The 55,436-nt window shown below is 43.9% G+C and carries 49 protein-coding genes, 9 tRNA genes and 1 other RNA gene; 16 read left to right on the top strand and 43 right to left on the bottom strand.

Translation table 11 applies throughout. The features are described 5' to 3' along the window. Nucleotides 1-170 precede the first annotated feature (170 nt). Nucleotides 171-374, top strand: a complete 204-nt coding sequence (locus tag WC773_02260) for a hypothetical protein (GenBank protein MFA6082217.1) — start codon at nucleotides 171-173, stop codon at nucleotides 372-374. Between the two features lie 46 nt (nucleotides 375-420). Here WC773_02260 and WC773_02265 read toward each other — a convergent pair. From WC773_02265 to WC773_02280, 4 genes are all read right to left on the bottom strand, one after another. Next, nucleotides 421-494, bottom strand: a tRNA-His gene (locus WC773_02265). Between the two features lie 121 nt (nucleotides 495-615). After that, nucleotides 616-691 (bottom strand) — tRNA-Arg (locus WC773_02270). Nucleotides 692-865: 174 nt separating this feature from the next. Continuing rightward, nucleotides 866-939 (bottom strand) — tRNA-Gly (locus tag WC773_02275). Between the two features lie 126 nt (nucleotides 940-1,065). Then, the gene (locus WC773_02280) at nucleotides 1,066-1,236 is read right to left on the bottom strand and encodes a hypothetical protein (GenBank protein MFA6082218.1); all 171 of its coding nucleotides are present in this window, start codon (nucleotides 1,234-1,236) and stop codon (nucleotides 1,066-1,068) included. A 492-nt stretch (nucleotides 1,237-1,728) separates the two neighbouring features. Here WC773_02280 and WC773_02285 point away from each other — a divergent pair, with 492 nt between their 5' ends. Both WC773_02285 and WC773_02290 read left to right on the top strand, forming a co-directional pair. Beyond that, nucleotides 1,729-2,055, top strand: a complete 327-nt coding sequence (locus WC773_02285; GenBank protein ID MFA6082219.1) for a hypothetical protein — start codon at nucleotides 1,729-1,731, stop codon at nucleotides 2,053-2,055. Between the two features lie 102 nt (nucleotides 2,056-2,157). After that, a complete protein-coding gene (locus WC773_02290; GenBank protein MFA6082220.1) occupies nucleotides 2,158-3,702 on the top strand; it encodes a hypothetical protein in 1,545 nt (514 codons plus the stop codon). Nucleotides 3,703-3,867: 165 nt separating this feature from the next. On the opposite strand, the gene WC773_02295 is transcribed toward WC773_02290, so the two are convergent. The 3 genes from WC773_02295 to WC773_02305 form a co-directional block, all read right to left on the bottom strand. After that, a tRNA-Gly gene (locus tag WC773_02295) sits at nucleotides 3,868-3,941 on the bottom strand. 99 nt (nucleotides 3,942-4,040) lie between these two features. After that, nucleotides 4,041-4,117, bottom strand: a tRNA-Pro gene (locus tag WC773_02300). 133 nt (nucleotides 4,118-4,250) lie between these two features. Continuing rightward, the gene (locus WC773_02305; protein MFA6082221.1) at nucleotides 4,251-4,508 is read right to left on the bottom strand and encodes a hypothetical protein; all 258 of its coding nucleotides are present in this window, start codon (nucleotides 4,506-4,508) and stop codon (nucleotides 4,251-4,253) included. Nucleotides 4,509-4,621: 113 nt separating this feature from the next. On the opposite strand from WC773_02305, the gene WC773_02310 reads away from it, so the two are divergent. The 6 genes from WC773_02310 to WC773_02335 all read left to right on the top strand — a co-directional run bounded on the left by WC773_02310 (nucleotide 4,622) and on the right by WC773_02335 (nucleotide 11,198). Continuing rightward, nucleotides 4,622-6,313: a hypothetical protein gene (locus tag WC773_02310; GenBank protein ID MFA6082222.1), complete on the top strand. Its 1,692-nt coding sequence runs from the start codon at nucleotides 4,622-4,624 to the stop codon at nucleotides 6,311-6,313. After that, nucleotides 6,310-7,026 (top strand): dolichyl-phosphate beta-glucosyltransferase, encoded by a 717-nt coding sequence (locus tag WC773_02315; protein MFA6082223.1) that lies wholly within the window; start codon nucleotides 6,310-6,312, stop codon nucleotides 7,024-7,026. Before WC773_02310 ends, WC773_02315 begins: the two co-directional genes overlap by 4 nt. Nucleotides 7,027-7,353: 327 nt before the next feature. Then, complete coding sequence (locus WC773_02320) at nucleotides 7,354-8,091, top strand: GGDEF domain-containing protein (GenBank protein ID MFA6082224.1); 738 nt, start codon at nucleotides 7,354-7,356, stop codon at nucleotides 8,089-8,091. Between the two features lie 328 nt (nucleotides 8,092-8,419). Then, a complete protein-coding gene (rny, locus tag WC773_02325) occupies nucleotides 8,420-9,940 on the top strand; it encodes a ribonuclease Y (GenBank protein MFA6082225.1) in 1,521 nt (506 codons plus the stop codon). Nucleotides 9,941-9,965: 25 nt separating this feature from the next. Continuing rightward, complete coding sequence (locus WC773_02330) at nucleotides 9,966-10,373, top strand: hypothetical protein (GenBank protein ID MFA6082226.1); 408 nt, start codon at nucleotides 9,966-9,968, stop codon at nucleotides 10,371-10,373. Nucleotides 10,374-10,427: 54 nt separating this feature from the next. Next, complete coding sequence (locus WC773_02335; GenBank protein MFA6082227.1) at nucleotides 10,428-11,198, top strand: TIGR00282 family metallophosphoesterase; 771 nt, start codon at nucleotides 10,428-10,430, stop codon at nucleotides 11,196-11,198. 48 nt (nucleotides 11,199-11,246) lie between these two features. Here the strand turns inward: WC773_02335 and WC773_02340 are convergent, their stop codons facing one another. From WC773_02340 to WC773_02360, 5 genes are all read right to left on the bottom strand, one after another. Next, nucleotides 11,247-11,660, bottom strand: coding sequence for a hypothetical protein (locus tag WC773_02340; protein ID MFA6082228.1), 414 nt, complete (start codon nucleotides 11,658-11,660; stop codon nucleotides 11,247-11,249). 17 nt (nucleotides 11,661-11,677) lie between these two features. Then, the gene (locus WC773_02345; protein ID MFA6082229.1) at nucleotides 11,678-12,061 is read right to left on the bottom strand and encodes a hypothetical protein; all 384 of its coding nucleotides are present in this window, start codon (nucleotides 12,059-12,061) and stop codon (nucleotides 11,678-11,680) included. Nucleotides 12,062-12,088: 27 nt separating this feature from the next. Then, nucleotides 12,089-12,164, bottom strand: a tRNA-Arg gene (locus tag WC773_02350). 97 nt (nucleotides 12,165-12,261) lie between these two features. Beyond that, nucleotides 12,262-12,338 (bottom strand) — tRNA-Pro (locus WC773_02355). Between the two features lie 131 nt (nucleotides 12,339-12,469). After that, entirely contained in the window at nucleotides 12,470-13,837 is a 1,368-nt protein-coding gene (locus WC773_02360; protein ID MFA6082230.1) for a hypothetical protein, read from the bottom strand. Nucleotides 13,838-14,115: 278 nt separating this feature from the next. Between WC773_02360 and WC773_02365 the strand changes: the two genes are divergently transcribed. After that, nucleotides 14,116-14,778: a SprT family zinc-dependent metalloprotease gene (locus WC773_02365; protein MFA6082231.1), complete on the top strand. Its 663-nt coding sequence runs from the start codon at nucleotides 14,116-14,118 to the stop codon at nucleotides 14,776-14,778. Between the two features lie 989 nt (nucleotides 14,779-15,767). After that, nucleotides 15,768-16,838 carry an AI-2E family transporter gene (locus WC773_02370; protein MFA6082232.1) on the top strand — a complete coding sequence of 357 codons (1,071 nt, stop codon included), beginning with the start codon at nucleotides 15,768-15,770 and terminating at the stop codon, nucleotides 16,836-16,838. Between the two features lie 112 nt (nucleotides 16,839-16,950). Here WC773_02370 and WC773_02375 read toward each other — a convergent pair whose 3' ends face one another. The 12 genes from WC773_02375 to WC773_02430 form a co-directional block, all read right to left on the bottom strand. After that, the gene (locus WC773_02375; protein MFA6082233.1) at nucleotides 16,951-18,189 is read right to left on the bottom strand and encodes a Glu/Leu/Phe/Val dehydrogenase; all 1,239 of its coding nucleotides are present in this window, start codon (nucleotides 18,187-18,189) and stop codon (nucleotides 16,951-16,953) included. Between the two features lie 37 nt (nucleotides 18,190-18,226). Then, a complete protein-coding gene (locus WC773_02380) occupies nucleotides 18,227-19,180 on the bottom strand; it encodes a peptidylprolyl isomerase (GenBank protein ID MFA6082234.1) in 954 nt (317 codons plus the stop codon). Nucleotides 19,181-19,182: 2 nt separating this feature from the next. Continuing rightward, on the bottom strand, nucleotides 19,183-19,809 hold the full coding sequence (locus tag WC773_02385) for a hypothetical protein (GenBank protein ID MFA6082235.1): 627 nt from the start codon (nucleotides 19,807-19,809) through the stop codon (nucleotides 19,183-19,185). A gap of 156 nt (nucleotides 19,810-19,965) precedes the next feature. Further along, the gene (locus tag WC773_02390; GenBank protein MFA6082236.1) at nucleotides 19,966-21,300 is read right to left on the bottom strand and encodes an LCP family protein; all 1,335 of its coding nucleotides are present in this window, start codon (nucleotides 21,298-21,300) and stop codon (nucleotides 19,966-19,968) included. Between the two features lie 251 nt (nucleotides 21,301-21,551). After that, nucleotides 21,552-21,755 carry a hypothetical protein gene (locus WC773_02395; GenBank protein MFA6082237.1) on the bottom strand — a complete coding sequence of 68 codons (204 nt, stop codon included), beginning with the start codon at nucleotides 21,753-21,755 and terminating at the stop codon, nucleotides 21,552-21,554. A 21-nt stretch (nucleotides 21,756-21,776) separates the two neighbouring features. Continuing rightward, nucleotides 21,777-22,193, bottom strand: coding sequence for a hypothetical protein (locus WC773_02400; protein ID MFA6082238.1), 417 nt, complete (start codon nucleotides 22,191-22,193; stop codon nucleotides 21,777-21,779). Nucleotides 22,194-22,210: 17 nt separating this feature from the next. Then, a complete protein-coding gene (locus tag WC773_02405) occupies nucleotides 22,211-23,983 on the bottom strand; it encodes a carboxypeptidase-like regulatory domain-containing protein (protein ID MFA6082239.1) in 1,773 nt (590 codons plus the stop codon). Nucleotides 23,984-24,042: 59 nt separating this feature from the next. Continuing rightward, a complete protein-coding gene (locus WC773_02410; GenBank protein MFA6082240.1) occupies nucleotides 24,043-25,107 on the bottom strand; it encodes a DNA recombination protein RmuC in 1,065 nt (354 codons plus the stop codon). Nucleotides 25,108-25,123: 16 nt separating this feature from the next. After that, entirely contained in the window at nucleotides 25,124-25,609 is a 486-nt protein-coding gene (locus WC773_02415) for a hypothetical protein (GenBank protein MFA6082241.1), read from the bottom strand. A 364-nt stretch (nucleotides 25,610-25,973) separates the two neighbouring features. Further along, complete coding sequence (locus WC773_02420) at nucleotides 25,974-26,717, bottom strand: prepilin-type N-terminal cleavage/methylation domain-containing protein (protein MFA6082242.1); 744 nt, start codon at nucleotides 26,715-26,717, stop codon at nucleotides 25,974-25,976. 59 nt (nucleotides 26,718-26,776) lie between these two features. Next, nucleotides 26,777-26,980: a DUF378 domain-containing protein gene (locus tag WC773_02425; GenBank protein MFA6082243.1), complete on the bottom strand. Its 204-nt coding sequence runs from the start codon at nucleotides 26,978-26,980 to the stop codon at nucleotides 26,777-26,779. A 131-nt stretch (nucleotides 26,981-27,111) separates the two neighbouring features. After that, nucleotides 27,112-27,186 (bottom strand) — tRNA-Gln (locus WC773_02430). 116 nt (nucleotides 27,187-27,302) lie between these two features. Between WC773_02430 and WC773_02435 the strand changes: the two genes are divergently transcribed. Beyond that, nucleotides 27,303-27,497 carry a hypothetical protein gene (locus WC773_02435; GenBank protein ID MFA6082244.1) on the top strand — a complete coding sequence of 65 codons (195 nt, stop codon included), beginning with the start codon at nucleotides 27,303-27,305 and terminating at the stop codon, nucleotides 27,495-27,497. Between the two features lie 364 nt (nucleotides 27,498-27,861). Here WC773_02435 and tmk read toward each other — a convergent pair whose 3' ends face one another. From tmk to WC773_02455, 4 genes are all read right to left on the bottom strand, one after another. After that, entirely contained in the window at nucleotides 27,862-28,485 is a 624-nt protein-coding gene (gene tmk, locus WC773_02440; protein ID MFA6082245.1) for a dTMP kinase, read from the bottom strand. A gap of 9 nt (nucleotides 28,486-28,494) precedes the next feature. Continuing rightward, nucleotides 28,495-30,003, bottom strand: coding sequence for a thymidylate synthase (locus WC773_02445; GenBank protein MFA6082246.1), 1,509 nt, complete (start codon nucleotides 30,001-30,003; stop codon nucleotides 28,495-28,497). A 26-nt stretch (nucleotides 30,004-30,029) separates the two neighbouring features. Then, nucleotides 30,030-30,596, bottom strand: coding sequence for a ribonuclease HII (locus WC773_02450; protein ID MFA6082247.1), 567 nt, complete (start codon nucleotides 30,594-30,596; stop codon nucleotides 30,030-30,032). Nucleotides 30,597-30,818: 222 nt separating this feature from the next. After that, entirely contained in the window at nucleotides 30,819-31,157 is a 339-nt protein-coding gene (locus tag WC773_02455; protein MFA6082248.1) for a hypothetical protein, read from the bottom strand. Nucleotides 31,158-31,317: 160 nt separating this feature from the next. On the opposite strand from WC773_02455, the gene rnpB reads away from it, so the two are divergent. Next, nucleotides 31,318-31,805: RNase P RNA component class A (rnpB, locus tag WC773_02460), an RNA gene on the top strand. A gap of 22 nt (nucleotides 31,806-31,827) precedes the next feature. Here rnpB and WC773_02465 read toward each other — a convergent pair. Further along, on the bottom strand, nucleotides 31,828-32,145 hold the full coding sequence (locus WC773_02465; protein ID MFA6082249.1) for a hypothetical protein: 318 nt from the start codon (nucleotides 32,143-32,145) through the stop codon (nucleotides 31,828-31,830). Nucleotides 32,146-32,222: 77 nt separating this feature from the next. Beyond that, entirely contained in the window at nucleotides 32,223-35,069 is a 2,847-nt protein-coding gene (gene uvrA, locus WC773_02470; protein ID MFA6082250.1) for an excinuclease ABC subunit UvrA, read from the bottom strand. A 408-nt stretch (nucleotides 35,070-35,477) separates the two neighbouring features. Here uvrA and WC773_02475 point away from each other — a divergent pair, with 408 nt between their 5' ends. After that, nucleotides 35,478-35,969, top strand: coding sequence for a hypothetical protein (locus WC773_02475; protein ID MFA6082251.1), 492 nt, complete (start codon nucleotides 35,478-35,480; stop codon nucleotides 35,967-35,969). A gap of 66 nt (nucleotides 35,970-36,035) precedes the next feature. Here WC773_02475 and WC773_02480 read toward each other — a convergent pair whose 3' ends face one another. Further along, nucleotides 36,036-37,442, bottom strand: coding sequence for a L,D-transpeptidase family protein (locus tag WC773_02480; GenBank protein MFA6082252.1), 1,407 nt, complete (start codon nucleotides 37,440-37,442; stop codon nucleotides 36,036-36,038). A gap of 173 nt (nucleotides 37,443-37,615) precedes the next feature. Here WC773_02480 and WC773_02485 point away from each other — a divergent pair. Beyond that, nucleotides 37,616-37,692 (top strand) — tRNA-Ile (locus WC773_02485). 8 nt (nucleotides 37,693-37,700) lie between these two features. Here the strand turns inward: WC773_02485 and WC773_02490 are convergent. From WC773_02490 to WC773_02500, 3 genes are read right to left on the bottom strand one after another with little or no spacing between them, the layout of a single operon-like run. Then, the gene (locus tag WC773_02490) at nucleotides 37,701-40,340 is read right to left on the bottom strand and encodes a cation-transporting P-type ATPase (GenBank protein MFA6082253.1); all 2,640 of its coding nucleotides are present in this window, start codon (nucleotides 40,338-40,340) and stop codon (nucleotides 37,701-37,703) included. A gap of 24 nt (nucleotides 40,341-40,364) precedes the next feature. Next, nucleotides 40,365-40,619, bottom strand: a complete 255-nt coding sequence (locus tag WC773_02495) for a glutaredoxin domain-containing protein (GenBank protein MFA6082254.1) — start codon at nucleotides 40,617-40,619, stop codon at nucleotides 40,365-40,367. 9 nt (nucleotides 40,620-40,628) lie between these two features. Further along, the gene (locus tag WC773_02500; protein MFA6082255.1) at nucleotides 40,629-41,876 is read right to left on the bottom strand and encodes a hypothetical protein; all 1,248 of its coding nucleotides are present in this window, start codon (nucleotides 41,874-41,876) and stop codon (nucleotides 40,629-40,631) included. Between the two features lie 154 nt (nucleotides 41,877-42,030). On the opposite strand from WC773_02500, the gene WC773_02505 reads away from it, so the two are divergent. Next, nucleotides 42,031-42,432, top strand: coding sequence for a hypothetical protein (locus WC773_02505; GenBank protein MFA6082256.1), 402 nt, complete (start codon nucleotides 42,031-42,033; stop codon nucleotides 42,430-42,432). A 46-nt stretch (nucleotides 42,433-42,478) separates the two neighbouring features. Here the strand turns inward: WC773_02505 and heR are convergent, their stop codons facing one another. The 9 genes from heR to priA all read right to left on the bottom strand — a co-directional run bounded on the left by heR (nucleotide 42,479) and on the right by priA (nucleotide 55,229). Next, the gene (heR, locus tag WC773_02510) at nucleotides 42,479-43,243 is read right to left on the bottom strand and encodes a heliorhodopsin HeR (protein ID MFA6082257.1); all 765 of its coding nucleotides are present in this window, start codon (nucleotides 43,241-43,243) and stop codon (nucleotides 42,479-42,481) included. A gap of 37 nt (nucleotides 43,244-43,280) precedes the next feature. Then, on the bottom strand, nucleotides 43,281-44,495 hold the full coding sequence (locus WC773_02515) for a phospholipid carrier-dependent glycosyltransferase (protein MFA6082258.1): 1,215 nt from the start codon (nucleotides 44,493-44,495) through the stop codon (nucleotides 43,281-43,283). Between the two features lies 1 nt (nucleotide 44,496). Then, nucleotides 44,497-45,459 carry an NAD(P)/FAD-dependent oxidoreductase gene (locus WC773_02520; protein MFA6082259.1) on the bottom strand — a complete coding sequence of 321 codons (963 nt, stop codon included), beginning with the start codon at nucleotides 45,457-45,459 and terminating at the stop codon, nucleotides 44,497-44,499. A gap of 260 nt (nucleotides 45,460-45,719) precedes the next feature. Next, nucleotides 45,720-47,069, bottom strand: a complete 1,350-nt coding sequence (locus WC773_02525) for an MBL fold metallo-hydrolase (GenBank protein ID MFA6082260.1) — start codon at nucleotides 47,067-47,069, stop codon at nucleotides 45,720-45,722. Nucleotides 47,070-47,089: 20 nt separating this feature from the next. After that, nucleotides 47,090-47,698 carry a hypothetical protein gene (locus WC773_02530; GenBank protein ID MFA6082261.1) on the bottom strand — a complete coding sequence of 203 codons (609 nt, stop codon included), beginning with the start codon at nucleotides 47,696-47,698 and terminating at the stop codon, nucleotides 47,090-47,092. Between the two features lie 147 nt (nucleotides 47,699-47,845). Then, a complete protein-coding gene (locus WC773_02535) occupies nucleotides 47,846-48,694 on the bottom strand; it encodes a hypothetical protein (protein ID MFA6082262.1) in 849 nt (282 codons plus the stop codon). Nucleotides 48,695-48,903: 209 nt separating this feature from the next. After that, complete coding sequence (locus WC773_02540; protein MFA6082263.1) at nucleotides 48,904-52,074, bottom strand: DUF6531 domain-containing protein; 3,171 nt, start codon at nucleotides 52,072-52,074, stop codon at nucleotides 48,904-48,906. A 263-nt stretch (nucleotides 52,075-52,337) separates the two neighbouring features. Continuing rightward, on the bottom strand, nucleotides 52,338-52,916 hold the full coding sequence (locus tag WC773_02545) for a ribonuclease H-like domain-containing protein (protein MFA6082264.1): 579 nt from the start codon (nucleotides 52,914-52,916) through the stop codon (nucleotides 52,338-52,340). Nucleotides 52,917-53,267: 351 nt separating this feature from the next. After that, complete coding sequence (gene priA, locus WC773_02550) at nucleotides 53,268-55,229, bottom strand: primosomal protein N' (protein ID MFA6082265.1); 1,962 nt, start codon at nucleotides 55,227-55,229, stop codon at nucleotides 53,268-53,270. Nucleotides 55,230-55,436: the final 207 nt, after the last annotated feature.

Below are 55,436 nucleotides of genomic sequence, written 5' to 3' on the forward strand. Positions count from 1 at the left end.
ACTTTGACGGGAATCTGGCGCCAGCCATCCCGAACATGCTTCGGGGACAGTCTATAACAAACTGTTTCTACTCAAGGGATCGCAAAGGATATATTAAGGGTGGCCAGGGATTGGGCAACATTTTTGCGTAACCAGCGTCAGACATTATTGTACAAACGAAAGGAAAATGTATGGTAATGAAGAAACGGGCGTTTCTGGTAGCAACTGCCACAGCCATCAGCGGAAGTTTCGCGGTGATTAAGACACCGCATGCGCTAGCCGCCACCAAGCAAAATCCGGTCGTTCTAAAGGCTCCGAGGAATAATCAGGTCAAACGAATAACTAACGTTCGAAAATATAAACAAACACTAAAACATACTCACGTTTTCAAATAAGGATTCACAAAAAGACCTAAAAGAATTAGGTCTTTTTGTCTTTTTGTGGGGAGACTAAAGGGAGTCGAACCCTTGATGACAGAGCCACAATCTGTCGTGATACCGCTTCACCATAGTCTCCATAAATTCAGAAGATGGAAGATAGAGGATGGAGGATGGACCGAATATTCTATCTTCTATTTTCCATTTTCTATCCTCCAGATTGGTGGGACGCTAAGCGTCCCGTTTACCACGCTTAGCGTGGTGCGCCTGGAAGGAATCGAACCTTCGACCCACTGCTTAGAAGGCAATTGCTCTATCCACTGAGCTACAGGCGCAAATCGGAAGATAGAGGACGGAAGATCGAGGATAGAAAGATCCACTATCCAATATATATTTTAACATAATTTGACAAAAAATTCCACTCCATCTTCTATTTTCTATCTTCTATAATTGCCACTAGCAATTTCGAAACTATGCGAGCTATGCTTGCTAGTTTCATCCTCCGATTTTGGAGCGAGTGAGGAGAATCGAACTCCCGTTTTATCCTTGGGAAGGACACGTTCTACCATTGAACCACACTCGCAAGTCGGATGACCTAGGACAGAACCATATCAATTTTATCGAATTTTTACCACAAATACCATGACCTAAGATTATAATTATAAGAATGGGTCGCGAGCGTATTGCCCGCAACCCATTTGCGTACCGGTTAGCCGATCTTGACTCGACGCCGCAAGCGATTGACCTGACCATGTGCTGTTCGATGAGCAACAACAGCCGCGATCGACTTGGCCAAGCCCACTTTGAGATCTGCTGTGAAGGCCATCATCGCATCGAGATCCTGTTCCTTGGTTAGGTTATGCCAGTTTCCGTCTGGCATCAGTACCTCGAATCTCAGCGCACGCCCTTGATGTGGCCACTCGCCAGTGATGCTCGAATTGCAGCTAAGTCGGTAGCGGTGGCCAATTCCTTGCCGTGTTATTCGCAGCTCCCACGGCAGCTGTTGGCGACAGGCAGCTAGCGGAACTGCAAGGCTACTTGAGATCTTCGTTGCCTCAAATCGAAGCGCAGCCCGAGCAGACCGTAGAAGAGTCGACTCCACACCTTCTGGGTTGGTTACCAGATTTGCCGCCATCTCAAGCTTACGCGTATCAATGTACATCCAGGCCTCCTTTTGGACATTGGTGATCAATCAAAGCATGTTGCCGGCTTAAATCAGCCCTAAATCAGTAGAGCTAATTACAACCGGCAACGCTGTTAAGATGCAATTACGGCAATATAATAACACTTTTTTACCAAAATTCCTACACTTGAGTGTTTCAGTTCAACCAAATTATTGCCAAAATGCCAAGAATGGGTGTAAGATGCGACTATGTTTGATGAAACAAGGTCTTGGCTTAGCGGTTTGAAGCAAAATATAATCTGGTGGCTGATAGTTTTGGCGTTGGTGATGTTTGGCATCACTTTATTTTTATGGCTAAAATTAATCATCCCCAACGAAAAAGGGCTGTATTCGCCGTTTGAAAATGGTTTGTCACTTATTAAATACGTTGCCCTAATCTGTGGAGTTAATTTGGCAATCACCATTAGCTCACTGAAACGTCAGAAAATTTGGGTGGTCATGCCCATCGCCGCCACATTGTTTATTTTAGGATTGACACTATTTTACTTAATTACGCTTTGGAAATTGAATGTTTAGTAACAAACTCCAATTTATCCAATCGATCCAATTAGACCAATTAGCAACGACAATTCGAACCAACAAAATTACAATTCGATAATTTAATGTTAATATATAACCATGCATAAAAATTTTCCGCCTGCTGCAAAGCGATTTTTTGAAATACTACCCGGAGCCTTAACTTGGTCTGCGCTATTGTTACCAGCATTACTCGCTATTTGGTATCCAATACCAGTGGCTATTTTTGTGATCTGTTTTGATTTGTATTGGTTGTATCGTTCGGTCGAGCTATCTAACAACATCATTAGAGTTTACAACCGAATGCGCTCAGCTGCTAAAACAAACTGGCATCAGAAATTAGCTAGTCTAGGCAATACCATCACCCCGTGCGGATACAAACTTGATGAAGTGTATCAAGCTATCATCATTGTGGCGTACAAAGAACCGGCCGAGTTGCTGGAAGCCTCAATAAATAGCTACGTAAATTCTAATTTCGATGTCAAAAAGCGCACCATTTTAGTCTTAGGCACCGAAGAGCGCGCTGGCGAACATAGTGATCATCTTAACCAATATTTGTCGGAGCGATTTAAAGATAAATTTTTACGATTTGAACACACCATTCACCCTAAAAACATTCCGGGGGAGATTAAATGTAAAAGCGCTAACGCCACGTGGGCTGCCAAGCATCTGTACAAAATTTGTGAAGAAATGCGTATTTCGCCAAAACAGGTTTTGTTACACAATTTCGACGCAGACACCCGAACGCACAAAGAATACTTTGCTTACGTACAGTGGAACTTTATGCACACACCACCAGACCAGCACACCTGCTATCAGCCAATCCACATTTATAACAACAACATCTGGGACACCGGCGCGCCAATGCGCGTTATCGCCATCAGCTCTACCTTCATTTTTATGCACAATACCATGCGCCCAACTCATTTTTACAACTTTTCCAGCCGCAGCGACTGTTTTCAAACAGTGGTGGACATTGGCTACTGGACGGTGAACGCCATCCCCGAAGACTCACGCGAATATTACGACGCCTACTTTCGCTATAACGGCAAATTGACCATCCAACCGCAATACATCCCGCTGTATATGGACGCGGTACTGTCTGAAGGATATTGGGGCAGCTTAATGAATCAGTACCGACAGCTGCGCCGATGGGCGTGGGGTGTAATTGATTTGGCATATTTAGCCGAAAAATCTTGGAAAGACACTAAAATTCCATGGACATCTAAACTGGGACGCATTTTAGAACACACCGAAAGCAACTTTTCCAGATCTACCACCGCGCTGTTTTTGGGATTTTTTGGCTGGATTCCGTTGATTGTAAACAATAGATTTCACGACACAATGATTGGTTATCATATGCTAAGCGTTACCCAAATTATTTTGACCTTGGCGATTGTGGGAACATTAACTTCGTTATACCTGTCGTATTTATTGCTTCCGCCGCGCCCACCACATCACAAACCAATTAAATATATTGGCTTTTTGCTGCAATGGGTGTTGGTACCGTTTGTGTCGATATTCTTAGGCTCATTCTCGGCCATCGATGCCCAAACGCGGTTGATGTTTGGAAAATATCTAGAGTATCAAGTAACCGAAAAAGCGGTGGGGCAATCTACCAAAGCAGAGCTTGGGGCAAAATCTTAATTATTCCTTGTCATTCACGGAAAGACCTAAGAATCTATATAAAAAAAGTAGCCCAGACTTCAGTCTGTTTCTTAAACATACTAAAGTATGATCTACAAGTTTGGAGCGGGTGAAGGGAATCGGACCCTCGTGTCAGAGTTTGCCCGTCCTCCGCAGTAGCAAATTTGGAGCGGGTAACGGGAGTCGAACCCGTATCTTCACCTTGGAAGGGTGTCATAATACCGCTATACTATACCCGCAAAAAACTGCTACGGAGGATGGAGAAAACTCGCGCTCTACCATTGAGCTACACCCGCTTCAGTAGAGATGGCTGTGCCATCCGTAACCTTGGCGAAGGATGGTCGGGGTGGTCGGACTTGAACCGACGGCCTCATCGTCCCAAACGACGCGCGCTAGCCAACTGCGCCACACCCCGAAATATATTCTCCTGTCATTCCCGCGAAGACGGGAATCCAGTCTATGAACAAATTTCCTAACGAATCACTTATAAATCATAGCATAAAAATGGATTTTGGGCAATAAAAAATATTAAATTATAAGCGCCGGGCTTAGTGCCCGACGCTATGATCGTGTCCTACAGCTTCTTGCTGGACTTGCGCGAGTTTACCCTCGAGTTCGCGGATTGGCTCCGCCAGTGCTCCGGCGATAGACTTGCTTACTTCCGCTTCCAGCGCCTCGAGTTCGCGCCCCTCTGCCTCTGTGATGGTTCCGTCCGCCCTCTTGCGGATCAGCTCTAACCGCAGAGGATTCCTCTTCACCCAAGACGGGTGCTTGCGTCTGCCCAACTTGTCTACAAAGTCGTTCATCGCACGCTCCTACACGGCGTAGTGTATACGAAATCTGCCCATACAATATCAATTCGCTAAATAAAAATCAATCCGCCCTTTCAACAGCGAATATTTTTTGCCATAATGGATTAATGATTAAACGACTAAAGAGCCTTAAACCATGGCAAATTGTGCTGCCAATAATTGTTGCACTGCTGGTAGCGCAATTTATTTTGCAAGTTGATTTAGCTAAAAAAGACTCTCAAACTATCGATGAAGCGGTGCACATTGGCGCCGGTTATACCTATTTAACCAAGGGTGATTATCGTTTTAACGCCGAACATCCCCCTTTGGTCAAAGAAATCGCCGCGTTTCCCCTACTATTTCTTAATCTAGACCCAAACCAAGATCCAACCGATTGGAACAACGCCGGCCATTATTATTTGGACCCGTACGGGTATTCGGGTAACTGGGGCCACAATTTGCTCTACTACTCAAACGTGGCCGTAGACACCATTCTTTTTTACGCCCGCATTGGCCCAATGCTGTTGACCACGTTGCTGGGAGCGGTAATTGCGCTGGTAGCTATTTTGGCTTTTGGCTGGTGGGCCGGCTTAATTGCCACTGTGCTTTACGTACTAGACCCGGCGTTTACCGGTCATGGCCATTTAGCCACCACCGATATTGGCGCCACTTTGGGATACATCGCCGGAATTGCCTCACTTTGGTATCTAATCAAAAAACCATCATATAAGTCTGCCGCCATTTTTGGCGTCGCCTTAGGCATTGCCAATTTACTCAAATTTACCATGCTGGCGCTAGGTCCAATATCTATTATGCTGCTTGGCGGGTATATCATCTACAACATTGAGGCAAAAAAAGACAAAGCAAAGCGATGGTGGCTGCTTTTCGTCTCATTTATTGTTGCCACAGTGGTGATATGGGCGGGATATGGTTTTCACCGCACCACGCTACCGATGGACACCGGATACGATGCTTATGGGCAGGTAATAGCCGAACCGTTTAACGGCGCTTTAAGGCAATTATACGATTTTGACAACATCGCCAAATGGGTTCCACTGCCAACCGATTATCTAAAAGGCGCGGCAATGGTGCTTAATCACACCGGCGGCGGACATCCATCATTCTTGTTTGGCGAGTCAAAGGACTCGGGTTGGTGGTACTATTTCCCGGTCATTATTACCATAAAAACCCCAATTATCAGCCTGTTTTTGATGATTTTTAGCCTGGCGGTGGTGATTAAGCAACGCAAAAAAAATCAGTTTGCGGTATTTTTGATCGCATCATCGTTAATTTATCTGACTATCAGCATGCTTTCCCACGCCAATCTGGGTATTCGACACATTTTGCCATTCTACCCTTCTTTGTTTATTGTAGTCGGATATGTTTTTACGTTATTGAGCAAGAAACTTAAGATTGTATTTTCGGTACTACTAGCCGTTTTAGCTATCCAATTTGCGTTGATGTATCCATTTTATCTATCATATTTTAACCAATTCGTGGGTGGATCTTACAACGGCTATAAATATGCCACTGACTCCAATTTAGACTGGGCACAAGATTTGCATCGCATAAAAACATACACCGATACTCACAACTTAGGTGTGCCGTACGTTTTCTACAACTGGGACGGTGACGATGCGATAGATATGTACGGCATCCCGCGCCGACCAAACGCCAATCTTGCCACAGACAGATCCGGCTATATGATAATTGGTGCTTCCACATTACAATCACCGGAAATGCGCTGGTTGTTCAGCTATCAATTAGTTGATAAAATTACCCCCGGAGTTCTAGTATTTAATTTGGACAAATTAAAATGACAGAATCAATATATCTGAGTGTTATCGTTCCGGCCTACAACGAGTCCAAACGCATCGCTAAAACTGTTAAAGAAATTGACGATTATTTAAAATCGCAAAAATACAGCTACGAAATTGTGGTGGTAGATGATGGTAGCAAAGATAATACGTTTGATGTGGTATCTGGGCTCAAACTACCGCACGTTAGACCAATAAAACAGGCTAAAAATACCGGTAAAGGTGGAGCGGTCAAAACCGGCATGCTCAGCGCTGTTGGCGAATATCGACTAATGTGCGATGCCGATAACGCCACACCGATTAGCGAAATAACCAAACTTTTGGCTTTTGCCAATGAATTCCCGGTGGTAATTGGTTCGCGCTATATGAAAGGATCCAACATCCGCATCAAGCAACCGTTAACGCGCATCATTGGATCACGCCTGTTTAACACCTTGGTTCAGCTACTACTTTTACCCGGTTTTCCGGACACTCAATGTGGCTTCAAACTATTTCGCGCCAATGTAGTAGATAAATTATTTGGCAAACTTGAAACCAATCGGTGGGGTTTTGATTTAGAGATTTTGGTTCGAGCGCGAAAAAGCTTCCTTTACATTAAACAAGTGCCAGTCGAATGGTGTGATCAGGAAGGTTCAAGTGTTAATGGGGTTAGCGTATTTATCAGTGCGGTAAAAGAGTTAATTAATATTAAAAAGCAATCAAAAAAGTGGAAGTAGAAAGGAGTTCGGATGTGTGATTCAGATGGTAACTGTGAAATGTGCCGTGGAGCTTGCGCTTGCCCGGGTAAAACTGTCAAGGAAGAGTGCAAGTGCGAAATGGTTTGCAAATGCAATGAGTGCAAAGAAGAGGACAGCCTAGAGGGTCAATCCGAAGAATAAAATCGATATTTACTAAAAACAGAGGGCGGATATGAAATATATTCGGCCTCTGTTTTGTTATTGACAAATATAATTCGGTATGATATAATATAACTATCTACCGTACCTTAACGTAGCTATCAGCTGAGCAGGTAAGCTCAAACCAAAAACTAGGGGGATACTCCCATGCTGTACGTCAGTTTGGCGTTGATAATCGCCGCGCTCGCCAGTTGGATCATTAGGCTGATTTTTGCGAACGCACGCCTACGCCGTAAGTCGGCTTACGACTGGCTAACCGGACTATTGTCTAAGCCAGGTATCATCGAGATTGGACAGAGAATCGTTTCAAGTTCGGTTCGATATTCGGAATCAGACCCGCCGGTAGTTGTAATGTTGGCAGACCTGGATGGGTTCAAACGCCTCAACGACAAGTGCGGTCACCACGCCGGAGACGAAATGCTGCGCAGCGTCGCTGGCAACGTCTTTGGCCACTTGCGTGAGTCCGACGGTGTCGGGCGCGTGGGCGGTGACGAATTCGTGCTTGTTGCTCGGGGCGACGCGCTGAGTTTAGCGCAAAAGATCGAGTCGTCCATGAACGCGATTAACACTTGGGGCGCTGGCCGTGGATTCCCCGAGGTCGGGATGAGCATTGGCATTGCGGTGCTAAACCACGAAAAAGTGGGACTGTTCTGCTTTGCCACCGGCCGCAGCTGGAAAGCGCTGCGCCCACTCGGGGAGATCGGGGTGTACCATTCCAAGCACCGGAAGGTGTTTGGAAAGTTTGTGGCTGGGGCGTCTCGGACTAAGCTGTTGGAGAGCCACCTAAACAAAGTCCGAGAGCTGGCCACACACCCCGTGACTTTTGACGGAATGACTGCGGCGGCGGATGCCGCAATGTACTCCGCTAAGACAGGGGAAAGATGACACACCAGGTCGGTGAGCGCGAAGCGCTTGCCGGCCTTATTTTTTTTACCATAATTCAAATGCGGGTTAGTATATTCTGTCACTCTGGGCAAGACCTAAGAGTCCAGCCGTTCTTTCATATAGATTCCGGATCTGTGTCCGGAATGACAAGAGATAATTCTCGGCTACGCCTCGAACAAGAAAGTCAATCCTCCATCTTCCATTCTCCACCCTCCGAATTGTTTGACAGAATCTGTAAAAAAAAGTATGCTGTAAGCAGGATGGACGAAGTAGTAACTCAAATAAATCCATCCGATTAAAGAAAGTTTTGCAATGAAAGGATGTACTCATGTCAGCTGTTATAATAGCTGCCCTGTCTGGGGTAGCCGGACTTGTGATTGGAATTATCGTTATTCGAACCTTAACTGCACGCCAATTAGAGCAGTATAAAAATAAGGCGCAAAAAACCGCCGATGAACTCGAAAATAAGCACAAGGATATCATCTTTCAAGCTAAAGATGAGGCCTTAAAAATTAAAGATGATGCCAAAAAAGAAGAAGAGCATCGCTTAAAAGAAGTTAAGGAATTAGAGCAAAATGTGCGCCGCCGCGAAGAAGCAATAGAGACGCGCGTTTTAGAGATAGACAAAGAGCGTAAATTGGTGCAGCAATCAACCGCCGAAGTATCCGAAATGAAAGATAAATTACGCGAAATTCGCACTCAGCAAGAGCAATCGTTAGAGCGAATTTCTAAATTAACTAAAGATGATGCCAAAAAAGTGTTGTTAGAGTTAGTGGAAAAAGAAAACCGAGACGAGCTGGTTCAACGCATTAAACAGGTTGAGCAAGCCGCCAAAGACGAAGCCGAATCACGCGCCCGTAAGATTGTAGCTACCACCATTTCACGCATCTCTTCGGATATGACCGCCGAACAAACTGTTTCGGCCATTACTATTCCAAACGAAGAAATGAAGGGGCGAATTATTGGCAAAGAAGGCCGCAACATTCAGGTTTTTGAAAAAGAAACCGGAGTGGATGTAATTATCGACGATACTCCCGACAGCGTCATTTTATCGTCATTTGATCCGGTACGCCGTCAAATTGCCCGTGTGGCGCTAGAAAAATTGATCCAAGATGGCCGCATCCATCCTACCCGCATTGAAGAGTTGGTTAAAAAAGCCACCGACGAAGTTGGCGAAGAAGTTAAAAAAGCCGGTGAAGACGCCGCTTATGAGGCCGGAGTATCTGGATTGCCGGTTGAATTATTAAAGATTTTTGGCCGATTAAAGTTTCGTACCAGTTACGGCCAAAATATGTTGCGTCATGCCATTGAAGTGTCGCACATTGCGGGCGTTTTAGCCGCAGAAATTGGCGCTAACGTAGATATTTCTAAAAAAGCTGCTTTACTGCATGATATTGGAAAAACAGTGTCGCAAGAGGTTTCGGGTAGCCACGCATTAATTTCGGGTGATATTATGCGTAAATATGGCATTCCAGAAGACGTTGTACACGCCGCAGAGGCCCATCATGAGGATGTGGAGATCAAATCTACCGAAGCGTTCGTGGTGCAGGCTGCAGACGCCATATCGGGCGCCAGACCGGGTGCCAGACGTGAAAGCTTAGATCAGTATATCAAACGCTTGACCGAGCTTGAAAACATTGCCAATTCATTCAAAGGTGTGGAAAAATCGTTTGCTATTCAGGCCGGGCGTGAAGTGCGAATTATCGTTAATCCTTCGGACATCGATGATTTAGCAATGCATAAGCTAGCCAAAGACGTGGCCAACAAGGTTTCCGCCACTATGCAGTTCCCGGGTCAAATTAAGGTCAACGTTATCCGCGAAATGCGATCAGTTGAATACGCCAAATAAAATTACATTTTAGAATTTTTAAAATATGAAACGCTTCAAAAAAATATTTAAACTAGGATTGTCAGTTGTCGTTTATCCTCTAATTAGCCTGGCGATTGTTTACGGGTTATTTATGTTGATGGACAAAAACATCAACCGCGTTGCGTTTGAAACACTGGCGGTTTTTGCCCTGGCACTACCAGGAGTCACGCTGGCATTAGGAATATATCATTTAACAAGCAAGCATCGGCTGATTATGTCCGTTATCGCTTCGGCACTGTCGGCCTTAATCTGGGTAATTGTGGCTTACTTAATGCGTAGCAACGGTTTATTCGATCCGCTCACCCCCACTAACGCGTTCTGGCTCTGGCTGGTTTACGCCCCCTACATTTTCAGTTTATTGGTAATTATTGAAATGGTCCGCTTGGCATTCCGACTTAAACGGAAGGATTAATCCCTTGTCATTCCGGGCTAGACCCGGAATCTATATAAAAAAAGAAGGTTAAATATGAATATTCTCTTTATCGGTGATATTTCGGGCAGGCTCGGGCGCCGAGCAGTAACCGAGGTTTTACCGGAAATAATCAAGAAACATAAGGTAGATTTAGTTATCGCCAACATTGAAAACGCATCGAGTGGTGATGGCGTCAGTGTGAAAGCGTATGATGAATTACGCGCTTTGCCAATCGATATTTTTACCTCTGGCAATCATATCTGGCAAAAAAGAGAAATCTATCCGACATTAGAAGATAAAAACGAACTAATTTTACGCCCAATAAACTATCCCGACGGCACCATCGGACGCGGAGTTTGGACAAAAGAAATTGGCACTACCAAAGTGGCAGTGGTAAATGTGATCGGCCGCATTTTTATGAAAGAGGGCATAGATGATCCGTTTAGAGCAACCGAAAAAGTGCTGAGTGAGTTAAAAAACCATGTAGTGATTGTCGATTTTCACGCCGAAGCAACATCCGAAAAACGGGCGTTTGGATTCTTTCTGGATGGCAAAGTGGCCGCCGTTTTAGGCACTCACACTCACGTACCAACCGCCGATGAGCAAATTTTGCCCGAAGGCACCGCTTATATTTCTGATGTTGGATTTGTGGGAGCTCATCAATCCGTACTTGGAGTTGATAAAGATATTATTGTCCATAATTTTATGGTCAAGCCAAATGAGATTTACGAGATGGGTAAAGGCGAGGCCGAATTTAACGCTGTTCTAATCGAGACCAACGGCCTCAAAGCCAAGTCAATATCTCGTATTCGCGAAATGGTTTAAATTAGGTGATTAGGTTATTAGGGGTTTGTCCGTCACTTTGATCAGAACCTATTTAATCTTTCTTAAATCACCGTCTATAACAATGGGCTTCATCGCCTCGATCTCGGTTTTGTAGTACTTATTCTCTGGAATTGGATTAAGTAAGAATATCTTTTGATTTAAAACGTGGGCAAAACCTATTTCCAAGAAGGTGTTGCCGCCAATATAATTTTTCTCGCCATATTTATCAAAATTTGCCGCCAGAACCGCATCAGCCCCTTGCATCTGACTCCAAAATTTCCTAATAGCGTCCATATTATTTTTTTGGTGCAATTTTATAACTTCTTTTTCATCATCGGATTTGCCAATCATAGATTGCGCCAAAGTTGTAACAAATGCCTCGTTGCCTAGACTTATTAGCTCATCTCTGAGCACGATCATTTTTTCAGTATGCTGCATACTTCCGACAACACCAATTTTCATACAATCCTTTCAAACACTCAGTTTCGGTGAAATAGGCGGCTGAACCAAGAACTATTTGTTCTAGTTGGCTCGGTTGCCATCGCAGCTTCCTGATTTCCCGGTTTTAGTGATTCGGTGGGTGTGTCTTTGTACGAATTTACGTCCAACGGGTTTTTATTTGGATTAAATGGGACAGGGGGATTATCTTTTGCGTTTAAATTTCCAGATGATTGTGGCACAACCGACGCACTTTCGGCTGACCCTTGTCCCCAATGGTCCTTTTCGGATTGTGGTACCGGTTGAGGTATAAACTGCGGAGTTGTTGGCTCTGCTACCGGCGGTTCGTTTCCGCGTTCCCACGGATTGACATGCTTCGCTTCGATTTGGACGTCCTCTTCTCCGGGTGTCATAGTTTCTGGCACATTCCCTCCAAATTTTTTTGATTTGATTGGTACCCTTGGTAGGAGTTGCACCTACGACCTTTCCCTTAGGACGGGACTGCTCTATCTACTGAGCTACAAGGGCGAATGATTTGTCATCCATGGTCCTAGTGGCAGAGATGGCTGTGCCATCCGTAGCTTTCTTGACCTTCCGAAGCTTTAGCGTAGGAGGTAGCGAAGGATGGTCGGAGTGCTGGGATTTGAACCCAGGACCTCATCGTCCCGAACGATGCGCGCTACCGAGCTGCGCTACACTCCGATTATCAAATTATAACACGTTTTCGATCGTTTTCATATCAGAAAACCCTCTCCTCACGAGGAGAAGAATAACCTAAGTAAATGAGAAGCGCCTCCCAACTAGTGTCGGGAGGCGCGCATGGAAACGTCGCGTTACTGCGACGCAAGGACCATGGTCTTCTTGACGGCCACCGTTGCGGCGGTGATCGTCACCGGTTCGGCCACAGAGATCGTCTTGACGTTCAACTTGGCCCAGGCGGACTTGGTGCCGGCTGGGATTGTAACCGTGTACGGCACAATCACGCCTGCCGAGGAACTGCTGAGGGTGATTACGATGCCCTCCGCCGGAGCCACCGTGTCTACACTAACCAGCACGGATGGAGTTGTCCCCGCCTTGACCACCGGTGGCAACGAGGCCAATCCGGTGATGCGGATGGGGGTAAGAACAAACGGTCGGAAGGAGTTGCTAATGGTGGCGTCTAGGAAACCATTGGCGGCAATCCGTCCGTCCTCGCTGATACCCTTCCCAGCACAGATCAACACTGCGCTCTTAGGAATAAGATCATTGAGGTTGTACGCCTCGCCGTTTGCCCACAACATACCGGTGTCCGTGGGGGAATAGAACCTGGCGCCAACGATCAGATCATCGTTGTTGATAGCGAAGGGCCAACCCGGACCCAATACAAGATGAGCTGGAAGATCGTGCACCCCAGCTTCGTCCCAAAATGCGGGACCAAGACTGGTACGACCAACCACATGCCCACGGTCGTTTAGCGCTTCGCCGTGACACCGCTCATCCGGGGCGTGCCCGGGCAATCGTACCCAGCTGCCATTGGTGCTATCTGGGCCAGACGGGGTCCACACCGCATCGAACGTGACCCAGTTGGTCCAAAGCGTCCAATACCCGCCTGTTCCGAGCACTTGGCCTACAGCGTTGATCTGCTTCGCTGAGCTTGTATGTTCGCCGATATTCGAGTGAATGTTGAACGGTTGCCCGTCCTTCCTCCAGATGGTCGCAACAGTGTTGGGTGGAGTACCGTCCGGGGTATGATAGATGACAGACTCCCCGACGATGAACATCCTCGAGTTTAGGTCATATGCATAGCTACCAGAGATATTTCCTGATAGCACCCCCATCACTTTCTGTACAGTCCCGTCCCATGTGGAAGCTTGACTAGGGTAATAGCTGTAGCCGGCAATGACGCCCGCATCATTCACCCCTCTTCCGGATGAATAATGAATCGGGGATGTAGCATCAAGCACCCCCCTTCTCCAGACCAACAGCTTGTTGTTGTAGCTTTGGTTCCAGTACCCAACGATGGTATCTCCACTGGGGCTCATCCCAGTGATACTGTAAAACGGGCTACTATAGATTGGGTTGACATATGGAGTGGGCAACACCTTGGCGGTGTAGCTAACCCCAACTACCGGAGGAGTAGAAGCGTGTGCCGCAATGGCCAAAGCGGCAACGACAACGATGCCAACCACAACCGAAACGAACCGAGAAAGCTTGCCGCTCATCGTACTCGTCCTTTCTGTAGCACTAGCAGAGACGTGTTTCGACAGCCAAAACGCAAACTTGCGCGGGCGGGGTGCCCGCAGCACTTCTACATCGTGTTTTGACCCTTTCGATAGCGCGTAGTGTGGGTGTCCACAGGAAAAACGTACGCGCGAATAGTAGAACGGCATCCCCCGTAGTCGATTGTTAACGTTCGACCCGAGTATTTGCCTGATTATACCACATTTTGTCAAATGTATCTAGTTTGTAATTTATTTGCAAACCAACTACATTTATTTCTATGACAGAATATATTATTGTGCGGGCAAAACGCCGTAGTGTGCAAATCAAAATTGATCACGATGGTAAAGTGATAGTGCGGGCGCCGTTTTGGGTTTCCTTACGTCAAATTGATCAATTTGTGCATCAAAACGAGGCGTGGATTGCTAAAAGACTCGATGTACACCAACAGCAACCACACCGCCAATCGCATCATTTTAATGATGGCGATATGTTTTGGTATTTGGGAAAAGAATATCCACTAAAGATTTCAGGTGAGATCAGTGGCAAGGTGAGATTTGAGAATGCGCTAATTATTCCCAATACCAAACCGGAACTAGCTAGAACAATGATACTGAAATGGTACAAAAACGAGGCAGACATGTTTTTACGACAGCGGCTAGATCAATTTGCTACCTTAATGGATATTAAATATCATGCAGTCAAAATTACCTCAGCAACTAGCCGCTGGGGATCGTGCAATCACCTTAACTCAATTAGCCTGAATTGGAAGCTAATTCAAGTTCCAAAAGACGTTATTGATTACGTGGTGGTGCACGAGCTGGCGCACATTTTACAACATAACCATAGTAAACTGTTTTGGGCTGAGGTTGAAAAAGTACTACCCGATTATAAAATCAGGCGTAAATGGCTGAAAGACCACGGCTTTCTGTTGCAATTTTAACTCATCTATTGACATTAAGATTCAGTTGGAGTATATATATTAATGTCAGGCCGAGAAAGTCCTGCGTCTCGCTGATCAGCGAGAAAGCAGGCCTTTCAAGCGACTAGCTAGATGGCGACCGAGTCCCATCTAAGCCTGGCGCCACCAGTGGGTACCGCACCGAATTGCAAGTAGGGCAGTGCCCCAAAAACCAAATAAAGACAACCGAATATTGCCGATGGCGGCAGGGCAAGAAGTGTTCGGGAGTCGCGGAGGATCCTGCGGATTGCTCTGGTGAGCATGCACATGGAAGTCAATGGCGGGGACGTGCGTACGCCTTGCACTTCACCATTAACGATCCCAAAGCGAGGATCAGCAGCCACCCGAGTACCCCTAAGGATCTCAGCCTTACCCGAACCAGGGGGTCGGCGCATTCGCGCCGGCCCCTCCCTATTTTTTTCAACCCTTGTGGTTGTTTTTTTATCTATAATTCAAGCAGTAATTCACTATTGACATAAGTTTGTTACAAGAGTATATTCATTGATGTTGGGAGATAGCAGACGCGACGTCGCCATCTTCAATGCAGTTCGCCGGAAACTGCGGCGGTTGTGCGAGAGATTTCTCGCCAATCCAACACTGGTCACAAGGTGCTCGTGGGAGTTTCAACCAAGTGGCCAGGCTCCGACACAGCCTACGACGATCTGGGGGTCTGCATGGAGGTAACTCCACCGAAGAGAGTCGTATGGGATATGTAACCGGATTCAAGCTCCAAGCCCATGGATACGGGCCACGCCGCTCTTAAGCGGATACCGAACCTCCGCACGGAGGACCATGGGATACAGCTCATATCTGTTTACAAACTCCCAAACCGCACACGCCTAACGGGGGCCGGTCGCCAGTTGATCGGCTCCCCCCCATTTTTTTCAACCCAAGTGGTTGTTTTTTTGTCTCTAAATTTGCTAAAAATCGCAATTTATGGTTATGATAAGGTAGAGAACAAAGGGGATAAAATGGAACAACCAGCGGTTCAACGCGTCAAATTTGACATTTCAACCAGTGCCATCATCAAAATTCTAGTGGTGATCTTTGGCATCTTCTTTTTGCAAAAAATTCAAAGCATATTGCTGTTATTATTAATTGTTTTGATCTTGGTAACCGCCCTTTCTCCGATTGTCGACTCGCTGGTTAAACGCTTGCAGATCAAGCGCTGGCTGGCTGTTACCTTAATTTTTAGCTCCATTGCCGTATTACTGATTCTGGTTACATGGCTGATTGTGCCGTTGCTGTTTAGCCAGACAATCGACTTATTGCAACTACCACAAATCAAGAATTTATTTGGTATCACCGAATCCAGCTCGGCGCTTGAAGAGTTGCAAATGTTATATGCCAAAATTCCCGGATTACCGACGGATAGCACCGGTTTTGTCAACTTTTTCTCGGCCATTTTTGGCGGCATCGCTAGCGCATTTACCATTCTGGTATTATCGCTATATCTTTTGCTTGATGAGGATGGCATTCGCAAATACATTCTGACTGTATTACCAACAACACATAAAGAACAAATTGTTTCGGTGATACACAAAATTAGCGTCAAATTAGGATACTGGTTACGCGGTCAACTTTCCTTGGGATTGATTATCGGATTGATTGATTTGGTTATTTTGCTTAGTTTCGGCGTACCTTATGCTTTGACTCTGGCAATTTTCGCCGGAGTAACCGAATTAATCCCGTATCTTGGACCATTTTTGGGGTACGGCGCCGCATTGTTTGTCGCACTAACCTCTGACTCGTCATTTCATATTAGCAAACTAGTAGTAGTAGTTGGCATTTCGATTGGATATCTAGTGGTACAGCAACTGGAAGGTAATTTCTTGGTACCAAAAGTGATGCAAAAGTCAGTCGGGCTTTCGCCTGTAATAATAATTGTGGCAATTTTGATTGGCGCAAAATTATTCGGATTAGTTGGTGTAATCCTATCCGTACCAATTGCGGCTGGTATTTCGGTTATTGCCGATGAATGGCCTGCCATTCAGCAAGCTTATCATAATAATAAAGCCGGCATCTCTAAATCACTAGAATAATATCGGTTAGCTTGTCATTTCGACCCCCTGTCCGCCAGCTGGCGGATCCGATAGGGTGGTTGTGTGATAATTTGAAATTTGAAATTTACAATTTGAAATGATGGAAATTTTTTTATTTTTTTGAATGATTAGTAATTCGCTTTATTGCCACCATGTATGCGGCATCTCTTAGTGTGGTCTTTTCTTGTACCGACAAATTATAAACCGCCAAGCTGGCTTTATTCATTTGGGCTTTAAGTTTGGCAAAAACTTTCTCTTTACTCCACGATTGCTTGTGGATGTTTTGATACCATTCGTAGTAAGAAACCGCCACACCACCTGAATTGGCTAGAATATCCGGAATAACCATTATTCCTTTTGTTTTTAGTACTTGATCCGCATCGGCGGTAGTGGGGCCATTGGCCAGTTCTAAAACGTATTTGGCTTTAATCTGAGATGCATTTTCGGCCACTATCACATTTTCTAGCGCCGCTGGAACTATCACATCTACCGGCAGCGTCAATATCTTATCCGGAGAAATAATTTGCGATTTTTCCGCCATATCCGATAGTAATTTGCCGCTGTTTTTTGCTTCAATTAACGCATCAATATTAGTGATACCAAGCGGATTGTAAATGCCGGTTTTGGAATCGGATATCGCCACCACCTTTACTCCCAGCTCAACCAAGAATTTGGCCACGTACTGCCCCACGTTACCGAATCCTTGTACAGATGCGGTAAGATTGGTGATATCGATCTTTGCGGCCTTCATGATCGCCTCAAAGGCGTACGCGCCCCCTAGACCGGTGGCTTCGGTGCGTCCCAATGATCCACCTAGAGTTAGCGGCTTACCGGTAACCACCGCCAGCGACTTCTTGCCGGTCGATTTGGCAAATTGGTCAACCACCCACTCCATTATTTGCCCGTTAGTGTTCACATCTGGCGCCGGCACGTCTTTGTGCGGCCCAATATTATCGGCAATCGCGCTAATGTATTGCCTGGTCAATCTTTCTAACTCATTGGTCGATAAATCTTTAGGGTTAACATTAACACCACCTTTGCCACCGCCAAATGGCACGTCTATCACGGCATTCTTCATTGTCATCCACAATGACAGCGCTTTTACCTCATCTACGTTAACTTGGGGATGATAACGAATACCACCCTTGTATGGCCCGAGGGCGTTATTATGCTGAGATCGATATCCGGTGTAAACCACCACGTTGCCATCATCCTTTAACAACGGCAAATTTAGCTCGATTACTTTGTCTGGATTAGATAATTTGGCCACCCACAATCGGTCAAGGTTAACTTTCTTGGCGATGCTTTGAATTTGTAGCTGCGCACGCAACCACGGGTTATTATCTGCCATATCAGCCTCCGCTATTAAGACATATTAAGTATTAAATTTAGATCCCGATGAATGTGTGAACCTTAGCCGCATTTTTCCAAATCACAAAGTCGTTATCACCGCGAATATCTTCTATTAAGATTAAATGCCAACCATAGGTGGTACGAATCGGTCCCAGAATATCACCTTTTTTAACCGAACTGGCAAAAATTGCGTCGTCAAACTCAGCAACAGACTGGCCGCGGCTTAGATATCCAAGCTCGCCAGAGTTATTATTACTGGCCGTGTCTTCACTATATTGCTTGGCCATATCGGCAAACGGCTTACCGCCATTTATCTGCTTTAGATAGTCCTTAGCTTTTACCTGAGCGGCATCAATGGTTTTTTGGTCAGCGCCGGAATCTACTTTAACTAACAGATGACGAACCTGAACTTCGCGCCACTGTTTTTTATCTTGATACCAAGCCTGTACTTTATTTTTGAGTAGCTGCTTGGCAATTAAATTTTTGAATTGATCCTCGTTTAGCCCGTATAGATCGGTCAGAACTTTAGCAAGCTCCTCTTTACCACTTTTTTCTTGCAGTTTTTGATAAGCCTGATTTACTTCGTCTTGGCTAACCTTGATCTTGTTCTTGGTAGCTTGATTCGCAGTCAGCTGATCGGTAATTAGTAGGTCAATCACCTGCTTTTTGACCGTAGTAACATCGTAGCTGGTTTTGCTGGCATCATAAAAATGCTTAGTATAATCGTAGGTAAAGTTGTAATCCGAGATCGGGATAAGTGACCAATTTACTTTAACCGCAGGGTACGGAATGATTCTGGCCATAAATTTGGCAGATGAATTGTTGACGTTAAACCCATAAATTGCAATCGCAAACGCAATAATTAAGGCCACAAACAAACCAACCAAACTAAAGAATATTGATCTCGCTGAGCGTCTTTTAAACTCAAATCGTGAGAAAAACCGAGCAATGGATTTTGTGAATTGTTTTATTTTTTCAAGTATTTTCATATTTACCTAACGCTGCCTAGAAGTACCGGTTTAATTGTAGCAAGAACAAAAACGACTAGCAACAAGCACATCACTGCATCACCCCACAATTTGTTCCACGAAAATTCCTTTTTTGCGTCCGCTTCTAGAAAACTCCACAGTAGATAGACAAAAAAGGTGCTTAGTAGGGCTTCGCTAAGTACATCATCATATATCACCCAATACATTAAGTAGGTAATAATTTGGGCGGTGATAAAACCAACTAAATAGGAATGGCGCCACAGTACCGATTTTGGGAAAAGATGGTGTCCGCGCCAAATTGTCAGAATCACCATTACAACAGTAGATGCGCCAAGTAGCGTCCAAATTGGCCATATTTCTAAATGATTAAAGGAATAAACCATACTAAAGTTGATGTAGGTAAACAACAGCAACAGCGCGTCGATGTTTTGGCGCCAAAACGATTGCCATAGGGCATAAATGGCGAAAACGACGATCACCGTGTATTGAAAAGAGGAAATGTGAACCTTGCTAAAATAATATTGCAAAATAACCACTAAAACTACACTCGCGATGGCTAAAATTGGTTTAGCGGTGCGATTCGGAAAAATCTTGTTCCAAATATCGGTATAAGTTGGAGAATTGGGCATAATCATTCCAAAATTCGAAGCACTAAATCCAAAATCCGAAACATTTATGATTAGAAATTTGGAATATATTTCGTATTTCGAGTTTCGAGTTTCGTGCTTTTTACTTATTGTGTGTGCACAACAACATGATCGCGCGGAATATCGACTTAATAGACGCTATTTGCTTGTCGAATAGTCTGCGCCTAATATTAGCACAATGTCCGCTGTTTCGCTACTAGCAGAAGAATCTTGGCGGGCTTTTAGTCCGAATCTTTTTTCTAAAAATGATATAGTGAATGGATTTTTGCCACCACTCCGATCGATCAACTGCGTGAACTGCTCTTTTGTAGTGCTATTTGTAACACTTACAACATTGTATCCCAAATTTTTAAGTGTTTTGGATACGGTTGCGCCAAGTCCAGAGGTGCTGGTAGCGTTTTGAATAGCAATAGTTGAGTCTTCTTTTGCCAAAAATGGATTGGTGAAAATGGTATGAGCAATGTCTTTAACTGCTTGATAGGTGTAATCGCCATCGCGTGGGACCAATACGTCTGCACCACCAATATTTTGCCCCACCAACGGACCACTGGCTGAGCTGTCAATTACCTGGGTAATAATTTGGCTGCCAGTTAAATCTTTAACCTCGGTGATGAGTGTTTGCATTTCGCTAACCTGTAAGTCAGTACGAATATGATTACCCACAATATTCATTATTTGAGTCAATTTAACCGGATTAGTTAAGACGCCTGCCGACAGGGCTTTTTGTTTAATCGCTAACATTACTTCTTGCTGTCGGCGCGATCGATCAAAATCGGATGTGGTTTTACGTGATCTGGCATACTTTAAGGCAGTTTCCCCATCCATTGTTTGTGTTCCGGCTTTAATATGCACCGGAGAGTAACGAATCATATCTGCCGCCGGATAAAACGGATCATCAAGTGGCGTATCCACCGTGACCGTTATACCCCCCAAAGAGTCCACAATCTCCTTAAAGGCCTGAAAATCCAGTAACACATAATAATGAATCGGTATGCCTAATAGATCACTAATGGTCTGCTTTGCCGCGGCTGTGCCATTGCCTTTTTGTTTCAATTCACCACGATAATACATCTCATTTATACGAGCGTATGTGTTACTGGAATATTTATAATACAGATCCCTTGGCACAGATAGGAAACCAGCTTTGTGATTTTGAGTATCTAACGATAAAACTTGGATAGTGTCTGTCAATGTACCGCCCGGATGATCTTCTCCACCCATGCCCATCAATAGAATATTTACCCGACCATCCGAATCACCGGATAAATCGGACGGTTTAACATCTTTTGCGTTTTTAGTCAGCAAAACGCTACCCCCGTTAGAGTTAGCCGTAATGACCTTATTTTTATTTTTTATGATGGTGTAGCCGAACCAGCTAGATAATCCTATTATCAGGACGACAAAAAATAAGCCGACCCACTTTGCCGTTCGTTTAACTTTTGATCCGGATGCACCAAATTTAATAAATCGCATTTATCTTATTTTATCTGATTGTCGTGTTTGGAGCAAGGCGCTGTTTTCTTGTTCGAGGCATGGCCGAGAACTACCCATTTAGTAAAGGGATAATTCTCACTTCGTCCTCCGAGCGTAACTCTACGGAGTGGAGCTTCGAACAAGAAATACATCGTGTGCAAATTTAAACTTTGCTACACTTAATATTCCTAATTGATACTAATAAGCGATCCCCACCAGTTTAGCCAATTACGCTGAAAATTGTCTTAGAGTTATTCGGCTTTCTCGGCTTTTTCAACTGGTTTGCATTTGTGGGCCACGCCTACAATGCTTTGCGCCAAAGTAAAGGCGAACAATATCAGGGTTATAAACCCAATCCCCACCTCAGTATCCGTTGCACCACCCGTCATAAATGACAAAGCGAAAAACAACCCGATTGCCGAAACCAGTATTCCAATGACTGACATAACTTTCATTATGCTCCTTTTTTTTATTTTCTATTGAACCGCGATAACGGTAAAATCTCTAACCGGATTAGTCTCATCTATATTGTAACAGACTTGTTGCTCAAAGGAATCTGCTAGTTGATATTTCCCCAGTGTTCTTTTGGTCTTATCTAAAAAGTTGACGTCTAAACAACCACTTTCTTCGGTGGTCAACGAATACGAACCATCAGTACCAACAGAGGCACCAATTGATCCGATAATTACTTGCTGGGTGCTGGCTGGGCCAACCACTTTGCCTGTGCTATCCACAATGGTTACTTTACCGGTAACGTAATGAAAATATGGACTAGCGGGGACAGTGCTGGCATCACTGCTAATATAGTGGATGTATGTAGATACGCCAACCAAAATTATCAGGATACCCAAAACAATAAATTGGTATCGTTTAAAAATCATTTTATTATTCATCTTCTTTCTTTCCGATATTATGGCTGCAACGACAGATCAACGGTTTTCATTAGAATATCGTTGATAATCTGACCGGTATCATTAGCATTTTTTGAATAATCATTCATATGTACGATACCGTCATGGAAAGCCGAAGCGTATGTTTCAGTGTTGCCGTCTTTTGGATGTCCAAAGCTTTTCCACGCATTGTCATACGTACTGTCTTTTATGACGGTAAAATATGGTGGATCCAAAAATCTACCCAAAGCACGAACAGTGGCAAAAAGACCGGTATCGGAAGAAAAAGTATCGCAAGTGCCGCTCTTACGCAAGTCTATGCCGTGCCCAAATTCATGAATGACGGCGTGAACAGTAACATCTGTGCCATATTTTTGAACCACACTAGCTGTGATTTCAAAACGTTCAGCAAATAAATTTGGACCATTAGTATTTGGGTGCGGCAGCGCAGACATACATTTAACATTGGGAGGGCTTGACTCATTATGCCCATATTCACTGTATTCGTAGCCAACGCTGGGATTCCCGTCTGAGTTAACAACCACTTGCAGGGGTAGCATATTATATTTTGGATACGCTGCTCTTAGCTTGCCAATCTGCTCGTCCACCGCTTTCCACGTTGCCAGCATACTGGTATACGTAGTTTTGGCTTGGTACCCACAGAACCAAAATTCTTTTACATTTGTTTGAGGATATTTATAACATTTACCGTCCGTTGAAACCGAATTTGGTGTCATGGCAACATGAATTATGTCAGCGGTATTATCAGGGACATTATACAATACCGCAGTTGTGGTATATGTTTTATAGCCTGATGCGGAAACAGTAACGGTATAAACGCCCGAAAGCACTTTTTTAAAACTAGCTATACCTTTTTTATTTGTTTTAGCGGAAAGATGTGTTTTTGGATAAAGATCTAGCTTAACTGTTGCATTACTAACTAATTTTTCTGTCGGACCGTAATCAAAGTAATCTACCACCACTACATCTACTTTATGAACATTATCTACTGCCACATTATCAACTTGCAAACTTACACTTATTGTCTGATTATTCGTCGCGGAAAACTTGACCGTAGCCGGTGTACCAATTAATTTTGTATCACCTAGCCACGGCTCAACCGAGAAATCGACACCAGGAACAAGTGCGTCTGACACATATTCAAAATTGATCCCTTGTGGGCCAATGATTGTTTTGCCAATTAATTTTCTACTCTTAACCTCGAATATCTTTATTATCACCCCGGGTTTCTTATATAATAATTCGCCTGATATTTTATTCGAAGAAACCACTTCAAGTTTAATATCATATACATTTTTACCCGGACGAAGCCACGGAATAGTTTTGATTGGGAAAACAACAAAATCACCTTGTGCTTTTAGACTAGCTGATTCAGGATAGACCGACGGAAAGATGTAATGCCCGGTCAGGTCTGTTTTGACTGTGACGCCGGTATTGCCATTTTGGTAGAGAGTAACGTTCACATTCGGAATACCCACTTTGGAGGTTGAAAGATAGGCAAAACCTTCTAGCCATGTGCGAACGCCGGAAGATGGATTTGATGATGGCTGTCCGGAAGCGTTAGCAGTTGGAGTAGGTGTTTTGGTGGGGGTAGCAGTAGGGGTTGCGTTTGGAGTTGGAGTGAAATTGGCTGTGGGAGACATTGTGGGTGTGGCTGAGGTGGCAGAAGATGGATTACTCGACGGCCCAATAGCCATAGCAGGGACGGAAAGCAATCCAATATTTATTATCATCGCCAAACCAATCACCAAAAAACGTGCGATTTTTTTCATGCAATCCTCATCCTTATTGTACCTTAATTGTTGCAAAAAATATCCCGTACCGCAACTATTTATCTGTCTTTGTCAACTATCACAGGGTTATCCGGTAATTTTACTACCGCTTCTTCGCCTACCGAACTTAAACGAAGCTCAATTTTGTTTATCTGCTTTTCGGTTTCCAAGTATTTTGTCTGCGCGCCTTGAATATGGCTACCCAAACCGGAATAGCTCTTGGAAAACTTCTCAAAATCATGCGCCAGTGTTTGTAAATTGGTCAAAATGTGATGAGCTTGCTCTTCAATTTTTAGCCCCTTAAGTCCGAGCAATATAGCCTGTAAGTAAATATAAAGAGTGTTTGGTGAAACCGGAATCACTTTTTTGGCAAAAGCATAAGATAAAACCGAATCGTCTTTATCATCTTTTAGCACCGTTTCGTAATATAAATTTTCGGCCGGTACATACATTAAGGCAAAATCAAAAGTTCCTTCTGCGGGTAAAATGTATTTCTTGGCAATATCGTCGATGTGTTTTTTAACGTCGGATTTAAACGCCTTGCTCATTTGTTCTTTTTCCAAATCGTTTTTACTATCAACCAACCGGCGGAAGTTTTCCATTGGAAACTTGGCGTCAATTGGCACCAGTAAACCATCGTGCAATTTAACCACCGCATCTACCCGTTCGCCGCTCTTAAAATTGTATTGCAATTTATATTGATCCTTGGGCAGCAGCTGCGCCAGCATATCACCCAAAAACAACTCGCCCAAATTGCCACGTAGTTTAGGAGTTTTAAGGATGTCTTGAAGCGAGGTCAAATCTTTGCCAATAGCTAAAATTTGTTTCGAGCCTTCGTCCAAATGGGCGAGTCGTTCGGTAACCTGATTAAACAAGGTGGTAGTTTGATCTAATTTTTGGCCTACCGAAGCGCCGGATTTATCCAATGTTTCGCGATGTTCTTGTAATTGAGTTTGCAACAATAGCTGAAATTGCTGCATCTGCTGCAGCATGCCGGTGTTTAGGGCGTCCATGCGCTGATGCAATAACGCGTTATCGGTTGATTTACCCCGACGCAAAAAAATGGCAACCATGGCACCAACAGTCAACCCACCGAGTAAAAATAAAATTGATTCAGCGTTCATTTAGTTCCGTTTTCTGTCATCGGACTTTCTTTCGTTCGAACAACGATAAGCCGACCAAGATTACCACTAAAGCGTAAAAATACTGGGCGTAATGCAAGTTATACAATAGCCAAAATCCGCTAACTAGGAAGAATATCAGGCCTATATCAAACATCCATTTTTTTTGCCATCTTAGCCACGCCAACAACATCGGTATAGTTAAAGTTAGTGGCAGGACAAAATTGATCAAATCGTAGTAAAACCAACCGGTAAACTGATTAAAGAACAAAAATAGTGAGAAAATTATCAAAAATAGACCAAAAATATATTCATATGGTTTTTTTTGCGATGGGTGAGATTCCACAAAGTGAAGCATTATATAAATTCCGGGAATTAAGATTAAAAGCGGCCAAAAACCGGCCCACACCGCAACCTGGGGAGCAAGATTCTGCACCAAAATGATTAAACCAATAATGATAATATACGACGCAAACAACACCCGCCAAAGACTAACTTTGTGCATACAATCTCCTGACATAGATTATACCGCGATTCCTACCCCTTGTCATTTCGACCCTGCGAGAATGTCAATTCGAGCGTGTTGGAGAAATCTAAGGAAGAATCCCATCCACAATTTTAAATTTTAAAGGCAAAATTTTAAATGAATAAGTACCGAATGATTAAATTTTAAATGGTTCCTTATTAAGTCATTAAAAATTGGCAACCATTCATTTGATAATCTCGAGCGTTCCGCGAGTGATTTCGATGCTAAGCATCTAATTAAAAATTAATAATTTATAATTCTTTTTTTGCAGATTTCTCCACCCTCGACTTGAATATCGAGGAGTCGAAATGACAACTTGTGACGTATACCTTGAACCAACGTTTTAGTGCAAGCTGGATAAACTGGATTTTTGGAAAATTTTATACGTATTATTATCGCAATTACCGTTATTCACTGGATAAGTAGCATCTCGCCACTGATTAAACGGGGCTGCAACAGGATTTGAGAAATATCCGGTATTTGCAGCGTTATAACCTTCCGTGCACGGGGTAGCTTGATTCTCTAAAGCCACTCGCAGCACATAGTATTTTTGCTGTGCCCGATAACTAATCGCTCCCGCCCTCCAAACAGCTGAAGCGTCGGCACTACTATCCCAAACCGGGAAACCGCCGGCAGCCGTAAATGACCCTGTAACGGCCTTGGGTTTAGAAAGTAGTGGTAATAAATAAGCACTGGCAGCAATAGTAGCGGCGTTTGTATTGTCTGTATTAAACATCGGGTCAGCATACGCATATTGCGCTGCAACGTAACTGCTAATAGAAGGATCTAAGCTGACCACTAAATTACAATCGCCCAAACCGGTAAAGTCGGCACCGGCATTACGATTTCCTTGGCACATAGCCCCCGCTCTGGCACTAGACCAGTTTGGCGCATACACATTATTGACCGATTTGTATTGCTCCAAAGCAGATTGAATGGCCAAAACCGACGTTTTTCGGGTTGTGTCTCGTGAACGCATTTGCGCCCGAGAATAGCTACCAACAGAAATGGCAGTTAAAATCCCAATAATCGTCAAAACAATCATCAATTCAATCAAAGTAAAAGAACGACGTCTAAGTATAATCACAGATTACCTCTCTACAATTTTAGTCGGTAGCGCGCTTATACACGCTACCTTAAAAACTATTATTCTTTTTTGCTAAACGCCATTACTAATAGATATAGCGCTCCCAAACCCACTAAATCGTAAACGACACGAGATACCGTGCTCATATCGCCAAAGATTTTAGCGACAAGATCATATTTGAAAAGACCGACTAATCCCCAGTTCAATGCACCGACGATTACTAATACAAAAGCTACCCAATCTAACGTACCCATCTTTTTCATTTCAATCACCTCCCCTCGCTATAAATAAAGATCTACTACCATTATACACAATGGTGATTATATGCAACAATTTATCACAAAAAAAGACCTTTCGGTCAAAGTGGCTTGAGTTTCGAGTTAATTACAAAGGATGGCTGGGGAGGAGGGACTCGAACCCCCGAATGCCAGGACCAAAACCTGGTGCCTTACCACTTGGCGACTCCCCAATTAGTTATATCCTACCACAAAATCATATTCTAAGCAATCATAATCGGCAATTATTTATTGCAAATTGTCTCTTTTCTGATAGAATAATGACATCACATGTACGGAGGCACGACGAATGCCAGGTCAAACCGGTCTTACCTTCGACGAGCTTGTGCACGCGCTGATTTCCGCTTCCATTGCACTCGGCAAGATGGAAAAGCAACACCAGATTCGCCATACCCCACCCGACGAGACGGAACGTTTGCTCGCGCCACTTCGTTCTCGAGTAGAAGAGATCCGAAACGAAATCGTGTGCGCACATTATGCGTGAACCGGACATCATCATGCCACGCCGCGGGTCAAGACAGACCGCGGCTTTTTTTGTTGCAAATTGTCTATTTTCTGATACAATAATGGCATCACAGCGACACAGAGGTGTGCCATGAACGTAACACGGATGAGTGCAGCTCAGTTGGTGGACAGCCTCATCGACAAGACGGCTGAGCTCACAGAACTACGCCACGACAAGGACGTAACTTCAGTGGCAGCTAGGAATGCTCAGGACATTTGCACAGCCGAGCGAGACCAGTGCCGCGCTGAGATTCTCCGGCGGCTTGGAGCCAAGAAAGCCGAGTAGCCCGCCATCCCCACCACCTCACCCTCCCCACCACGCCGCGGGTCAAGACCGACCGCGGCTATTTATTTTGGGAATACGACTGAATTACTTTAACAATCGCCTCGTGAACTTCATCAACAGTCCCAGATGCATCAACCACCTTTATTCGATCAGGATTATTTTTTGCCAAATCCAAATACGCCTGACGAATTTTTTGATGAAATTCTAAACCCTCTTTTTCAAAACGATTCTGATCTTCTTGCCGCGACAACCCGATCTTTGGGTCAATGTCTAACAATATCGTCAAATCTGGTTTGATATTACCAGTGGCAAATAGATTCAGATTATTCACCTCTCCAAGTTCAATCCCGCGAACATATCCTTGATACACCGCGGATGAATCGATAAATCGATCACAAATAACCACAGAACCTTTGTGTAAATGCGGCTTGATTAGTTTCTCACAAACTTGCGACCTAGACGCTAAAAATAGAAGCAGTTCGGCGTTGGTCGTTAGTGGTGACGGTGGATCTAAAATAATCTGGCGAATTTTTTCGGCTGTCTCTTCACCACCTGGCTCTCGCAGGGTAAAAACATCATGCTTAGCCTCGGTTAACCACTCGGCGAGCAATTTTACTTGCGTCGATTTACCGGTGCCTTCGCCACCCTCAAAAGTAATAAAAATGCCGTTTAGATTTGCCATTCGATTATCCTATCGTAATGTAAAATGTTTATCCACAATCAACGGTTTGTCTTGATTATACGGAATGTTTAATTGCAGAGCCAGCTCGGCTTTAATTAACTCTAGCGTTATATCCACATAATGATCACCGCGCGACAGTAAATTACGTTTGGCTAAACGTAGCGCAATTTCACGCGCTTTTGTGCCAATTTCTTCGGCAATTTCGGTACCTGACAAACTAATTAGCTTTAAGATGATTTTGCCACCATCAACCTGTATTCGCACAATTCCACGTGGATCTAAATCTGCAGACTCATCAAATTGCGCTTTCACCCGCCCGCGCAACGCACAATCCACCAACTTTTTGGCATTCTCCCAATCTTCTTCGTACATATGCGCGGAGTGCGAGGTGATGGCCAAAGATCCAATTGGCAAATTAGTCTCTTCGGCAACGTATTTTTGTAAATTTAGCAGCGCAAAAGCGTTGGGTAACGCCGCCTTAAAGATATCATGTGATCTGAATGTGGCGATTAAGTTTAGTTTACCTTCAACGGTCGTCAAAAACTGAATCAAGCACAAACACGGTGGTGAGTGATGTTTCATATCAAACGGCGGGTACAACGTGGTGCCAAAAGCGCGGCGAGTGATAGGTGATGATTTTAGATGACGTACAATCTCATCAACTTGATCTAAATCACCCGGGTAATTGCGCAAACGGCTCCCATAGGTGTACACCGTGCCCTCGGGCAGCTTTGCATCCAAAAACGCCGTGGCGTATTCTTTAAGCATATCTTTGTGCATCCCAACTGCTTTCAACAGCTCCTCCGGCCAATCCGGAATAGCAAACTTGGCTAAATCTTCTTGATGAATCACCCAAGTAACCACCTGCAACTCTTTCTGCAAATTGCCATATTCGGTTTTTTTGATGCCACCGTAAAGCAAAATGCGATCAACCACCTGCGCCCATGCGCCAGCCAGAGTAGGATGATGCACTGCAAACCCAATTTCTTCCGATGGCGCCGAGGCGTCAACATCGCGCTTGGTTTCGGGAAAAGAAGTGGGCTTCATATATGGCTTAGTGTCTGAGGTTAGATTTTTCACTTTGGAGATCATTTTGTCGTAGTCTAGGTCAGATAAATCGAGCAATTTAACATTTTGGCGCACTTTTTCTAACACGTCCGGATCAATTTCAGGATGCAGCCTGTCTGATGTTCCGTTTACTAGGTTATCTTTGCCTATGCTACTATCGAAAAAAGTTTTGAGTAAATTGCGGCCGGCAATGCCAAATTGAGTGTTTGATAGTGGCGCGTTGCCCCAAACCACCATCGTTTTAATGGTTGGATTCAAGCACAAATTACGCAAAATCACCGAAACGCCTTCTTTGCTGTAAAGCGTACCCATCAGCCCAATGTGCTTGGTAATGGTCGGATCTTTTTTGAGCAGCAAATTTGGGTCGGACCAACACGTTGCCAAACCAACCGAGGCGTTTTCACCGGTCACCACCGGATATTTTTCAGGTAAATAAAGTTGGTATTTCATTAAATCCCTTGTTCGAATCAATCCAATTAGTCCAATTCGGCCAATTGGATCTTTTTTACCGGCCTAAACGACATGCGGTGATGCTGTGACGGCCCATATTTCTGCAACCGCTCTTGGTGCAATTTGGTACCGTAACCAACGTGCAATTTGAAACCGTAGCGGTCGTCCGTATCTAACCCATACATTAACCTATCCCGATAGACCTTGGCAACTATGGAGGCGGCACTAATCTGTGGCACCAATAAATCACCGTGAATTATTACCTCTTCTGGAATGTCGGTTTGGCATGAAAAGCCATCAATTTTAACCAAATTCGGCCTTGTTTTAAGTCCTGCAAGCGCCAAACGCATTACCAACCGGTTTGCCTCGGCTAGGCCTAGCCGATCGATTTCAGAAGCGCTGACTTCAGCGATAAATAAATCTAAAGCGACCTGACGGATTATTTGGTCTAGCTGCTCGCGCTTAGTTTTAGATAACAGCTTTGAATCGGTTAACCCGTCTATTTCGGTATCGAGAATGACGGCGGCGGCCACTATTGGCCCCGCCCACGCCCCTCTACCAACCTCATCAATCCCGGCGATTATTGTATTCATTGGCTTTATCTTATCATAACTCGTCGACCTCCGTAGGGGCGGACTCATACTTGTCCTTCCGTAGCTCAGAGAGCGAAGGGGGATGTCCGCCCGTTTGAGGGATAACAATGGATAGCAAAGGATGACGAGGGATTTTTGGCACAAAAAAAAGACCGTATTGGTCTTAAAAAAGTTCTGGGCGGCGGGGATTGTCTCCCCGTCGCCCATTCCATGTCGTGTGCGTCACGCCTCGCAAGTCGCGTCAGAAGCAGCCTTGGTCTCCGTCTTGAGCAATGCCAAACACATCTTTGTGAACTCGTCACGGATGTCCGCAGGCATATTCCACGGTCTATCACCGAGCGTCTTGAGCACGCTCGAGACATACTCGGCCGCGAACTTGCGCATCTCGTCGAAAGACATAGCCAGCACCGCTAGGAGCTGCATGTCGGCGACGAAAGATCCCCATACCTCACCCCATTCCACGGCATTAGAAGGAGTGAGAGCCGGAATGATCGCGAAGTAAATGTTGATCTTTGCCGTCAGCTTAACCTTGATCGAAGCCACGTCCATCATAGTGTCCATTTCGTGCTCCTATAGCCTACCATTCGGCTGCGGCCGAGTACGTGTGTCAAAGGACTCAACGACTTGTCCTGCCGTGATACCACTATATTATCATATATTTTAATAAATGTCAAGGTAGATATGGACAAATTAAAGATGTTATGCTATAATATAGTAGTCTAAATCTTTTCGGATCATCGCCCCTAACGGGGAGGAAAGTCCGGGCACCTGATAAGCGTTGTACTGACGCATCTGCTAGCATTAGTTAGCAGCGAAGTCTAGCTGCCCCGTCATTCGACAGGGCAAGGGAATAGTGCAACAGAAAATACACAGCCAGCCAATGCGTTGCATTGGAAATTCGAAATTCTAAATTCCAATTTATAAACATAAGGAAATTTGTTTATAGGCTGGATTCCCGCCTGCGCGGGAATGACGCCTCGAGTTTCTAGTGCAGCGCGTCGGGGGCAAAGGTGAAAACGTGTGGTAAGAGCGCACGCGCTTTAGCAGCAATGCTAATTTGTGAAAACCCTGCATGGTGCAAGTCTGGTGGACCATTCGCTTCAATTGTGCTTATCCAAGAAGCGGGTTTGGCCCAGACGCGTAGATAGATGATGGTCAAGTATTTGTTTACAAATACTACAGAACCCGGCTTATAGAAACGGTTTAGACATAAAAAATGACGCTGTTAGCGTCATTTTTTGTCATTTTTATTTAGATCAATTACTAATGAAACATGAGATGAGGGCGGATTTTGAGATAACGATCGATTTTCTTCTATTGAATCAAAAACTATTTTCGCATCATTTTCAGCAGATTCGGTGATGCTTTTCATCTCTTCTTCGCTTAAATTGTATTCAGATGGATCAAAATCTTGGTCGTCTTCTACCATCGTTTCTAACTCACGTACTCGTTTTTGCAACCGATCAAGCTGATTTTCCAACAGATCTATCCGGGCGTTAACGGTAGCAAATTTTTTTTCAATTTTAGCAATAATTTGTTCTTGGTCCATTGTTACTCCTATGTAATTATCAGGATAAACTAGCCGGTGATTTTGTCAACCAAATTTCCCCAATTGGGCAAATTGGATTAATTTGATTTTAGAACATTTTTCAGATACTGCCCTGTCGATGATTTTTCCACCTTAGCCACTTCTTCCGGTGTACCCGAAGCAATTAGCAATCCTCCAGCTACACCGCCCTCTGGGCCTAGATCAATAACATAATCAGCCGATTTAATTACGTCTAAATTATGCTCAATCACTAGTACTGAATTTCCTTTATCAACTAAAGCCTGCAACACACTAATTAGATGTTTAACATCTTCAAAGTGCAAACCGGTGGTTGGTTCGTCTAGAATATAAAATGTTTTGCCGGTACCACGACGCGACAGCTCGGTGGCTAATTTGACTCGCTGAGCTTCTCCACCCGACAAAGTGGTCGCGGGCTGGCCAAGGTGAATGTAGCCCAACCCAACATCAAACAACGTTTGTAGTTTGGTTTTGGCGGCTGGCACGGCGTCAAAAAACTCTAACGCTTGCTCAACCGTCATATCTAGCACTTCCGAAATGTTTTTGCCCTTATATTTGATCTCTAGCGCCTCGTGGTTGTAACGTTTACCGTGACATTCTTCACATGTTACATAGACATCGGGCAAGAAATGCATTTCAATTTTCAGCACTCCATCGCCATGACAAGTTTCGCATCGCCCACCTTTAACATTGAATGAGAATCTGCCCGCTTTGTATCCGCGCATTCGGGCGTCTGAGGTAAGCGAAAACAAATCGCGAATAAAGGTGAATAAACCGGTGTAAGTGGCGGGATTTGAGCGTGGTGTGCGACCGATTGGTGATTGATCAATAGTAATAACTTTATCAAGATAAGATAGACCCAAAATCTCTTTGTGCTTGCCCGGATTTGTGCGAGCGTGATGGAATTTCTGTTCCAAAGTTTTGGCCAGAATATCGTTAATTAAAGTGGATTTTCCTGATCCGGAAACACCGCTGACACAAACAAACACGCCTAGTGGAATTTTAACGTCAATATTTTGCAGATTGTTCTGGGTAGCGCCCACAATGGTTAGCGCACGATCAGTAATTTCTCGACGTAATTTTGGCGTCGCAATCTCTTTTTTACCAGATAGGTATTGCCCGGTAACCGAGTTTTCGTTCTTTTTGACCTCGGTTGGTGTACCAATGGCTACCACATTTCCACCATTTTCTCCCGCACCAGGGCCAATATCGATTAAGAAATCTGCTTGTTCCATTGTTTCTTGATCGTGCTCAACCACAATAACCGAGTTACCTAGATCACGTAGTTTCTTTAGCGCATCTAATAGTTTGGCGTTGTCGCGTTGATGCAGGCCGATTGACGGTTCATCCAAAATATACAAAACCCCCATCAACGACGAGCCAATTTGGGTGGCTAAACGAATACGTTGCGCTTCTCCGCCCGACAACGTGGTGGCAGAACGATCTAAGTTTAGATAAGCCAAACCGACGTTTTGCAAAAAATTCAAGCGCGATTTAGCTTCTTTCACAATTTGCTTGGCGATAACCGTGTTGCGGTCTGTTAGTTTAAGATTAGATACAAAATCATGAGCTTCATCTATGGATAAACTGGTTACTTCGGCAATCGATTTTTGATTAATCTTGACCGCCAGTGCCTCTGGTTTTAACCGTTTCCCATCACACACCAAACACTTGGAATCAATCATATATCGCTCAATCTCGGCGCGCATAAATTCGGATTCGGTTTCTTTGTGACGACGCGTTAAGTTTGGAATTACCCCTTCCCAAGTGGTGGAATAGCGTTGTAATTCAAACTCTTGATCGCCTGCGCCATCAAAGATAATTTCTTTGGCAGTGTCTGTAATCTGATCAAATGGAGTATTAACGGTAAAACCATAAGCTTGGCCAACCACCTCAAGCAATCTAACATACCAACTAGACGATGTGGTGGTGCGAACCAACGGCTTTATTGCGCCCTCGGCAATAGTCAGTTTTTTGTTTGGCACCACTAAATCACGATCAATTTTCATTAAATACCCAAGGCCGTGGCAATTTGGACATGCCCCAAACGGGTTGTTAAAAGAAAATAGCCGCGGCTCGATTTCGGGCAACGAAATGCCACAATCACTACACGCAAACTGCTCCGAGAAAGTATCGATTTTCCCGGTTTCGATATTTAAGAGATGAACCAGTCCACTGCCAATTTCGAGGGCTTTTTCAACTGAATTGGCAATGCGGTTACGGTCTTCAAGTTCGGCATTCAAATTTGCACCTACCACCAACCGGTCAACTACCACTTCAATGGAATGTTTTTTCTGCTTGTCTAGATCTAAATCTTCAGCTTCTTCTAACTCCATTACGTTGCCATCAACCCGAACCCGCACAAAGCCGCTTTTGCGTACGCGCTCAAAAACCTGTTTGTGCTCTCCTTTTTTATCCGAAATTAACGGCCCCAATATGAACAACTTAATTGGCTCTTTGGATTTTTTGCCAAACTCCAAAATTAAATCAACAATTTGAGTGGCTGATTGCCGGTCGATTACTTTTCCACAATTCGGGCAGTGCGGCGTGCCCACCCGAGCAAACATCAACCTTAACAGATCATAAATTTCGGTGATAGTGCCCACGGTGGAACGAGGATTGCGGCTAGTAGATTTTTGATCGATTGAAATTGCCGGTGATAATCCATCAATTTGATCAACATCTGGTTTCTCCATAATGCCCAAAAACTGGCGAGCGTAACTGGATAACGATTCAACGTATCTGCGCTGACCTTCGGCATAGATAGTATCAAACGCCAAAGAGGATTTGCCCGAGCCGGACAAACCGGTGATAACCACCAGCTGATCGCGTGGAATATCCACCGAAATATTTTTTAGATTATGTTCGCGTGCGCCAATAATGCGCAGTAGTTTTTTGTCGGGCATGAAAAAAACCTTTCAGCCCATTCTACCCTAAAACTACATTACTTTTCAAGAGTTAAAATGACACGCCCCTCCTATTGTCATTTCGACCCGAGAAGATCGTCGGATCGACTACGTTGGCTCCGCCCGTAGACTACGCCCGGAGGGAGAAATCTAAAAAAGAATCCCTTCCAGTTTTTTTTGAGATCTCTCCACCCTCGAAACAACGCTCGAGGAGTCGAGATGACAAGAGTGGAGCGTTGACTTACATTGTAGGTTTCTTAATTCACGTTGTATATCTATAGTTAAATAATTAAAAAGATGGTATAACTTAACTAGATTTTTGCACATTACAAAATTACCGCTTTAAGAAAGAGAAAGCTTTTTCTTAAGGCGGTAAATAATCCAACCAACCCACAGGGGGACAATCCGATGCTAGAAGGTTCAGGTCAGATCCTCAGTAACATCGAGCTGGTGCTGCAAGCCGTCATCGACCAGATGGGCATGGGAAAGAAGCTCGTGGTTGTAAGCAACCCAGCCTCAGTGTCCATCGAGTTGGTTAAGCCAATTAGGTGGCACGAAGTTGGCGGGAGCGAACCGAATGTGATAAAGACAGTCATGGTTGTTGAGCCAGTCTTACAGATTGGTATTTCTGAACGGTGCACTGGAGTCAGGAATACACCGAGCCTGATCCTGACTCCGTACGCTGGTCAGAAATGGACACTTACACGAAACCCGGCGATTCTGTCACTGTGCCTCTATCAAGAAACGGCTAATGTTATTGGCCGGTTACTGGGAGCGATCGCGTGCCACGGCAATCCTCAGCTGGGTAAACTGATAGATCTTCACTGGATTGACGTCTTGGTTTACAGCGCCAACACGCCGCCGTCAACAGAGTCGGGAGAGGGACCATCAACAGAGTAGGGGGAGTACCCGGGTGGTGCGTACGCGCACCACCCGATTTAATTAATATTAAGCTAGATAAAAAATTTATTTATGAATCACTACCGGAGTTCCAATATCGGCCCAGTTGTATTCAAATACATCATCACCACTACCCAACCGAACGCATCCGTGCGAAACCGGCGTGCCAATATGACTGGCGCCTTCCACCCAATTACCACGATACGGCAAACCGTGGATGCCGTACGCTCCATCAGGCGTGATAGCGTGCCAGTATGGCATATAAAGCCCATAGGCAGATGAATAAGCAGTACGAATGGCGTTTTGAATCGAAAACGTGCCAGTTGGAGTAGGTGTACTCCATTTTCCGGTGGACACTCGAAAACTGTTGACAAAAGTTGACCCCTCATACAAATACATTCGCTGCAGCGTTAAGTTTATTTCAATGTATTTGCCGGGATATTGGCCTGGGGTGCTACCATCTTGAGTATTTACTGCCGTGGTAGCGCTACTTTGAACTTTGACCGCTAGTCTAATTGTTTGTTTCATGTCAGTCGAAGCCAATGCAGTTTGAATTGCCGTTATCGAATCGTCAATTACCAGGCTCACACCATCTTGTCCGGTGGAAATTGTGTTGTTATTTTGATCAACTACGGTATTTTTGGATTTTGCGTTTACCTTAGATGCGATACTATCGTTTAAGTACGACTTTAACTTATCACCATCTATTCGCGCTCTCAGCACATTGTCTACCGATTGTACGTTAATCCACTTTGCCACTTCTTCCCGACTCGGCTGAAAAGTTTTTTCGCTCGCCAATAGGGTAATTTGATGATTTAGAATTGAGTTAGCGTCTTGTACCGCGATGGTTAGATTCTCTGGGAGGATGTCGGCCAATTTGGGCGTGAGCGGAACAGATATGGCAGTTTGATGTTGGACGATAGCCCGACCGATACTTTCCGATAGCGCATCGTTATCTACCCACATTCCACTGCTATTTTGATTCACCGTAACCGGATTGGTAGATAGATTTAAGCTGGCGTCGGTGGGTTGTTGACTAAAAGTGGGGTAAATATTTTTTTCAAAATAGGTTTTTTTGGTAGTTTCAGAAATTTTATATGACAGTTTGATATTATTGGATTGTGTTACAAATGCCCAAAGCAGTTTGAATGGTCCCAGCCCGACAATTTTGTCGTGGCTTAAATTATAGGCCTGATCAATCATTTGGCTTGTATTGATCGTAACACCAAGATCGGATAATGAAGCGGTTTTTTTAGCATCACCCGAGGTGAATGTGATGCCTTGCTTATTGCGCTCTGTCATTGCTGCGGATAAATTTTCGGTTAATTGAGCTCGATTTTGTTTGGCATAACTTATGCCATCAATTTTGATGCCAGGCAGAATTTGATCAGCGTAGGCATATTCGGACGCCAAAGCAGCCACAATTATCAAAACAATGGCCACAACCACCCCCAAAACAATTTTTTTCCACATACTATTATTCTAACAGAACAACTGCCAGCTTGCGAAATAGGTCATTTTTAGTTATAATTTGAATATCATATCACATATCGCGGGCTTGTAGCTTCCCGACGCTTGCGGTCGGGATCCCGACAGTATCGTCGGAACAGTTGGTTAAAAAGAATATAATCAGATAATACTTATTCGGGCTTGTAGCTCAGTTGGTTAGAGCAGACGGCTTATATCCGTCCGGTCGTAGGTTCAAGTCCTACCAAGCCCACCAATTTATTACTATTTTCCGAGACTAATTTGACGTTTTTTGAACAAGTCCTCGCCTATCATTACTACTATTGCAGATAACACCGGAGCAATCCAACCGATAATCGAGAGCGGACGAGTGTTTAATACCTGGTTAAAGAATGGTAAGTAGATAACCAGCAAAGTAATTACGAAAGACCCTAACATCGCCAACAGTAACTTATTGTTTGGCTTTTTTGTTAGTTGCATTAAAGTTTGAGTTTCACTGCGTGAATGTAAGGCAAAAGAAATCATAAATAGCGCCAGTGCCAAAAAGGCGGCTGATGAAGCCATCGTAGCCATTTCGTGGCTAATTGCCATATCGCTATTAAAGCGCCACCCGTTCTGAAAAAGTATGACATAGTATGATAATATTGCACCACAAGCAGCTACGCCACCATTTCGTAAAATCCGCCAAATTGTCACCGAAGCAATTAAGACTTGATTGTATCGGCTGGGATGATGCCTCATTATGTCCGGTTCTGAACCGTCTACGCCCAAAGCCAATGATGGCATTAGGCCGATCATAAAATCTAAAATAATAATCTGTACCGGCAACAAAACCGGCGGCAAGCCAAGCATTAATCCAAAAATTACCACTAGAATTTGCACCGCAACGGTGGCAAATTCATAAAACACGAACTTTCTAATGTTGTTAAATATAATCCGGCCTTCTTTAATTGATTCCACAATAGTTGAGTACGAGTCGTCTTTAAGCACCATCCCCGCAGACTCTCTAGCAATGTCAGTGCCATATTTACCCATCGCAATACCAATATCAGCCTGGCGCAACGCTGGGGCATCGTTGACCCCATCGCCGGTCATACCCACCACTTCATAATTAGATTGCAACGCTTGAACGATTTTTTGTTTCTGTCGTGGATCAATTTCCGAAAAAAGTACCGGCTCCGGGTTCTTTAACATTCGACGGAGTTGGTTCACAGACAAATGCATCAGCTCGCTTCCGGTGATGATTTTTGGGTCATCGGTGTACAAACCAATTTGTTTTCCAATACTGATAGCGGTTTTAGACCAATCACCGGTGATCATAATGGTACGCACATTTGCATCCTTGGAAATTGCGATTGAACGGTCGATGCCGGTTTTTGGGGCATCAGTTAAACTAACAAGTGCAATAGGATGCAAGTGATTCTCTATCTCGGCATCAAAATTTTCCGGATTTGGCTGGAATTTTTTCCACTCATCTTTCGATATCTGCCTCATCGCTAAAATAATGATTTTTTTACCTTTTTCCGACCATTCATCCATTGTTTGTTCTATTTGATCCTGAACACGTTCGTTAAATTGGCTAAGTAAACCGTTTGGCGCCCCTTTGGTTAAACACCAAATATTGCGCTCGGCATCTTCCACAATAACCGACATCCGTTTTCGAACTGAATCAAATGGCAATTGTGCAATTTCCGTAAATCGTTTTCGTTCAAGATTAAACACCTTGCGGTTCATTGATTGATACAACGCCACATCAACCTGATCGCCAATTACTCCCTTGGTTGAAATAACCGCCGAATTGCAACAAGCGATAATGGCGTTATACCATTCTGAGCTCTGTTTTGACTGGTTTAACATCTTGGTTTCAGACAGTTCTAGTTGGTTATTAGTTAAGGTACCGGTTTTATCGGTACAAATGACTGTTACCGATCCCAGTGTTTGCACTATTGGTAACCTACGCACAATGGCTTGTTTTTTGACCAATCGCATTGAACCCACTGCCAATGTAACCGAAACCGCCGAGGTCAATCCTTCAGGCACAATGGCCACCATTGACGAAATCACCAGTAACATCGTTTGGGTTATTGAACGTTCTGAATAGATGCTTAACAGTAAAATTACCAACCCGATAATTAGTCCGGACACCGCAGAGAAACGACTAATTTGATCAATTTGCTTTTCTAACGGAGTTTTAGGTGGTTTTGCCGCCAGTACTAAATCGGCAACCTGGCCAATCACCGTTTGCTCTCCAACGGCAATCACCACCGCCTCAGCATCTCCCTCAACCACGCTTGTGCCGGCAAACACACAGTTGTCCAGCTCGGCAATAGGACGGTTGCTGTGTTTAAGCTCTCCGGCATACTTTATTTTTGATTCAAATTCTCCGGTAAGTGCGGATTCATTTAATTTTAATGACGAGGCTTTAATCAGTCTGGCATCAACCGGCACCATATCGCCAGCGGAAATCAGCAAGATGTCACCCAAAACAATATTTTTTGATCTAATAGTAGCGATGCCACCCTTGCGTCTGACACGAGAATACTGGGGTATTAATTTTTTGAATTCGGCCAGTGCACTTTCAGCCCGATATTCTTGAACCGAACCGATGATTGCGTTTATTAACACCACGGTCAAAATTACCCACCCTTGCGACTTTTCGTCAACTATAAAGGAAAAAATCGCGCCAATAAACAGTAGAAATACGAGCGCACTTTTAAACTGGCTTAAAAATAACTTTAGCCAAAAAAACAGTTGATTTTGTTTGGCTTCACGAATCTTTAGACCTTGCAGCCGTTTATCTGCCTCGTACTCGGTCAAGCCGTCACTAGAAGTTCGCAAAAAATCAAAGACCTGATCGATCTTGTCTTCGATTAAAAATCGATGCTTAACACCCAACCCCTCCATTAAAATACCCCTCTATTAATAATGTTATTTAACTGCGTCTTTGATGGCGTTGGGCTCGAATCCGATCACAATGTTTTCTACATCACTGGTATCCGCATTAATTGTAATTAACGCCGGCACGCTCCATTGGCCTGTCACTTTTACCAACTCTTCCTTTGCGTCATCATCTTTATCCAAATTTACTTCCTCGAAATCAACCTTGAGATCGAGTAATAGCGCCTTGGTAAGGCGACAGTGCTCGCTACCAGAGATGGTGTATAAACAGATTTTACTTGCCATATTAACGCCTTATTTTATTAATGTTTTAATAGTTAAATAGCTATCTAATATAACCATGATCTCCGCGATGTTTCCAGAGGCATATTCAATGCCTCCGGTGCGCTCAACCAAACGGCGTATCATTACATCTGCGCCCTCTGAGCAGCTAACCATGCCAGATGGAAGTTTAGCCGCCCACTGCATAATCGGCAATGAAAATCGGTTATCGCCACAAACTGCTACAAAAATATCTTTACCGATAGCCTGCAAAACGGTTTCTACTGCCGGAATATCCGTTATCTCGCCTGGACGAATTACTGAACCTCTTGAACCCAGATGCACAAAACTAATTTTGTTTAGATACTGATCTATGCGCTCCATATCCCACAAACGATCATCGGGCTGAGCGGCAAAAATCCCACTTAAACTCGGATCAGCGTTGAGGAAAAAGTTGGTAGCATGATTTTGGACAGCTTCAACATCTTCTTTAACCAAATCGGCTAATGCGGTTGCAAAACACAACATTAACATTTTAGCGGCATCTTTATCTAACGAGTTATCAGTCCCACGAGCGAATGGATGCACCCTAATTCCACAAGAAAACTCGGTCGAGCTGAAGTAGAATTTATCTCGAATATTTTGATCTTTTGACATACTGCTGGCCGCCAATGCCACCCGGTCCATAACCTGAGTGATTTCTCCGCGCACACCCTCGGTAAAATCTTTCTTCTCTTTTTTATCACCGCCAAGATACAGACCAAGACCAGATTCATATACAATACTCACCCGACCATCGGCAATTGCCACACCACCAACAAGCGCGGTAATTAAAATGGTGGTAACATCAGCTGAATCGTGGGACAAAAAGACCATATGAGCGGTTGGGTGATTTGCAATAAACTGAGTAAAATATGGGATCAATTCGGTGCGAATTTGCGGAATGTCGTGATCAGTAACGATCAAATCATCAATGTGAAAAATCAATGCAATTTGTGGCTTAAAATCATAATTTAGCATCTGCAATGCAATGGTTAGCGACTCGGCAGTTGCGCGTGGCAATAAATTTATAATACTGGCTTTATCTTCGTCTGGAATGTTAGATAGCAGACTCTGGGCTTGCTGCTTGGCTTGATCACGTGCGGTTTCGGCGTTATGACCCAGTAATTCGTCAATCAGTTTGAGCTCTGGCACCAACGCCTCAAGACGAGCCAATTTTTTCAGATCGGCTTTGTTGGCTAATGATTCGACTAATTTAACAATGTCTTCTTTTTTCGCCATAATACTTATATCATAGCGGTTGGAGACAAAAAATAACAGTGACAAAATATATTAATGCGAAGGCGTCGCGCAACAGTTGCTCGCGACGCCTAAGTTGGCAATCAACGCCCTTTCCCATTCAGGGCAGAATCGCCTTGATCACATGACCTGTGTAATGGCCACGCATCCCTGGAACTTCGTCCATCTCGAAGAAGATCGTATTGCCCACCACACTGTCGGTGATCTCCTCAGACGGGAACCGAACACCCCTCAAGATGGACTTTCCGGAGACTATCTCGACACCCTGCCATTCCCTAGTCTGAGCAGTCGCATCCTCTACCCTGCTGACTATGCCAAATACCAGCACAGCGCTCACCTCCCGAAGGTAATTGAAGATCTTGCTACAAAAATATCATTATTTTTAATTTTTGTCAATATGGATGTCAATAACTGGCATAAGTACGCTTTGACATTACTCGTCATTTCGACAATCGTGAGCGAAGTCGAACGACGAGAAATCCCGACTGTTTTAGATCAATACGGGATCTCTCTCCGCCAGCTGGCGAATTTGAGATGACGAGGTTCTTTCCATCTTCCATCATCCATTCTCAATTTTCCGAACCCTACATCGGCCTTAGAGTACCGGCAAAGATCTGCCAAGCCAGTAGCGATTTCGCCACCAAGCTGAGTAAAATATACATTCCTTCGCCGAATAAATAGTTCTTCCACGGCCCCACTTTTTGATACTGCAAATACATATTCAAAGCAAAGCTAAAGAAGAATATAAAGATGGATACAAAAATCCAATAAACAAACGTGGGAATAGCGTTACCTTCAACCGTACCCGCACCCCAAAAGTAGATAGCAATCGCTACCCATGGCAACAATCCCGCTAAACTACCCACCGAAAAAGCAGTCCAGTCTACGTCTGATTTTTTCTGATTATAAACTTCCATCACCAAACCACATAAGTTCATCACCGCGGTTAAACCAAACATCATCATTAAACTAGATAAATCATATATCCCGCTTAGCATGCCAATTAGCACAATCATAAGCGCAGCCGAGATTGAATATTCGTACCAGCGCGCTTTATTCATCCCCTTTTCTAAATTGGCAGCGTAGGTGCGATAGTAAAAAGTGGCAATAGCAAAATGAAACAATGCCGAAATAAAGAAGAATAGCGCCACACCATAGCCCAAATTAACGTGAAACAGATTCTTTGTAGCTGAATCTAACGTTTGTGTGAACGAATTGAACTGCAAAAAACTGGTGTTTACCGGCAACTTAAAATTGGTGCTCAGACAAATTATCACCACCCCCTGCACAAAGTGCAAAAACCCCATTAGTGTGTTATAAACCCGAAATTTACGAATTTGTTTTTCCACAAATCCTCCTTTAGCTTATTCTAAGGTAATTACTATATTAGTACAACCAAGAATTAACCCACACGTGCCGAGCTAGCCAGAAATGCGACAACCCGGTTCCCGTGCCCCATGGAATAAAGTACAGTCCGGAAGAAAGTAAAATTATCACGATTAGCAAGCATAACCATGGTTGTTTATGCCAAACAATGTTCAACCAATATCCTAAAATCAGCAGTGCCATACCGTAAGCGGGTAAGTAATGATAGTTAAACAAGACGCGCTTGATCGGCATCCATGGCAGCCAAAACGCAAAGAATCCAATTAGTAACGGCGTTAAAACGTGGTCAGCGATAGACAATTTTAATCTAAACCGCTGCCACATCAAATAAATAACACTCCAAATTACCGCCAATCCGCTAGTCCACCAAACCAATGGATTGCCAATGGCGGTTATTAGCCGAGTGACACCACCGGAATCTTCGTTAAAGTAAAACAGTACCGGTCTGGTTAACAGCGGCCATGTCCACCATTGTGACCCCCAAGGGTGCGTGGCAGTTAAGGTTAAATGATAATTCCAGGCGTGCTGATTCCAGTACCAACCGTCTAACCATGGATTTGAGGAGGCAATAATCGCTTGCCCGAGCATCACGAATGCTTGATAAATCACAACCGTAATAGTTAAGCTCAGTATAAATCGCCACAGCATTTTTTTGCGCCACATTATGTATCCGATGGGCGCAAGAACACCAAGCGCCATCCATTTGATGGAAAATGTTAATCCAAGTAGAACAGCTAGCCAAATTAGTTGTTTTGGCTTCGTTACTCGTAAAGTATAAAGCCAACAAGCAAAAATGAAGAAAAATAGGATACCGTCCATTAGCCCGGAGCGTGAATAGGAGATCAAAATGGTTTCCACGGAAAGTAGGGCGAACATAATCACAGCGGAAACGACACTTTTATTCTGTTTAAGGCTGATTAATGCGAATAATGGAACAATCGCCAGGCCAAAAATTGCGGGAATAATGCGCCAACCCAACGGATTATCTTTGAAAATAAACATACCAATGGCAATTAACCATTTGCCAAATGGGGGATGCACATCAAAAAAAGCGGTGCGGGTTAGATAATCGTTAGCAAAAACCGGAAAATAGACCTCGTCAAAGATACGTTCGTTTGGGAAATGCAGATCGTAAGTTCGTGCAATTACCCCCACCACTCCCACCAAAACGGTGACGCAAATAAGTAGCAAAAACGGATAGTATGACTTCTTCATACTATTTCTTAGATCGTTTTACTGATTTTTGCTTCCCCCAATCAATTAGTGGCGCCGCTTTACCAGCTTTTGAAGATAAATATTGATGAGCCGCAATGGCCGCTTTTGCCCCTTCGCCAGCCGAGATAACCACCTGTTTGTACGGCATGGTGGTAACATCTCCGGCGGCAAACACGCCTTCGGTTGAGGTAGAACAATCGGGCTGAATAATAATTTGACCCAATTTATCTACGGCCACAAGCTGTTTTACCCAATCGGTTTTGTTACTATATCCCACCGCCACAAAAACGGCGGATGCGGGAATATTCTTTTCAACATCTTGATGTAATATCTTGACGCTATTTAGGTTGCTTGAACCCTCAACCGCCACTACCGAAGCGTCATAAATAACCTCAATGTTTTTACGTTTGGATAACTCTTTAAGTAGTACCGCTTCGCTCTTAAGTTCGCTAGTTCGGCAAACCAAATATACTTTTTCGGCATTTTTTGCCACGGCATTGGCAAAAGTTACCGCGCTATTACCGCCACCAACTACAACAACATTCGAGTATTTAGGGTGATTTTTCGGAATATGGTGATAAATTTGATCTCTAAATTCGGTTTCCCCAGGCACTTCTAAATCATTCGGTGTTTTTCCAAACGCCAAAATAATACTATTAGCCTGATATTTTTTGGTCAATGTAGCGACAAAAAACAACCCGTTGGCTTTGTGAACGGACGCAGTAGTTTCGTAAACAATTTTTGCACCAGTTTTTTCTGCTTGCGCGGCAAAAAGTTCCATTAATTTTGCCCCCTCCGTTAACGGGAGGCCGGGATAGTTTGCAATATCTGGGGTAATTCCAGCTTGGCCACCCAAATCGGACGATAAAATCAACGTTGAAAGCCCTCGACGAGAGGCAAAAAGACCAGCAGTTAGCCCCGCCGCTCCTCCTCCGACAATAATCAGATCATAAAGCTTATCCATAACTCATACTTTAGCTTATTTTCATGGTTTTAGGTAGTGTTACACAATAGTCGTCGCTTGATTAATATGTCCACCGATTTATCCAAGCACTAAGCACTAAATCCGAAATTCGAAAAAAATAATAAATAAGAAATCGAAAATTCTAAATTTTTAATTTTGTTCTTTAAATTTATTTCGAATTTGGTGCTTCGATTTTAGAATTTATTATTGTAAAAGTCCTTAGGCATATCAACAAAGTACACACCAGCATGGGAGGATGATTATTCAATGTTAACTGACTGCAATAATTCCGGCATCTCAACCCGCAAGTCGGGGTGCGCTTGTTTTATCTTACCCACCAGCACTTCACGACTTGTTTCTTCGCCATGAGTAACATATAACTGGCCAATTTTTTTATAGCCCGAGATCCATTCCAGTAATTGAGCTTGATCAGCATGGGCTGAAAACGCCGAAATCTGGCGTACTTCTGCCTCTAATGTCATATCCTGATGCATTACATGAATCTGACGCTCACCATCCAAAATGCGCCGGCCCAAACTGTGCTGAACCATAAAACCAACAATGCAAATTATGGTAGATTTGATGCCGCCGTAGTGAATTAAATGATGCGATATTCGCCCACCATTCATCATTCCAGACCCGGCGATAATAATTTTTGGTGCAGCCACAAAATTAATTGATTTTGATTCCTCTACCGTAGTACAGTATTTCAAGTGTGGGAACGAAAAGAAATCATCACCATGCTGAATGTGTTTCTGGCTGTCCGAATCAAATAAGCTCTCGTAGCGTCGAAAAACGGCCGTAGTCTCAATTGCCAATGGCGAGTCGACAAAAATTGGGATGTCTGGAATGGCCCCCGTCTCACGTAAATCGTTAAAATGATATAACAATTCTTGGGTGCGCTCTAAGGCAAAAGCGGGTATAAGCAACGTGCCTTTGTTAGCAACCACATCTAATACCGCTTTTTTAAGCTCGGCTACCCGATCTGAGTGTTCGTGCAAACGATCACCGTAAGTGGACTCTACCACCACAACATCAGCAGATTCGGGCTGAGCCGGTGGATTCATCAGCGGCACCGGATCGTTACCTAAATCGCCCGAAAAAATAATATGTTTTCCGTTAATTATCACTTCAATAATTGCCGAACCTAAAATGTGACCGGCGTCGTGAAAAATTACACTCACTTTGTCCGAAATACGAGTAGATGTTTTGTAAGGAACCGGGCGATACATACTGTTTAGCGCCTTAACCTCGTTTAAGGTGTACAACGGGATGTCATGATGTGTTTTAGCTTCATGAAACATCAAATCAGCCGCATCGGCTAAAATTAGATCGGCTAGCTCAGCAGTTTGAGCGGTGGTATAAATATGGCCTCTAAAACCATCATGATAAAGCTTGGGCAAACGGCCGCAATGATCAAAATGAGCATGAGTAAGTAGCACAAAATCTAAGCTTGACGGTTCAAACGGCCAGCGCGCCTTGTTCTTTTCAATCGCTTCGTCTGACCCTTGAAACATGCCGCAATCAATCAAAAAGCGAGTGTCTCCATCCTCAATAAAATAGCTGGAACCGGTTACCTCACCCGCTGCCCCCAAAAATTGAATTGTCATTTTACCCCTCTTAAAGATTCTTAATCAAATCTTCTGTCCTGTTCCGGTGTGTGCTTTTCTTGTTCGTGAATAATACCAATCACATTTTTAACCAACTTGGCTGGGTCATCATCAAATACAATATTATTGTGACCACGCTTTGCCGTATCCAAAATGCCTTCAATTTCCGTAGTAATACCGCCCGAACCGGTTAAAATACCAATTGGTTTTTTGTCTTCAAATGCGATAGTAAATTCATTCAGCGTGCCAATACGCCCACAGATGAATATGGCCGCATCAGCAGAACGAATCATCAACAGGTTGCGCCCGGAATAATCAAAACCGGTATAAATAATTAAATCCATATAGCTAACCGGCAAACGATATTTTTTTACATGCTCGGCTTTAGACGAGGCAGGGGATAATCCAATACTAATACCACCGTGCTCTTTGGCACCAATGGTTGCCCAGTGTGGGATATCGGTGGTAGCGCCAGTAACCAGCACAGCGTCATTTTTGGCAATTTCTTCACCCACAATCTTGGCTTTTTGATAAGCTCCCGGGGCGCAATTATTAACCGCCGAACCGGAAACGGCGATTTTGTACTTTGGCGAATCTGGAAACTTTACCCCCTTTGGCTGATCAGGCATATTAGCTCTCTCCTTGTTTCTTATCTATTTAATTTTACTTGATTGTAGCCCTTTTGGCTAATCCCACCGTGTCATTCCGGGCTAGACCCGGAATCTATTTGAAAGAAAAACGGGCACCCCCACTGGGGATACCCGTTAGCAACATAGCTATGGCTTGGGGTTGTTGTACTGCTTGTCTGCCATAATCGAGCAGGCGCGAGTGAATCCGTTCTTTAGCTTTGTCTTACGGGCGACATCGCCCTTGGCATACCGGTCAACCATTACGTAGAACGCGTGGTGAGCCAAAATGCTGCTCCGGTTTTCGCAATCTTCGTCGGACAGCAGTGGTTCACCGTATGTCGTAAACACCCAGAACGCCTTGGGTGACGGCTGCGGATATGGCGCCTCCCCCACCGGGATTCGGCTTGTGTGGTAGTGCCGCAAGAACCGTTTCACCAACCGTTCTAATGCAACTTGGTACGGTTTTCCATAACATAAGGCTGAGTTGTTTCCCTGTATTGCGTAGATGATCCGTTCTTCATCAATTTCAGTGTTCGGATCATAGAACTTCTGACGCACTCCGGGAATCGTATGGTCGCGATAGGCATGCAAGCACTCGTGAGACAGAATATCGCCACGCGTATGAGACGAGGTTCTAGGAGAAACCGGGGATATCAATATCCTATTGTTCACCGGATCGTACTCAGACTGGTTACTTGGCAGTACCCCGGCTTTCGAACATTCCGACTTCGATAATAGTGGCACAATTGCCAACTTACCATCAGTACTAACCTGGCGTACCTCCAAATCTCCCACTTTGTAGCGCTCACTGGCCCAGAGTACAGCTTTTCGTTGCTCGGGATCGCGTGACACCATGATGGCATCGGCCATGAACCGCGTTGACAACATACCGCGTTCATCTATCGTACTGGTATCATGCGATTGCGCAGCCCAAGCGCACTGACCAGCATAGCACAACACAGCGAACGTAAGGATGGCAGAGGTTGAACATTTCATCTTGCACTCCTCGCTGATTATGTTGAGTTGTTAAGGCACTTTCAAATACACTTCTTGGTGCATAACGACATTATTATAACAAATTGTTTAAATATTATAATACATTTTTACATGACAAAGCCACAAAGAACAACAACTGCTAGGTGTTTTTCACCCTAACAGTTGTTGCTCTCAAATTATCAGCTTTAAAACTAGGTTGGTTCTATTATCTAGAATGGTTTCCCTGTTTTGGGATCTCTACCGTTCCTAATATCGTTATCTATCAATTCAAATGTCACTTTATCCAGTTGTTTTTTCAACTTATTGTATTCTTGACGATCTCGCTCGCATTGTTGCTCCATGTACCTCTTCGCGCAAGAGAAATCGGGTCCCTTCGGGGGAGTATATGGCGGAACGACTGGGGGTTTTCTGCCTCCATTTGATGGTGGATTTTGTCTGTCTCTTTCCGGAGGATTCCAACCACCCCTATTTTTGGGTGGATTAGGGGGTATCATTGGCGGAGAATAATCTCTCGAAGGAGTTGGAATTGGTTCAACAAAAAATCGTGGATAAAATGGAGTGGGTTTTGGAGTTGGAAGGAAGTAGTCTCTAAATGGATCAAGCCCTGGTAAGATACTCCTTCCTAATTGCGGGTCAAATTGTCCTCCCATCAATCCACCATCTCCAAAATTCGGAAGTCTTGATCCGCCTCCCCATTCACTTGGTAGTTGCAACAAGTTATAAGTGCTTCCAGAGGTTGCAACTGTATTTGCATAAGCATCAGTAGTTAGGGTAGCAGAGATAGACTGGTTTGAGGCAGTAGTGGTTCTGTTTGTACCTGCACCATCATACAAAAAGTATTCGGAGTCTCGACGGATTACATCGTTACCGTACGAATATGTACCAGTTGTTGTTGACCCCTGTTTTTCTAATAGGATAGAATTTCCAGTCATCTGAAACACGGTAGTTGTTCCACCTGCTGTGCGACTGTATTGCCTACCTAGCGCATCGTAGGCATAGGTAATGTTGGTGCCATTTTGAGAAATTTGGGTAAGCTGACCTTCGTAATCGTATGTAAGGTCGTAGCTTGTTCCAGCCAAGGTGCGGTTAGTCTGATATCCGGCATCATTGTAAGTGTAGCTATTAGTAAACCCGCCACTGGTTGCTGTTACCTCGTTATCATCATTAATAGTAAAGCTGGTAGATGTACCGCCAACGGTTTGGGCGGTACGATTACCAACACCGTCCAAAGTGTAGCTCTTGCTATATGAGTTTGAGCCAGTGCGGGTTTCGCTGGTTAATCTGTCTGCACCATCATAGCCATAGGTAACCACGTCTCCGCTATCTTCGGTAACTGTATAGGCGGTACCGTCATCATTGTAGGTATAGGCAAATGAACTTAAGGTGGTGTTGCTGCTGTTTTTGTTGGTAACGCTAGTCAGCTGGTTGGCATTGTCATATACCATAGTAACTGTGGTGCTATTTGGATTGGTAATGTTAGTTTCGTTACCATTGTTGTCGTAGGTGTAAGTAGTGGTACCATTGGTTTCAGACTCGGTATAGATCTGATCTCTTGCAGTATAGGCATAGGTCATTACGCGGCTGCCCGAATCGGTCATTGTGGACAACAGACCCTTTTTGCCTGATGCATCGTATGAATACGAAACACGTGTAGTTCCACCTAGGCTTTCGGAGGTCATGCGATCATCATTGTCATAAACTCTTGCCCATGTACCTTGATCATCGGTCCAGCCGGTTAGGTTTGAATTAGCATCGTAGGAATAAGTTGGGTCGGTGCCAGTTGGGTAATCCACTCCTGTGACACGGTACCAGTTGTCAAGAGTGTAGTCTGTGTCGTTACTTAAAGCATCGGTCCGTGTAGTCATAACCCCCAAATCGTTGAACACGTAGGTGGCTTCATGACTGTTTGGAGTAGTAATGCTATTCACATTGCCATCACTGTCATAACCATAAGTGGTTACATTACTATTGTCGTCTGTCTTGGTAGCCATGGTGCCGTCTGCGTTGTAGGTGAAGTCAATATCAGAGATAACCGAGCCACCACTACTGGTTTTCTTTTCAATTTGAGTTAGATTGCCATCTGAGTCGTAGGTGTTAGAAGTGTAATGACTTAACGGATCGGTAATAGTTAAAGTCTCGTTCAGAGAATTATAGGTGTATGTCCAAACTTTACTTAACGGATTGGTAACGGTTAACACGTTGCCATTACTGTCATAGGTGTAGTCTGTATTATGGTTACGGCGATCGTTCACCCGAGTCACGTTATAGCTGGCATCGTAGGTATAGGTTTCGGTGTTGTTTAGCTGATCAACAACAGACGAGAGTTTGCTAGATGTATAATTGTGTTTAATAGAGTGGCTGTTTTCATCGGTGATGGTGGTTTGGCCGGATATGTATATATATGTCGTACGATTTCCCTCAGCATCCTCTGCATAATCTACACTATTGTCAGAGTAATACGCAGCTGTAGAAGAGTGACCCCGCGGGTCTGTCATAGAAGTAATACAGTGATTGGCATTGTAGCCAAATTGATAATTGTAACTATTCCCGCCGACCGTTGGCAAAGTAACCTGAGTTAAGTTGCCGCTGGTGTACGAGATAGTCCACTGCCTGCTAGCCGGGTCTGTAATAGTGCTAATGCGATTATTACCATCGTATGAAAGTGTAATGGCCCGATTAGTTGGGTCTGTGATACTGGTTAAATAATCATTAGCATCGTGAGCTATTGTAGTTACGTTATCGTTTGAATCTGTTATGGTGGCAAGGTACCAACCGGTGCTATTTGGATTAGTAAAATGGTAAACCGTTCCATCTTTCTTGGTTAAATCATAGCTGGTAATTGGACTACCGTTAGCTACAAACGTCTCGAATATTCCGGTAGGAGCGGTATAGTTGCTACCACTTTTGGTAAATTGGTAAGCAAGGTCATCACCCCAGTGAACCACAGCGTTGCCACTACCATCTACAACAAGATAGATATCATACGAGAATGTCCACTTGTACCCCAGTTCAGAGTTATGCGTACCCTGACTGTTATGGTATAGCGACATATCAATCGGCATCCCTCCTAGCGCTCTCCAACCAACAATGCCAATAGCGGTTAATTTATTACCATTACCGGTATTGATATTATTATCATTCCCCTCCCAGGGATAAGTATCGCCCGGAGCGGCTGAATAAGAAACTACGTGAGGAGGTACGCTACCCGCTTGAGCCGTACCGGAAGAAAAATATGTAGTACGAATATTATCAGCTCCACCGTCCAAAGATGTAATCCCCCCGCGATTAACAAGGTTATTTGCCCAATGTTTGGGTGCAACCAACGAAGGCATGCTCACTAAAGACAAAACTAGCGCTAACATTGACAGTCGCGCTAACATATCTCTACCCTTTTTTATTCCCCCCAACAAAATCGATATTTTTCTCACTTTGCCCCCCTTTCAAGGCATTGATAGTTTTAATATAAACAATAAGATTCAGACGGATTAACCCATCTATAATTAATCATATCAGTCTTTTTTCAGAAATATATAGTCAAATTTTGAGATCAAAAATCATCCATCCTGTGGATAACTTTTTAAATCCTGCCATTTTGATGCAAAAACAGGGTTATCTTGTTTCAAGATCAATTATGCGTAAATAGTTAGAACGGGAGCGTAAGAACCCCACCTGAGCCTTCCGGCTTGTGGATAACCCAATCAACTTTCCAAGCCCGCTTTACCCCTTTATCTTGAAAAGATAATTCACCTGTTTCAATACCTCGTAAAAACAGGTCGCGAGTAATGCGAACATCATCTAAACAGTAACTCTTTAGTTCATCCATTTTGCCCTGTGCAAATAGTCTGATTGCTTTCAATCCATCACCCGATTTTCCAACACCAAGCGTGTCTTGTGCAAGCGAATCTAGTTTGATACGAAAACCGTGGTGTTTTTTGAATTCATATAGAATGTCTAGTGTATTCAGATCGGCCAGTTTGCCGCGATAGTATTTTTGCATTACCGGATAGTCAAATCCGAGTAAATTAAAACCAATTACGCGGTCGGAGTGCTCAAGCAGTGGCCACAGCTGATCTAATTCGTGTTCTTCCAGACATCTAAAAGTATCGTCGGCTTTGGTATAAATGCCAACCACAGAGATATTTAATTTGGATGCGTCGTAGGCACCGACATCGGCAAAGCTATCTTTGGTTTCAATGTCCACCACGGCATAATTATCTGACATAAATGTATCTTACTTGATTATCGAACAAAAGAAAATCACAAGTAGCTGTCATCTCGACCCGAGGAGATTGTCAAATCGACTCAAGCGGGCGGACATCCCCCTTCGCTAAAGCTACGGAGGACAGGTGTGAGTCCGCCCCTACACAGGTCATACTATCGCTTCACACTCCCGAAGTGATATAGCTTCACACCCTCGGAGGTGTTGCCGACTTCGCACCTTCGCTTTCCTTTGTCATTCCGGACTAGATCCGGAATCTATATAAAAGAACCATCCCCTATCCTCACGCAGTAAAAATTTCAAATTGCCTGCCCTCCGTAGCCTTATGGCGAAGGACGGGTAAATTTCAAATTACTATAAAACGCTCTCGGGGTTTATTTCGATCACCCAAGGCTTTGTTAAATCTTGTATTTGAGATTTTACTTGATCAATTTGCCCTTCATCCAAAATCTTAATCAATATATGATAACGATACCGGCCGCGAATTTTATCGTAAAAACAGCTTGATGGGCCAACTAGTTCAACTCCCGAAAGGGATTTAGACAATAGTTGATGCATTTTAGCGGTTTCATCCACACATTTTTGCATATCGGTATGCTGGTAAAGCAAGCGAATAAGCGAATTGAATGGGGGATAGTGGAATTCTCGCCGACTGGCCAACTCAATTTGGGCAAATTGCCCATATTGGTGCATGGCCGCAAATTTGATGATCGGATGGTCGGGTTGATAGGTTTGAATAACCGTCATCCCTCTGTCCGCTCCCCTGCCACTCCGCCCCGATGCTTGAATTAACAAACTGGCGGTACGCTCAGCCGCTCGAAAATCGGGTAACATTAACCCGGATTCGGCTAAAACAATCCCCACCAAATTGACGTTGGCAATATCCCAACCTTTAGCGATCATCTGTGTACCCAATAATATATCATAGTTGTGCGCGGCAAATTGCTGATACATCTCGGCAATGCTGTCACGTTTTACCGTGGTATCCTTATCCATCCTTAACAACCGAGCCTGCGGAAATAGCTGATGCAGTTCGGATTCAATTTTTTCGGTACCACTGCCACGGTGTTTTAATGAATCGCTCTGGCAATTTGGGCAAAGTGCCGGCGCATCGTCGGCATAATCGCAGTGATGACAGCGCATAATTGATCTTCCACGAGCAACATGAAAAGTGAGTGGGACATTACAGTTTGGACAAAAAATGATATGCCCGCAGGTAGTGCAAAATAATGATGCCGATGTGCCTCGCCGGTTAAGCAACAAAACCACCTGTTTCTGCTTTTCTAATGTTTGAGTGATGTATTCTTTCAGCGGATCAGAAATTAAACCACCATTAAGTCGATGTTGACGTAAATCGACTATCACGTTTTCGGGCAAAAATGGTTGATTAATACGATTTTCGAGCTTAGAAATATCATACTTTTTCATACTAACCTGCGTAATACTATCTAAACTAGGTGTAGCTGAACCTAAAATTAGCTTTGCTTTCAACTGCTTGGCTAATTGGCCAGCAACTGCCCGTGTATGATAGCGAGGCGAGCTTTCTTGATAATAGCTTGATTCATGCTCTTCATCTATAACAATCAATTTTAAATTAGAAAACGGTAAAAATAATGCCGACCGAGAGCCAACCACCAGCTTAACTTGCCCGTGCCGAATTTGCCAATAAATTCGGCGGCGCTCACTGGTAGAAAGTTGACTGTGCCAAACCGCAACTGATATGCCAAACCGATCTGTAAACCGCGCTAGGGTTTGGGGAGTTAAAGCGATTTCGGGCACTAAAATAAGCCCGTCTAGGTTTTGATTAATTATTTTTTCGGCGCATCGCAAATAAACCTCGGTCTTACCCGAACCGGTTACGCCATATAATAGAATAGGCTTTTCTGACGCGTTGATTATAGATAATGCGTGAGTCTGAGCTTCGGTTAGCTCAAGTTTATCACCCCCGACGTGAACCGGCACCTCCTTAGGGGTGGATTCCACAGACTTGGTAAATACCGGTAAGAATGCAAAAACGCAATCCGAAAGTGGGGCCAGATATTGCTTAGACATCCAAATTGCCAGTTCTTTTTGATGCGGTAGTAATTTTAATTCCGGATCAATGATATTTTTGATTGGTTTTAAGGTATAATTTGGCGTGCTTGAATTTATATCCCAAACCACCCCATCCACAATTTTATTTTTAAGCGGCACTTTTACTACATGGCCAACTTCGAGTACGGTGGATAATTTTTCCGGAATGGTATAGCTAAAAATATCTTTCTGTCCCGATCGAGATACTAGTACTTCGGCTATTTTAGGTAATAGTTTTACCACGATTATCCTGCTTTCTTTGTCATTTCGACCCGAGAAGTGTGTCAACACGACTACGTTGGAGAAATCTAAGAAAAAATCCCATCCATAATTTTAAATTTTAAAGGCTAAATTTTAAATGAATAAGTGCCGAATGCTTAAATTTTTAAAAGGTTCCTTATTTAGTCATTTAAAAATTGGCTACCTTTCATTTGAAATTAAAAATTAAAA

This window comes from Patescibacteria group bacterium (assembly GCA_041660565.1).
Taxonomy (GTDB): Bacteria; Patescibacteriota; UBA1384; order CAJBMM01; family CAJBMM01; genus JBAZWC01.

Excerpts from the sequence above, each read along its gene's own strand:
- WC773_02260 (MFA6082217.1), top strand. The coding sequence starts at position 171 with ATGGTAATGAAGAAACGGGCGTTTCTGGTAGCAACTGCCACAGCCATC.
- WC773_02280 (MFA6082218.1), bottom strand. The coding sequence starts at position 1,236 with ATGCCAGACGGAAACTGGCATAACCTAACCAAGGAACAGGATCTCGAT.
- WC773_02285 (MFA6082219.1), top strand. The coding sequence starts at position 1,729 with ATGTTTGATGAAACAAGGTCTTGGCTTAGCGGTTTGAAGCAAAATATA.
- WC773_02290 (MFA6082220.1), top strand. The coding sequence starts at position 2,158 with ATGCATAAAAATTTTCCGCCTGCTGCAAAGCGATTTTTTGAAATACTA.
- WC773_02305 (MFA6082221.1), bottom strand. The coding sequence starts at position 4,508 with ATGAACGACTTTGTAGACAAGTTGGGCAGACGCAAGCACCCGTCTTGG.
- WC773_02310 (MFA6082222.1), top strand. The coding sequence starts at position 4,622 with ATGATTAAACGACTAAAGAGCCTTAAACCATGGCAAATTGTGCTGCCA.
- WC773_02315 (MFA6082223.1), top strand. The coding sequence starts at position 6,310 with ATGACAGAATCAATATATCTGAGTGTTATCGTTCCGGCCTACAACGAG.
- WC773_02320 (MFA6082224.1), top strand. The coding sequence starts at position 7,354 with ATGCTGTACGTCAGTTTGGCGTTGATAATCGCCGCGCTCGCCAGTTGG.
- rny (MFA6082225.1), top strand. The coding sequence starts at position 8,420 with ATGTCAGCTGTTATAATAGCTGCCCTGTCTGGGGTAGCCGGACTTGTG.
- WC773_02330 (MFA6082226.1), top strand. The coding sequence starts at position 9,966 with ATGAAACGCTTCAAAAAAATATTTAAACTAGGATTGTCAGTTGTCGTT.
- WC773_02335 (MFA6082227.1), top strand. The coding sequence starts at position 10,428 with ATGAATATTCTCTTTATCGGTGATATTTCGGGCAGGCTCGGGCGCCGA.
- WC773_02340 (MFA6082228.1), bottom strand. The coding sequence starts at position 11,660 with ATGAAAATTGGTGTTGTCGGAAGTATGCAGCATACTGAAAAAATGATC.
- WC773_02360 (MFA6082230.1), bottom strand. The coding sequence starts at position 13,837 with ATGAGCGGCAAGCTTTCTCGGTTCGTTTCGGTTGTGGTTGGCATCGTT.
- WC773_02365 (MFA6082231.1), top strand. The coding sequence starts at position 14,116 with ATGACAGAATATATTATTGTGCGGGCAAAACGCCGTAGTGTGCAAATC.
- WC773_02370 (MFA6082232.1), top strand. The coding sequence starts at position 15,768 with ATGGAACAACCAGCGGTTCAACGCGTCAAATTTGACATTTCAACCAGT.
- WC773_02375 (MFA6082233.1), bottom strand. The coding sequence starts at position 18,189 with ATGGCAGATAATAACCCGTGGTTGCGTGCGCAGCTACAAATTCAAAGC.
- WC773_02380 (MFA6082234.1), bottom strand. The coding sequence starts at position 19,180 with ATGAAAATACTTGAAAAAATAAAACAATTCACAAAATCCATTGCTCGG.
- WC773_02385 (MFA6082235.1), bottom strand. The coding sequence starts at position 19,809 with ATGCCCAATTCTCCAACTTATACCGATATTTGGAACAAGATTTTTCCG.
- WC773_02390 (MFA6082236.1), bottom strand. The coding sequence starts at position 21,300 with ATGCGATTTATTAAATTTGGTGCATCCGGATCAAAAGTTAAACGAACG.
- WC773_02395 (MFA6082237.1), bottom strand. The coding sequence starts at position 21,755 with ATGAAAGTTATGTCAGTCATTGGAATACTGGTTTCGGCAATCGGGTTG.
- WC773_02400 (MFA6082238.1), bottom strand. The coding sequence starts at position 22,193 with ATGAATAATAAAATGATTTTTAAACGATACCAATTTATTGTTTTGGGT.
- WC773_02405 (MFA6082239.1), bottom strand. The coding sequence starts at position 23,983 with ATGAAAAAAATCGCACGTTTTTTGGTGATTGGTTTGGCGATGATAATA.
- WC773_02410 (MFA6082240.1), bottom strand. The coding sequence starts at position 25,107 with ATGAACGCTGAATCAATTTTATTTTTACTCGGTGGGTTGACTGTTGGT.
- WC773_02415 (MFA6082241.1), bottom strand. The coding sequence starts at position 25,609 with ATGCACAAAGTTAGTCTTTGGCGGGTGTTGTTTGCGTCGTATATTATC.
- WC773_02425 (MFA6082243.1), bottom strand. The coding sequence starts at position 26,980 with ATGAAAAAGATGGGTACGTTAGATTGGGTAGCTTTTGTATTAGTAATC.
- WC773_02435 (MFA6082244.1), top strand. The coding sequence starts at position 27,303 with ATGCCAGGTCAAACCGGTCTTACCTTCGACGAGCTTGTGCACGCGCTG.
- tmk (MFA6082245.1), bottom strand. The coding sequence starts at position 28,485 with ATGGCAAATCTAAACGGCATTTTTATTACTTTTGAGGGTGGCGAAGGC.
- WC773_02445 (MFA6082246.1), bottom strand. The coding sequence starts at position 30,003 with ATGAAATACCAACTTTATTTACCTGAAAAATATCCGGTGGTGACCGGT.
- WC773_02450 (MFA6082247.1), bottom strand. The coding sequence starts at position 30,596 with ATGAATACAATAATCGCCGGGATTGATGAGGTTGGTAGAGGGGCGTGG.
- WC773_02455 (MFA6082248.1), bottom strand. The coding sequence starts at position 31,157 with ATGGACACTATGATGGACGTGGCTTCGATCAAGGTTAAGCTGACGGCA.
- WC773_02465 (MFA6082249.1), bottom strand. The coding sequence starts at position 32,145 with ATGGACCAAGAACAAATTATTGCTAAAATTGAAAAAAAATTTGCTACC.
- uvrA (MFA6082250.1), bottom strand. The coding sequence starts at position 35,069 with ATGCCCGACAAAAAACTACTGCGCATTATTGGCGCACGCGAACATAAT.
- WC773_02475 (MFA6082251.1), top strand. The coding sequence starts at position 35,478 with ATGCTAGAAGGTTCAGGTCAGATCCTCAGTAACATCGAGCTGGTGCTG.
- WC773_02480 (MFA6082252.1), bottom strand. The coding sequence starts at position 37,442 with ATGTGGAAAAAAATTGTTTTGGGGGTGGTTGTGGCCATTGTTTTGATA.
- WC773_02490 (MFA6082253.1), bottom strand. The coding sequence starts at position 40,340 with ATGGAGGGGTTGGGTGTTAAGCATCGATTTTTAATCGAAGACAAGATC.
- WC773_02495 (MFA6082254.1), bottom strand. The coding sequence starts at position 40,619 with ATGGCAAGTAAAATCTGTTTATACACCATCTCTGGTAGCGAGCACTGT.
- WC773_02500 (MFA6082255.1), bottom strand. The coding sequence starts at position 41,876 with ATGGCGAAAAAAGAAGACATTGTTAAATTAGTCGAATCATTAGCCAAC.
- WC773_02505 (MFA6082256.1), top strand. The coding sequence starts at position 42,031 with ATGGCCACGCATCCCTGGAACTTCGTCCATCTCGAAGAAGATCGTATT.
- WC773_02515 (MFA6082258.1), bottom strand. The coding sequence starts at position 44,495 with ATGAAGAAGTCATACTATCCGTTTTTGCTACTTATTTGCGTCACCGTT.
- WC773_02520 (MFA6082259.1), bottom strand. The coding sequence starts at position 45,459 with ATGGATAAGCTTTATGATCTGATTATTGTCGGAGGAGGAGCGGCGGGG.
- WC773_02525 (MFA6082260.1), bottom strand. The coding sequence starts at position 47,069 with ATGACAATTCAATTTTTGGGGGCAGCGGGTGAGGTAACCGGTTCCAGC.
- WC773_02530 (MFA6082261.1), bottom strand. The coding sequence starts at position 47,698 with ATGCCTGATCAGCCAAAGGGGGTAAAGTTTCCAGATTCGCCAAAGTAC.
- WC773_02535 (MFA6082262.1), bottom strand. The coding sequence starts at position 48,694 with ATGAAATGTTCAACCTCTGCCATCCTTACGTTCGCTGTGTTGTGCTAT.
- WC773_02540 (MFA6082263.1), bottom strand. The coding sequence starts at position 52,074 with ATGTTAGCGCGACTGTCAATGTTAGCGCTAGTTTTGTCTTTAGTGAGC.
- WC773_02545 (MFA6082264.1), bottom strand. The coding sequence starts at position 52,916 with ATGTCAGATAATTATGCCGTGGTGGACATTGAAACCAAAGATAGCTTT.